The organism is Thalassotalea ganghwensis (assembly GCF_053485795.1).
The window spans coordinates 1-57671 of the sequence record NZ_JBQRUM010000012.1 but is presented as its reverse complement, the minus strand read 5'-3'; the positions used below and the strand labels follow the sequence as shown (position 1 = coordinate 57671).

Annotated in this window: 59 protein-coding genes and 1 rRNA gene (1 of these 60 running past the window's edge); 27 read left to right on the top strand and 33 right to left on the bottom strand. The window is 39.5% G+C overall.

Annotated features, from left to right (window positions below; all coding sequences use genetic code 11):
• The 22 genes from glmU to rpmH all read right to left on the bottom strand — a co-directional run.
• Positions 1-1358, bottom strand: partial view of a bifunctional UDP-N-acetylglucosamine diphosphorylase/glucosamine-1-phosphate N-acetyltransferase GlmU gene (gene glmU, locus ACSLUH_RS12995; RefSeq protein WP_448567654.1) — the 5' portion only. The gene continues 1 nt to the left of window position 1, outside the view; the window shows 1358 of its 1359 coding nt (coding positions 1-1358); the start codon lies at positions 1356-1358; only part of the stop codon is in view: it crosses the left edge, with 2 bases visible at positions 1-2.
• 110 nt (positions 1359-1468) lie between these two features.
• On the bottom strand, positions 1469-2206 hold the full coding sequence (locus ACSLUH_RS12990) for an oxygen-binding di-iron domain-containing protein (protein ID WP_448567652.1): 738 nt from the start codon (positions 2204-2206) through the stop codon (positions 1469-1471).
• Entirely contained in the window at positions 2203-2820 is a 618-nt protein-coding gene (locus ACSLUH_RS12985) for a hypothetical protein (protein WP_448567650.1), read from the bottom strand. Before ACSLUH_RS12985 ends, ACSLUH_RS12990 begins: the two co-directional genes overlap by 4 nt.
• A gap of 145 nt (positions 2821-2965) precedes the next feature.
• Positions 2966-3388 carry a F0F1 ATP synthase subunit epsilon gene (locus ACSLUH_RS12980; protein ID WP_448567648.1) on the bottom strand — a complete coding sequence of 141 codons (423 nt, stop codon included), beginning with the start codon at positions 3386-3388 and terminating at the stop codon, positions 2966-2968.
• 56 nt (positions 3389-3444) lie between these two features.
• Positions 3445-4830 (bottom strand): F0F1 ATP synthase subunit beta, encoded by a 1386-nt coding sequence (atpD, locus tag ACSLUH_RS12975; RefSeq protein WP_448567646.1) that lies wholly within the window; start codon positions 4828-4830, stop codon positions 3445-3447.
• 42 nt (positions 4831-4872) lie between these two features.
• On the bottom strand, positions 4873-5733 hold the full coding sequence (gene atpG / locus ACSLUH_RS12970) for a F0F1 ATP synthase subunit gamma (protein ID WP_448567644.1): 861 nt from the start codon (positions 5731-5733) through the stop codon (positions 4873-4875).
• A gap of 26 nt (positions 5734-5759) precedes the next feature.
• Positions 5760-7301, bottom strand: coding sequence for a F0F1 ATP synthase subunit alpha (atpA, locus tag ACSLUH_RS12965; RefSeq protein ID WP_448567642.1), 1542 nt, complete (start codon positions 7299-7301; stop codon positions 5760-5762).
• Positions 7302-7314: 13 nt separating this feature from the next.
• Positions 7315-7848 carry a F0F1 ATP synthase subunit delta gene (gene atpH, locus ACSLUH_RS12960; RefSeq protein ID WP_448567641.1) on the bottom strand — a complete coding sequence of 178 codons (534 nt, stop codon included), beginning with the start codon at positions 7846-7848 and terminating at the stop codon, positions 7315-7317.
• Between the two features lie 14 nt (positions 7849-7862).
• The gene (gene atpF, locus ACSLUH_RS12955; protein WP_448567639.1) at positions 7863-8333 is read right to left on the bottom strand and encodes a F0F1 ATP synthase subunit B; all 471 of its coding nucleotides are present in this window, start codon (positions 8331-8333) and stop codon (positions 7863-7865) included.
• A 49-nt stretch (positions 8334-8382) separates the two neighbouring features.
• On the bottom strand, positions 8383-8619 hold the full coding sequence (gene atpE, locus ACSLUH_RS12950) for a F0F1 ATP synthase subunit C (RefSeq protein ID WP_074496250.1): 237 nt from the start codon (positions 8617-8619) through the stop codon (positions 8383-8385).
• Positions 8620-8734: 115 nt separating this feature from the next.
• Complete coding sequence (atpB, locus tag ACSLUH_RS12945; protein ID WP_448567637.1) at positions 8735-9550, bottom strand: F0F1 ATP synthase subunit A; 816 nt, start codon at positions 9548-9550, stop codon at positions 8735-8737.
• A 30-nt stretch (positions 9551-9580) separates the two neighbouring features.
• Complete coding sequence (locus ACSLUH_RS12940; RefSeq protein WP_448567635.1) at positions 9581-9973, bottom strand: ATP synthase subunit I; 393 nt, start codon at positions 9971-9973, stop codon at positions 9581-9583.
• 176 nt (positions 9974-10149) lie between these two features.
• Positions 10150-11037: a ParB/RepB/Spo0J family partition protein gene (locus tag ACSLUH_RS12935; RefSeq protein ID WP_448567633.1), complete on the bottom strand. Its 888-nt coding sequence runs from the start codon at positions 11035-11037 to the stop codon at positions 10150-10152.
• A 21-nt stretch (positions 11038-11058) separates the two neighbouring features.
• Entirely contained in the window at positions 11059-11859 is an 801-nt protein-coding gene (locus ACSLUH_RS12930) for a ParA family protein (RefSeq protein ID WP_448567631.1), read from the bottom strand.
• 23 nt (positions 11860-11882) lie between these two features.
• Complete coding sequence (gene rsmG / locus ACSLUH_RS12925; protein ID WP_448567629.1) at positions 11883-12509, bottom strand: 16S rRNA (guanine(527)-N(7))-methyltransferase RsmG; 627 nt, start codon at positions 12507-12509, stop codon at positions 11883-11885.
• Between the two features lie 20 nt (positions 12510-12529).
• The gene (gene mnmG, locus ACSLUH_RS12920; protein WP_448567627.1) at positions 12530-14419 is read right to left on the bottom strand and encodes a tRNA uridine-5-carboxymethylaminomethyl(34) synthesis enzyme MnmG; all 1890 of its coding nucleotides are present in this window, start codon (positions 14417-14419) and stop codon (positions 12530-12532) included.
• A 410-nt stretch (positions 14420-14829) separates the two neighbouring features.
• Positions 14830-15273, bottom strand: coding sequence for a flavodoxin domain-containing protein (locus ACSLUH_RS12915; RefSeq protein ID WP_448567625.1), 444 nt, complete (start codon positions 15271-15273; stop codon positions 14830-14832).
• Positions 15274-15371: 98 nt separating this feature from the next.
• Positions 15372-16757 carry a tRNA uridine-5-carboxymethylaminomethyl(34) synthesis GTPase MnmE gene (gene mnmE / locus ACSLUH_RS12910; protein ID WP_448567623.1) on the bottom strand — a complete coding sequence of 462 codons (1386 nt, stop codon included), beginning with the start codon at positions 16755-16757 and terminating at the stop codon, positions 15372-15374.
• Between the two features lie 89 nt (positions 16758-16846).
• Complete coding sequence (yidC, locus tag ACSLUH_RS12905) at positions 16847-18523, bottom strand: membrane protein insertase YidC (RefSeq protein WP_448567621.1); 1677 nt, start codon at positions 18521-18523, stop codon at positions 16847-16849.
• A gap of 5 nt (positions 18524-18528) precedes the next feature.
• A complete protein-coding gene (gene yidD / locus ACSLUH_RS12900; protein WP_448567619.1) occupies positions 18529-18777 on the bottom strand; it encodes a membrane protein insertion efficiency factor YidD in 249 nt (82 codons plus the stop codon).
• On the bottom strand, positions 18744-19100 hold the full coding sequence (rnpA, locus tag ACSLUH_RS12895) for a ribonuclease P protein component (RefSeq protein ID WP_448567617.1): 357 nt from the start codon (positions 19098-19100) through the stop codon (positions 18744-18746). Before rnpA ends, yidD begins: the two co-directional genes overlap by 34 nt.
• A 36-nt stretch (positions 19101-19136) precedes the next feature.
• Positions 19137-19271, bottom strand: a complete 135-nt coding sequence (gene rpmH, locus ACSLUH_RS12890; protein ID WP_011045771.1) for a 50S ribosomal protein L34 — start codon at positions 19269-19271, stop codon at positions 19137-19139.
• Positions 19272-19713: 442 nt separating this feature from the next.
• Between rpmH and dnaA the strand changes: the two genes are divergently transcribed.
• The 6 genes from dnaA (at position 19714) to glyS (ending at position 28889) form a co-directional block, all read left to right on the top strand.
• Positions 19714-21069, top strand: coding sequence for a chromosomal replication initiator protein DnaA (gene dnaA, locus ACSLUH_RS12885; RefSeq protein ID WP_448567615.1), 1356 nt, complete (start codon positions 19714-19716; stop codon positions 21067-21069).
• A 31-nt stretch (positions 21070-21100) separates the two neighbouring features.
• Entirely contained in the window at positions 21101-22204 is a 1104-nt protein-coding gene (gene dnaN / locus ACSLUH_RS12880) for a DNA polymerase III subunit beta (protein ID WP_448567613.1), read from the top strand.
• A gap of 3 nt (positions 22205-22207) precedes the next feature.
• Positions 22208-23296: a DNA replication/repair protein RecF gene (gene recF, locus ACSLUH_RS12875; protein WP_448567611.1), complete on the top strand. Its 1089-nt coding sequence runs from the start codon at positions 22208-22210 to the stop codon at positions 23294-23296.
• Between the two features lie 10 nt (positions 23297-23306).
• Positions 23307-25748 (top strand): DNA topoisomerase (ATP-hydrolyzing) subunit B, encoded by a 2442-nt coding sequence (gene gyrB / locus ACSLUH_RS12870; RefSeq protein WP_448567609.1) that lies wholly within the window; start codon positions 23307-23309, stop codon positions 25746-25748.
• A 155-nt stretch (positions 25749-25903) separates the two neighbouring features.
• Positions 25904-26818, top strand: coding sequence for a glycine--tRNA ligase subunit alpha (gene glyQ / locus ACSLUH_RS12865; protein WP_448567607.1), 915 nt, complete (start codon positions 25904-25906; stop codon positions 26816-26818).
• A 1-nt stretch (position 26819) separates the two neighbouring features.
• A complete protein-coding gene (gene glyS, locus ACSLUH_RS12860) occupies positions 26820-28889 on the top strand; it encodes a glycine--tRNA ligase subunit beta (RefSeq protein WP_448567605.1) in 2070 nt (689 codons plus the stop codon).
• 59 nt (positions 28890-28948) lie between these two features.
• On the opposite strand, the gene tusA is transcribed toward glyS, so the two are convergent.
• Both tusA and ACSLUH_RS12850 read right to left on the bottom strand, forming a co-directional pair.
• Entirely contained in the window at positions 28949-29191 is a 243-nt protein-coding gene (gene tusA, locus ACSLUH_RS12855; RefSeq protein ID WP_448567603.1) for a sulfurtransferase TusA, read from the bottom strand.
• A gap of 82 nt (positions 29192-29273) precedes the next feature.
• The gene (locus tag ACSLUH_RS12850) at positions 29274-30125 is read right to left on the bottom strand and encodes an SPOR domain-containing protein (RefSeq protein ID WP_448567601.1); all 852 of its coding nucleotides are present in this window, start codon (positions 30123-30125) and stop codon (positions 29274-29276) included.
• 185 nt (positions 30126-30310) lie between these two features.
• Between ACSLUH_RS12850 and ACSLUH_RS12845 the strand changes: the two genes are divergently transcribed.
• The 6 genes from ACSLUH_RS12845 to ACSLUH_RS12820 all read left to right on the top strand — a co-directional run bounded on the left by ACSLUH_RS12845 (position 30311) and on the right by ACSLUH_RS12820 (position 37251).
• A complete protein-coding gene (locus ACSLUH_RS12845; protein ID WP_448567599.1) occupies positions 30311-32233 on the top strand; it encodes a transglycosylase SLT domain-containing protein in 1923 nt (640 codons plus the stop codon).
• 64 nt (positions 32234-32297) lie between these two features.
• Positions 32298-33620: a Xaa-Pro dipeptidase gene (pepQ, locus tag ACSLUH_RS12840; RefSeq protein WP_448567597.1), complete on the top strand. Its 1323-nt coding sequence runs from the start codon at positions 32298-32300 to the stop codon at positions 33618-33620.
• Positions 33621-33631: 11 nt separating this feature from the next.
• Complete coding sequence (locus tag ACSLUH_RS12835) at positions 33632-34243, top strand: YigZ family protein (RefSeq protein WP_448567595.1); 612 nt, start codon at positions 33632-33634, stop codon at positions 34241-34243.
• A gap of 80 nt (positions 34244-34323) precedes the next feature.
• Positions 34324-35715, top strand: a complete 1392-nt coding sequence (locus ACSLUH_RS12830; RefSeq protein WP_448567798.1) for a TrkH family potassium uptake protein — start codon at positions 34324-34326, stop codon at positions 35713-35715.
• A gap of 18 nt (positions 35716-35733) precedes the next feature.
• Positions 35734-36339, top strand: a complete 606-nt coding sequence (locus ACSLUH_RS12825) for a hypothetical protein (protein WP_448567593.1) — start codon at positions 35734-35736, stop codon at positions 36337-36339.
• 111 nt (positions 36340-36450) lie between these two features.
• Complete coding sequence (locus tag ACSLUH_RS12820) at positions 36451-37251, top strand: substrate-binding periplasmic protein (RefSeq protein WP_448567591.1); 801 nt, start codon at positions 36451-36453, stop codon at positions 37249-37251.
• Between the two features lie 32 nt (positions 37252-37283).
• Here the strand turns inward: ACSLUH_RS12820 and trkA are convergent, their stop codons facing one another.
• The 4 genes from trkA to def are packed head-to-tail and all read right to left on the bottom strand — an operon-like array spanning position 37284 to position 41466.
• A complete protein-coding gene (gene trkA, locus ACSLUH_RS12815) occupies positions 37284-38663 on the bottom strand; it encodes a Trk system potassium transporter TrkA (RefSeq protein ID WP_448567589.1) in 1380 nt (459 codons plus the stop codon).
• Between the two features lie 3 nt (positions 38664-38666).
• Positions 38667-39956 (bottom strand): 16S rRNA (cytosine(967)-C(5))-methyltransferase RsmB, encoded by a 1290-nt coding sequence (rsmB, locus tag ACSLUH_RS12810; protein WP_448567587.1) that lies wholly within the window; start codon positions 39954-39956, stop codon positions 38667-38669.
• The gene (gene fmt, locus ACSLUH_RS12805) at positions 39946-40926 is read right to left on the bottom strand and encodes a methionyl-tRNA formyltransferase (RefSeq protein ID WP_448567585.1); all 981 of its coding nucleotides are present in this window, start codon (positions 40924-40926) and stop codon (positions 39946-39948) included. The genes rsmB and fmt overlap by 11 nt, the downstream gene beginning before the upstream one ends.
• 33 nt (positions 40927-40959) lie before the next feature.
• Positions 40960-41466: a peptide deformylase gene (def, locus tag ACSLUH_RS12800; protein ID WP_448567583.1), complete on the bottom strand. Its 507-nt coding sequence runs from the start codon at positions 41464-41466 to the stop codon at positions 40960-40962.
• Positions 41467-41582: 116 nt separating this feature from the next.
• Between def and ACSLUH_RS12795 the strand changes: the two genes are divergently transcribed.
• The 5 genes from ACSLUH_RS12795 to ACSLUH_RS12775 all read left to right on the top strand — a co-directional run bounded on the left by ACSLUH_RS12795 (position 41583) and on the right by ACSLUH_RS12775 (position 45422).
• Positions 41583-42698 carry a LysM peptidoglycan-binding domain-containing protein gene (locus ACSLUH_RS12795; RefSeq protein WP_448567581.1) on the top strand — a complete coding sequence of 372 codons (1116 nt, stop codon included), beginning with the start codon at positions 41583-41585 and terminating at the stop codon, positions 42696-42698.
• 43 nt (positions 42699-42741) lie between these two features.
• Complete coding sequence (gene dprA, locus ACSLUH_RS12790) at positions 42742-43878, top strand: DNA-processing protein DprA (RefSeq protein WP_448567579.1); 1137 nt, start codon at positions 42742-42744, stop codon at positions 43876-43878.
• Positions 43879-43880: 2 nt separating this feature from the next.
• Positions 43881-44354 carry a DUF494 family protein gene (locus ACSLUH_RS12785; protein WP_448567577.1) on the top strand — a complete coding sequence of 158 codons (474 nt, stop codon included), beginning with the start codon at positions 43881-43883 and terminating at the stop codon, positions 44352-44354.
• A gap of 21 nt (positions 44355-44375) precedes the next feature.
• Positions 44376-44633, top strand: a complete 258-nt coding sequence (locus tag ACSLUH_RS12780) for a hypothetical protein (RefSeq protein ID WP_448567575.1) — start codon at positions 44376-44378, stop codon at positions 44631-44633.
• Positions 44634-44861: 228 nt separating this feature from the next.
• Entirely contained in the window at positions 44862-45422 is a 561-nt protein-coding gene (locus tag ACSLUH_RS12775) for a DUF7010 family protein (protein ID WP_448567573.1), read from the top strand.
• A gap of 19 nt (positions 45423-45441) precedes the next feature.
• Here the strand turns inward: ACSLUH_RS12775 and ACSLUH_RS12770 are convergent, their stop codons facing one another.
• Entirely contained in the window at positions 45442-46362 is a 921-nt protein-coding gene (locus ACSLUH_RS12770) for an RNA polymerase sigma factor (protein ID WP_448567571.1), read from the bottom strand.
• Between the two features lie 3 nt (positions 46363-46365).
• Entirely contained in the window at positions 46366-47169 is an 804-nt protein-coding gene (locus tag ACSLUH_RS12765) for an MBL fold metallo-hydrolase (protein ID WP_448567569.1), read from the bottom strand.
• A gap of 159 nt (positions 47170-47328) precedes the next feature.
• On the opposite strand from ACSLUH_RS12765, the gene ACSLUH_RS12760 reads away from it, so the two are divergent.
• Together ACSLUH_RS12760 and ACSLUH_RS12755 are read left to right on the top strand one after the other, a co-directional pair.
• Entirely contained in the window at positions 47329-47886 is a 558-nt protein-coding gene (locus ACSLUH_RS12760) for a DNA topoisomerase family protein (RefSeq protein ID WP_448567567.1), read from the top strand.
• Positions 47887-48089: 203 nt separating this feature from the next.
• Positions 48090-48677 (top strand): helix-turn-helix domain-containing protein, encoded by a 588-nt coding sequence (locus ACSLUH_RS12755; RefSeq protein WP_448567565.1) that lies wholly within the window; start codon positions 48090-48092, stop codon positions 48675-48677.
• Between the two features lie 133 nt (positions 48678-48810).
• On the opposite strand, the gene ACSLUH_RS12750 is transcribed toward ACSLUH_RS12755, so the two are convergent.
• Positions 48811-49968 (bottom strand): 5-(carboxyamino)imidazole ribonucleotide synthase, encoded by a 1158-nt coding sequence (locus ACSLUH_RS12750; RefSeq protein ID WP_448567563.1) that lies wholly within the window; start codon positions 49966-49968, stop codon positions 48811-48813.
• A gap of 13 nt (positions 49969-49981) precedes the next feature.
• On the bottom strand, positions 49982-50464 hold the full coding sequence (gene purE / locus ACSLUH_RS12745; RefSeq protein ID WP_448567561.1) for a 5-(carboxyamino)imidazole ribonucleotide mutase: 483 nt from the start codon (positions 50462-50464) through the stop codon (positions 49982-49984).
• A 253-nt stretch (positions 50465-50717) separates the two neighbouring features.
• Here purE and ACSLUH_RS12740 point away from each other — a divergent pair, with 253 nt between their 5' ends.
• The 7 genes from ACSLUH_RS12740 (at position 50718) to ACSLUH_RS12710 (ending at position 56304) form a co-directional block, all read left to right on the top strand.
• Positions 50718-52343 carry an acyl-CoA synthetase gene (locus tag ACSLUH_RS12740; protein WP_448567559.1) on the top strand — a complete coding sequence of 542 codons (1626 nt, stop codon included), beginning with the start codon at positions 50718-50720 and terminating at the stop codon, positions 52341-52343.
• Positions 52344-52453: 110 nt separating this feature from the next.
• Positions 52454-52999, top strand: coding sequence for an L-threonylcarbamoyladenylate synthase type 1 TsaC (gene tsaC / locus ACSLUH_RS12735; RefSeq protein WP_448567557.1), 546 nt, complete (start codon positions 52454-52456; stop codon positions 52997-52999).
• Complete coding sequence (hemF, locus tag ACSLUH_RS12730) at positions 52996-53901, top strand: oxygen-dependent coproporphyrinogen oxidase (RefSeq protein ID WP_448567555.1); 906 nt, start codon at positions 52996-52998, stop codon at positions 53899-53901. Before tsaC ends, hemF begins: the two co-directional genes overlap by 4 nt.
• Positions 53902-53909: 8 nt before the next feature.
• On the top strand, positions 53910-54281 hold the full coding sequence (locus ACSLUH_RS12725) for a diacylglycerol kinase (protein WP_448567553.1): 372 nt from the start codon (positions 53910-53912) through the stop codon (positions 54279-54281).
• Between the two features lie 164 nt (positions 54282-54445).
• Positions 54446-55123, top strand: coding sequence for an OmpW/AlkL family protein (locus tag ACSLUH_RS12720; protein ID WP_448567551.1), 678 nt, complete (start codon positions 54446-54448; stop codon positions 55121-55123).
• 147 nt (positions 55124-55270) lie between these two features.
• Positions 55271-56086: a shikimate dehydrogenase gene (gene aroE, locus ACSLUH_RS12715; protein WP_448567796.1), complete on the top strand. Its 816-nt coding sequence runs from the start codon at positions 55271-55273 to the stop codon at positions 56084-56086.
• The gene (locus ACSLUH_RS12710) at positions 56083-56304 is read left to right on the top strand and encodes a hypothetical protein (RefSeq protein ID WP_448567549.1); all 222 of its coding nucleotides are present in this window, start codon (positions 56083-56085) and stop codon (positions 56302-56304) included. The genes aroE and ACSLUH_RS12710 overlap by 4 nt, the downstream gene beginning before the upstream one ends.
• A 28-nt stretch (positions 56305-56332) precedes the next feature.
• Here the strand turns inward: ACSLUH_RS12710 and ACSLUH_RS12705 are convergent, their stop codons facing one another.
• The gene (locus ACSLUH_RS12705) at positions 56333-56875 is read right to left on the bottom strand and encodes a gamma carbonic anhydrase family protein (RefSeq protein WP_448567547.1); all 543 of its coding nucleotides are present in this window, start codon (positions 56873-56875) and stop codon (positions 56333-56335) included.
• Between the two features lie 687 nt (positions 56876-57562).
• Here ACSLUH_RS12705 and ACSLUH_RS12700 point away from each other — a divergent pair.
• A 16S ribosomal RNA gene (locus tag ACSLUH_RS12700) occupies positions 57563-57671 on the top strand; the annotation flags it as partial.

The window sequence follows — 57671 nt, the reverse complement described above, 5'->3', positions numbered from 1 at the left end:
TACTTTTTTGTTGGTCGTTGCCATCCGGTAATATTTTTTTGTTTGCCTCGCGCAATTGCAAGTTCGCCACTATCAACGTCTTTAGTTACAACAGAGCCAGCACCTATCGTTGCTACACTTCCAACAAATACTGGAGCAACAAGCGAACTGTTTGAACCGATAAAAGCATGATCATCAATAATGGTTTGAGACTTATTAACACCATCATAGTTACAAGTAATCGTTCCTGCACCTATATTGACGTACTTACCGATAGTTGCATCACCTAAATAGGTCAAATGACCCGATTTACTACCTTCACCTAGGACCGATTTTTTCATCTCGACAAAGTTACCGACATGAGAGTTTTTATTCATTATGCTATCTGGACGTAAACGCGCAAAAGGGCCAACCGAGCAATCATCCCCAATCACCGCCCCTTCAATAATAGTATTAGGTTTAATGACAACATTTTCACCGATAGAGCAATCTTTCAAAATACAATTTGCACCAACACTGACATTATTAGCAAGAACTACCTCACCTTCAAATATGCAATTAATATCGATTTTAACTTCCTGACCGATAACTATCTTACCGCGAATATCAATTCGGTGAGGATCACGTAAGCTAGCCCCCGCTATCATTAATTGCTCTGCTTCTCTTAATTGAAAAGCTCGTTCGAGTGCAGCTAATTGCATACGATTATTAGCTCCTTCAACTTCTATAGCTGAATCTGGATGAGCAGTCTCAATGGTTTTTCCCTCTTGATGACAAGCCGCAATAATATCCGTTAAATAATACTCTCCTTGGGCGTTATCATTAGAAAGGTTGCTCAACCAACGTTTTAAATCGCCACCATTGGCAAATAAAATGCCAGTATTAACCTCATTAATTTTATGTTGTTCTGCCGTAGCATCTTTATGCTCAACGATACCGACAACGTTGCCATTGTCTCTGACGATACGACCATATCCTGTTGGATCTTGAAGATTAACCGTAAGCAAAGACATTCCCATTTCTGGTTTAACCGCAATGAGTCGCTCTAGCGTAGACACTTGTGTTAACGGCACATCGCCATAAAGCACCAAAATATTTTCATCGTCTTTTATATAAGGGCTTGCCATATCAACTGCGTGGCCAGTGCCTAACTGCTCTTTTTGTTCAACAAAGGTCAGATCATCACCAGTCACCGAGGCTTTAAGCACTTCGCCACCAAAGCCATAGACAACGTAAATATTTTCAGCGTTAAGTAACCTTGCAGCATCTATCACATGACTAACCATTGGTTTGTCTGCTATAGGGTGAAGTACTTTAGGCAAAGAGGAGCGCATGCGAGTCCCTTTTCCCGCCGCTAAGATAACAACTGATAAACTCATAATATTTCCGTAACTGATAAACCTAGTTTATTGTAACTAGGTTTTAGCAACGATGGCTATGGTTAAGCAGTTAAAATTTCATAATTTTAATATGATAAAGATTCCTTTAGTTATTTGTCCAACAACTTACCAACTTCCAGAGCTTCAAACCAATCAAGAAAACGCTGTACATCGTCACCTTTGAATATTCTGCCATGCTGGGGGCACATCATATCTATATCTAGCTTTCTTACGCGATTTACCCAGTCATTTTTTGCTTTATTAGACGGCATCCAACGTTGATGAAATAACTTCATCTTTTCAATATGTGTAGTAAAGTTTTCTACAAACATAGGTGACTCTGCTGGTTCAAGTGCAGCGCCAATATCACCAGACATCAATATCTTAGCGTCCGGGTCGTAAACATTAAAATTACCAGATGAATGTAAATAGTGTGCGGGAATAAATTCAAGTTTCACATTGTCGATTACTAACGAACTGCCTTTATCAGGTATTGGATTATAATTGATATTATTCATGCCAAAATGGCGGATAAATCCTTCCCAAAGCCAAGGCGAATGAAGAGTGGCATTATTCAATGCTTGGTCCCATAACCCCAAAGAAGAGATAATATCTGGGTCTTGATGGGAGGCGAATAAATGCGTTATTTGCTCTACCGGAATTTGCTTTATTACCATAGCCAGCATGGCAGAAAATAATTCAATGCCACCTGGATCCATTAACAGAGAGTTATTTTTTGTAATAACGATATATTGATTAGTATCGATAATTTCATCAGGTTTTTCGTCGTCACGACCAAACACCAGCCATTGATGACTATTACTTTCAAAAAGTGGAAATACTTTCATGAGCGTTCCTGCTCCAACGAGCTTACAAGTTGTAAAGAAGAGCTAATATACTCTCTAATAATATCAGCTGACTGTTCAACGTTATCTGCAACATTTTTCAATTGCTCTTCAAAGGAAGGGCCTGCTTGAGAAGCTTCAACACGCGATAAAGTCGCTAGTATAATCGCTGTTCTAAGTTCATCTTTAAGTTGCTCAAGCTGATTAGTCAATGCGATAAGTTTTTTACGGTACTCGCTTCCTAAGCTGCTTTGCTCTTTGACGGTTCTGCGGTAACCGGATGATAAGGTATCGATATACGGGCTATCTTTTGCCTTTTGATAAACCTTTTCGAAGTAACCGATAGCGCTATCAGTGCGAAACTTATTGCTAGCTATTTTACTTAGCTCTGCTGCAATTTGATTTATTTGAAGTGAGGACGAGATGGTTATATTAGCTAATCGATCAATAAAGTCCGTTAACGGCCTAAAACCAGCGGCTTTCATGCCAGCACGTAACGCAACAGCTCTGGCATTACTGGCAGTTAAAGAAAGGTTTTTCGCGATATGGGTAGCTGCATTGAGCTTTGAGGCAACAACCGCCGCTGCAACAAAATAACTATAGTTCGTTTCCGTCATTTATCATTATTTTTCCATTAGTTATAAAAAAACTATAGTTAATATTTCTAAAAACGCACGACTATTGAATAAAATTTTAGCAAAAAAAAAACGACCATAATCGGTCGTTTTTATCACTAAAACTTAGTGTTCTTTTCAGTTAGGCTTAAATTTTCTTTTTAGCCGCTTGAATAACACGTAATTGCGCTACAGCACGAGCAAGTTCAGCAGCAGCTTCTGCGTAGTTCACGTCATCGCCGTGAGCATTCATATGCTCTTCAGCACGTTTCTTCGCTTCTTCAGCAGCTTGCTCATCCAAATCATCAACGCGTGTTGCAACATCTGCAAGCACGGTAACATGGTTCGGCTGAACTTCTAGCATACCGCCAGATAAATAGAGAACTTCTTCTTCTCCACCTTTCTTAACGATTCTTGCCATACCTGGTTTTAGTGAGGTCAGTAAAGGCGCGTGACCAGGCATAATACCTAATTCACCTTCACTACCTGTGATCTGTAATGATTCAATAGGGCCAGAAAACAAACTTTCTTCAGCACTAACAACATTCAGATTGACACTCGTATATGTCATGTTGACCTCCTAAACAGGCAATTAGCATCAATTAAGAAGCTAATTGCCAACCTACATTACATGTTTTTAGCTTTTTCAGTTGCTTCTTCGATAGAACCAACCATGTAGAAAGCTTGCTCTGGTAAATCGTCGTAATCACCGGCAAGAATGCCTTTAAAGCCAGCAATTGTGTCTTTAAGTGATACGTACTTACCAGGTGAACCTGTAAATACTTCTGCTACGAAGAACGGCTGAGATAAGAAACGCTGAATCTTACGAGCACGAGATACTGTTTGCTTGTCTTCTTCAGAAAGCTCATCCATACCTAAGATTGCGATAATATCTTTAAGTTCTTTATAACGTTGTAACGTTGATTGAACGCCACGAGCAACTTCATAATGCTCAGTACCAATGACTAATGGATCTAATTGACGTGATGTTGAGTCAAGTGGATCGATAGCAGGGTAGATACCTTGTGCTGCGATATCACGGCTAAGTACAACAGTTGCGTCTAAGTGAGCAAAGGTTGTTGCTGGGCTCGGGTCAGTCAAGTCATCTGCAGGTACGTATACCGCTTGGATTGAAGTGATTGAACCTTTCTTAGTTGAGGTAATACGCTCTTGTAATACACCCATCTCTTCTGCAAGAGTTGGCTGATAACCTACCGCAGAAGGCATACGACCTAATAGTGCTGATACCTCAGTACCCGCAAGTGTATAACGATAAATGTTATCAACGAAGAAAAGTACGTCACGACCTTCGTCACGGAACTTCTCAGCCATTGTCAAACCTGTCATCGCAACACGTAAACGGTTTCCTGGAGGCTCATTCATCTGACCGTAAACCAACGCCACTTTATCAAGTACGTTTGAATCGTTCATTTCATGATAGAAGTCGTTACCCTCACGAGTACGCTCACCAACACCAGCGAATACAGAGTAACCACTGTGCTCGATAGCGATGTTACGGATAAGCTCCATCATGTTTACGGTTTTACCAACACCAGCACCACCGAATAAACCAACTTTACCACCCTTAGCGAATGGACATACTAAGTCGATTACTTTGATACCAGTTTCTAACAACTCATTCGCAGCAGCTTGGTCAGCATATGCTGGCGCTTCACGATGAATTGACCATCTTTCTTCTTCGCCGATTGGGCCAGCTTCATCAATTGGCTCACCCAATACGTTCATAATACGACCCAAAGTAGCAGTACCTACTGGTACTTGGATGTTATTACCTGTGTTTTCTACGTTCAGACCACGACGCAAACCGTCAGATGAACCCATAGCGATTGAACGAACTACGCCACCGCCTAATTGCTGTTGTACTTCAAGTACTAAGCCTGAAAGGTCACCTTCAGTAACTTTTAATGCGTCATATACCTGAGGTACAGCATCTTGTGGAAACTCTACGTCCACAACTGCGCCAATGATTTGGACGACTTTACCTGTACTCATGTTTAATCCTCTATAATTGTGCTCTTTTACAAGAACATTTACCTATACCGCTGCAGCACCTGCACAAATTTCACTCAACTCTTGAGTAATACTTGCTTGACGCGCTTTGTTGTATACCAATTTCAATTCGCTGATTAAATCACCCGCGTTATCTGTTGCGGCTTTCATCGCAACCATACGAGCAGCTTGCTCACATGCGAGGTTTTCAACTACACCTTGATATACTTGAGACTCTGTGTAACGAACCAATAACTGATCAAGTAATACTTGCGCATCAGGCTCATATAAGTAGTCCCAACGATGTTTTATTGCGTCATCGTCTGACTTTGGTAAAGGTAAAAGTTGATCGATGGTCGGCTGTTGTGTCATCGTATTAACAAACTTGTTGAATACGATAAACAACCTATCTATGTCACCATTGTCATAGGCATTCAGCATCACCTTAACACTACCGATAAGGTCAGTAACTGAAGGGCTATCACCCAACCCAGAAATTTGTGATGTTACGTTGGCGCCCATGCTATTGAAAAAAGCTGTTGCTTTAGAGCCAACAACACCAAATTCAACTTCTGCACCTTGAGACTGCCATTTGGCAGCATCATTTAACACTTGCTTAAATAAGTTAATATTTAAGCCACCACATAATCCACGGTCGGTAGAGACAACGATATAGCCTACGCGCTTAACTTCACGCTCTTCCAAATAAGGATGGCGATATTCTAAGTTACCAAGCGCGATGTGACCGATCACATTTCGCATATTTTCAGCGTATGGACGAGAGGCAGCCATAGCATCCTGCGCTCTACGCATTTTGCTTGCTGCAACCATTTCCATCGCGCTGGTGATTTTCTGCGTATTTTGTACGCTTCCAATCTTCGATTTTATCTCTTTAGCGCCGGACATGACTCTACTCTCCGAAAGTTAACAAATTACCAAGTTTGCGTAGCTTTGAATGTTTCAATTGCTTTCGCTAAACCTGCTTCGATTTCACCGTTGTAATCGCCACTTTCGTTGATTGTAGCCATTAAATCAGCACACTCATTTTTCGCGTAAGTTAATAACGCCGCTTCAAAATCAACAATTTTGTTAATTTCTACGTCTGTTAAATAACCTTTTTCCGCTGCAAATAACGATACAGCAGTTTCAGCGATTGATAATGGGCTATATTGCTTTTGCTTCATTAATTCAGTAACACGTTGACCATGCTCTAATTGAGCACGAGTTGCGTCATCTAAGTCTGAAGCAAATTGAGCAAACGCTGCTAATTCAGCATATTGCGCTAAGGCTAAACGGATACCACCACCTAATTTCTTGATGATTTTCGTTTGCGCTGCACCACCAACACGAGATACCGAGATACCCGCATTTACCGCTGGGCGAATACCCGCGTTAAATAGGTTAGATTCTAAGAAGATCTGACCATCAGTAATCGAAATTACGTTAGTTGGTACGAAAGCAGAAACGTCACCCGCTTGTGTTTCAATGATAGGTAATGCAGTTAATGAACCTGTCTTACCTTTTACTTCACCGTTGGTAAAACGCTCAACGTAAGCTTCGTTTACACGAGCAGCACGTTCTAATAAGCGTGAGTGAAGATAGAATACGTCACCTGGGTATGCTTCACGTCCTGGTGGACGACGTAATAACAATGAAATTTGACGATAAGCAACAGCTTGCTTAGACAAATCATCGTATACGATTAACGCATCTTCACCGCGGTCACGGAAGTATTCACCCATGGTACAACCTGAGTATGGCGCTAAGTATTGTAACGCTGCAGCTTCTGAAGCAGATGCAACAACAACAATAGTATTTTCTAAAGCACCGTGCTCTTCTAAAGAGCGTACTACGTTTGCAACAGTTGATGCTTTTTGACCAACAGCAACGTAGATAGATTTGATACCTGTGTCTCTCTGGTTGATGATAGCATCTAATGCGATTGCCGATTTACCAACTTGACGGTCACCGATGATAAGCTCACGCTGACCACGACCAATTGGAATCATTGAATCGATTGATTTGATACCAGTTTGCACTGGCTCATCTACAGATTTACGATCGATAACACCAGGAGCAACCACTTCTACTGGAGAAAAGCCATCATTATCGATTGGACCTTTACCATCAATTGGTTCACCTAAGGTGTTAACTACACGACCTAATAGGCCACGACCTACTGGTACTTCTAAAATACGACCAGTACCTTTTACTTTTACGCCTTCAGCAAGGTCCGCATAAGGACCCATAACTACCGCACCGACCGAATCACGGTCAAGGTTTAACGCGATAGCGTAACGACTGCCAGGAAGTTCGATCATTTCGCCTTGCATTACATCAGCAAGACCATGGATACGAATAATACCGTCAGTTACAGAAACGATAGTACCTTCGTTACGAGCTTCACTAACTACGTCAAACTTCTCAATTCTATTCTTGATCAGTTCAGCGATTTCAGTGGAATTCAGTTGCATGCTCTGTTCCCCGTTAAGATTGCATTGTTGTTGCTAAACGATCCAGTTTACCTCGTACTGAACCGTCAATAACTAAGTCGCCCGCTTTAATTAATAAGCCTGACACGACGTTAGCGTCTACAACACAATTGAGCTTTACTTTTCTAGCCAAACGCTTTTCAAGCGCGGCGCTAATTACTTTTTGTTGCGCTGCTTTTAATTTAACAGCAGATGTAACATCCACAGATATCTCTTTCTCGTATTCAGCTTTTAATGCGCTAAATAGTTCTAAGACTTGTGGTAGCACCAACAAACGTTCATTTTCAGCCATTACTTTAACTAAGTTTTGGCCATTGCTGTCGAGTTGCTCGTCACAAACTTTTAAAAATATGTCTGTGGCCTGCTCAACTGACGCGCCACCAGATAGGTAGCTTGTCATTGTTTCGTTTTGAGCAACTTCTGCAGCAAACACTAACATATCAAGCCAGTTGTCTACGGCACCATTTTCAACAGCAAAGTCGAACGCTGCTTTAGCGTAGGGACGAGCGACGGTTGTCAATTCAGACATAGCTCTATTCCCTCTTAAAGTTCAGCTACAAGTTTATCTAAGATGTCGCTATGAGCAGCGGCATCAATTGAACGCTCGAGAATTTTCTCAGCACCAGCAACAGCAAGAACCGCAACTTGTTTGCGTAATTCTTCTTTTGCTTGGTTACGTTCAGTCTCAATTTCTGCATGACCTGAAGCTAAGATTTTTTCTTTCTCAGCTTGAGCTTTAACAGCAGCTTCTTCAATAATTTGTGCTTCACGCTTTTTAGCAGCTTCAACAATCTGTGCTGCTTGCGCTTTAGCTTCTTTTAATTGCGCCGTGGCTTTTTCTTGCGCTAAGGCAAGGTCTTTAGCTGCACGGTCAGAAGCGGCTAAGCCGTCTGCAATGGTTTTCTGACGAGTTTCAATCGCACCAATAATTGGTGGCCATACAAACTTCATACAGAAAATTACGAATACGACAAATGCGATCATTTCACTGATAAAAGTGACATTAACGTTCATTTGTGTACCTCCTATTAAATATGACGATTAAAAAAGACTGATTTATTAATTAGCCAATTTTAACGAATAGGATGTATAGACCCATTGCAACACCGATGATTGCGATCGCATCGATAAGACCAGCAACGATGAACATCTTAACTTGAAGTTGAGGTGCTAATTCTGGTTGACGAGCAGCAGATTCTAAGAACTTACCACCTAAAAGACCGAAACCGATCGCTGTACCTAATGCACCTAAGCCGATAAGTAACGCAGCTGCTACATATAGTAAACCTAAGTTTTCCATTTTTATCTCCGATTATTAAAGTAAAATTAAAAGTTAAAAGTTAAAATTTTGTTTGGGTTTCCTTACCCTTTGCCCTTCGGGCCGGTTTTCACCGTTCTAACCTAATCCCGAAAGGTTAGTGATCTTCGTGCGCTAAACTCAAATAAACAATAGTTAGCGTCATAAAAATAAATGCTTGCAATGGAATAACCAACAAGTGGAATGCTGCCCATAAGAAGTGAGGGCCGAATATTTGCCAAACACCCATGGTTGCAATCAAGATGAATATCAATTCACCAGCATATAAATTACCAAACAAACGCAATGCTAATGAAAGTGGACGAGCTAATAATGTAACCACTTCAAGCACAAAGTTGACCGGATAGAGTGTCCAATGACCAAAAGGCTGCACACTCAATTCTTTAATAAATCCACCAACACCTTTTACTTTGATTGAATAGTAAATAATCAACCAAAATACACCTAGCGCTAACGCTAGAGTCATATTGATATCGGTAGTTGGGACTGATTTGATATAGTGAATCCCGACAAGACTAGCAAGTGTTGGGATCAAATCAACGGGTACCCAATCCATTGCATTCATTAACAATACCCAGACAAATATGGTTAATGCTAATGGCGCAATAACAGGGTTATTACCATGAAATGAGCTTTTTACGCTGTCTTCAACAAATTCAACGATCATTTCGACCGCGCATTGAAGTTTACCTGGAACACCAGTTTCAGCTTTTTTCGCAACAGAACGGAAGATATATAAAAATACCATACCTAAGAAAAGCGACCAGCCTAATGTATCAATGTGTAATGTCCAAAAGCCTGCATCAGCACATGCTTTGTTAAAAGCAACGCCGCCGTCAGCCATACACATTTTAGCATTAGTTAAATGGTGGCCTATATATTCTTGGCTGGTTATTTCAGCACTTGAAGCCATAGTTTAGTCCTAATGATTAAAGTTTAAAGTCTAAATTTTTATAAAAATTGGTGTTAGTAATGGCATCGCCAAAACCAAACAAAATCCTGTTAAAAAAGCCGACGGCACCAGCACTAAAAATTTAAAAGCGAGTGCGAATAAGATAGCCGTTAATGCTAATTTTAATTTTGCGCCACTATAAAATGACTTAGCCACTAATTGGGCTTTACTTGCGCCTGCATATCTAAATGCCTTAAGTGCAAACACAACATTAGGGATTATCACTACAATGCCACCAACCAAAGTTGAATATGCATAGGATAATCCCCAAATAAAATATGTTGTTACCGTACAAGCTATTACGACGATGCACATAGCAAATAATTGTTTTATGGCAAATTGCCGACCATTTTTTGCTAAGGCATTATTTTGCCAAGTACTCACTTGACTCTCCAAACGAAAATCTTCGTAAAACTTATACACTTTTAAAGTCGTTTTAATAACTTTAAAAAGTCGACGCAAGTATACTTAATTACGGCGTGAATGCAACAAAAGAGGGCATTTGTTGCCCTCTTTATAAACGATTATTAGTGTTTTTTTTTATTACTGTGATTAAAGCACTAAAAAGAGCTGAATCTGGCTACTATTCCGTCAAGCTCATCAAGATTACTGTATGAAATAACCATTTTACCCTTACCTTTCTTACTATGGGTAATAGTAACTTGTGAGCCAAGTTTTTCAGATAAATTCTGCTCTAAAGATTTAGTGTCAGGATCTTTTTCTTTTTCAACTTTTGGTTTTTCTGGCTGTTGAAGCTTTTTAATCAAGGCTTCCGTTTCGCGAACCGTTAGTTCTTTTGCTGCAACTGTTCTTGCAGTCGCGGTTTGCAGATCATTTTCCAAAGCAAGCAAAGCGCGTGCATGGCCCATTTCAATATCGCCATGTTCTAATAACGTTTTAACTTCAGCATTAAGATTATTTAATCGCAATAAGTTACTAACAGCCGTTCGCGATTTGCCTACCGCATCAGCAACTTCCTGATGAGTTAATTCAAACTCTGTTAATAAGCGCTCAAGCGCGACCGCTTCTTCCATAGCGTTGAGGTCTTCACGTTGAATATTTTCAATCAACGCCATAGCAACAGCTGCCTCATCAGGCACATCTTTTATCAAACAAGGAACAAGATCGATTTCTGCCAATTGAGCTGCTCGCCAACGACGTTCACCGGCAATAATCTCATAGTTATCAGCATCGATAGGGCGAACAACGATAGGTTGAATGATGCCTTGCGACTTAATCGAAGAAGAAAGTTCTTCCAACGCATCTGGTGACATATCTTTACGCGGTTGATACTTACCAGGACGTAACTTTTCTATTGGTAATTTTTGTAATTCACTTTGATCAGCTTTAGACGTAATTTCTTGATCTTCAGATGCTTTATGCTTCGGAGCACTGGTAAGAAGGGCATCTAAGCCTCGACCAAGGCCTCTTCGTTTTGATGGACTCATAATATTCCTTGCTGATTGTTCTTATGACGCAGCGGTTTGCTTTTTCGCTTTTCGTTCTTGCTCTGCTTTTCTTAATATTTCACCGGCTAAGGCTAAATATGCTTTGGCACCTGTAGACGATTTATCATAATACATTACCGGCGCTCCAAAACTTGGGGCTTCAGCCAAACGAACATTTCTAGGGATAACCGTGCGATACACTTTATCGCCAAAATGGCGTTTTAATTGTTCAGAAACATCATTTGCTAATCGATTACGTGGATCATACATAGTTCGTAAAATCCCCTCAATATGTAAATCGCCGTTTACAACAGCGGTTAATTGAGAAATGGTATCCATTAATGCTGTCAATCCTTCTAACGCATAGTATTCACATTGCATTGGCACTAAAACAGAATCTGCGGCAGTCATCGCATTAACAGTGAGCATATTTAGCGAAGGAGGGCAGTCGATAATGATAAAGTCATAATAGTTAACCACAGGCGCTAATGATTTTTTTAAGCGCTGCTCTCTGGCATAGACTTCCATGAGCTTGATCTCTGCAGCAGTTACATCGGTATTGGCAGCTAGTAAATCGTAAAGTCCACTCGTTTCTTTACAAACGACCTGCTCAAAGGGCTTTTCATCGATAAGTAACTCATAGCAAGTTGCTGGTACTTCATATTTATCAATACCACTCGCCATGGTGGCATTACCTTGCGGATCAAGGTCTATTAATAAAATCTTCCGTTTAGTCGCGGCTAGCGATGCGGCTAAATTTACTGCGGTAGTCGTTTTTCCTACACCACCTTTTTGGTTGGCAACTGCGATTATTTTTCCCACAAGCACCTCAAACCTTATTATTATTAGAGCTTCTTAAGTTCAATTAAATGTCGTTCACCGACGAGTTCCGGTACGATGATAGAGTGACTTTGCACACAAAGAATATCTTCTGGCAAATTTGACAGTTCTTGTTCAGGAAACTGTCCTTTAAGCGCAAAAAAACGGCCTTTATCCACATCAACAAGGTGTTTACACCAGCCAACCATATCTTCCATTGAAGCAAACGCACGGCTTAACACACCGTCATAAAAATTCTCAGGGTGATGTTCTTCAACCCGACTTAATACTGGTGTTACATTAGCAAGTTTTAATTGAAAAACAACCTGTCGCAAAAATGTAATTCGCTTTCCTAAACTATCAAGTAAAGTAAATTCTTTTTCAGGATACATAATTGCTAAAGGAATACCTGGTAACCCTGGTCCAGTGCCAACATCGATAAGTCGTTGACCATGAATATGCGGGCCAACCATTAAACTATCCATAATATGCTTTATCAGCATATCACTGGGATTTCTTACCGAAGTTAAATTGTACGCTTTATTCCACTTTGCCAGCATTTCAACGTACTGAATCAACAATGACTTTTTTTGTTCATCTAGCTGCAATTGCGTTTGACGCAATAAGCCTTCTAGTTCTTGTTGTAATGACATTAACTTCTATCCAGTGAGCGTTATGCTGATTTACGTAATAGTCCATGTTTTTTCAAATACACCAGCAATAGCGATATTGCCGCCGGTGTAATACCAGATATTCTTGATGCTTTGCCGATAGTTTCTGGTTTCGCTTCTGTTAATTTTGCCACTACTTCATTTGATAAGCCAGAAATTTGACGATAATCAAATTCAATTGGGATTAAAGTATCTTCATGACGCTTTTTCTTTGCAATATCATCTAGTTGTCGTTCTATGTAACCCGCATACTTAATTTGTATTTCTACTTGTTCAGCAGCTTGACGATCAACTAATGGTTCACCTAAGCCCTCAATGGCCATCAGATCATCGTATCTAACTTCAGGACGACGAATAAGATCTTCCAATGAGTTTTCTCGGCTAATCGGGGTTTTAACTAATTGATTAATCTGTTCAACGGCACAGTGATCTTTTTGGATCCACGTTGATTTTAAACGTTGGCGTTCCAATTCGATTGATTCCATTTTTTGGTTGAAGCGAGTCCAACGGCTCTCATCAACCAAACCAAGTTTGTAACCAATTTCGGTTAGGCGAATATCAGCATTATCTTCTCTTAGCAATAAACGATATTCTGCTCGAGAGGTAAACATCCGGTAAGGTTCTTTTGTCCCTAACGTCGCTAAATCATCAATAAGAACGCCCATATATGCTTGATCGCGTCCTAGGATGAGTTCATCTTTACCTTGAACGCGAGCAGCGGCATTCGTTGCAGCAATTAAGCCTTGAGCACCAGCTTCTTCATAGCCGGTAGTACCGTTAATCTGCCCAGCAAAATATAGATTTTCAATGAATTTACTTTCTAACGTTTGTTTCAAATCTCGAGGATCGAAAAAGTCATACTCAATAGCATATCCAGGTCGCGTTATATGAGCATTCTCAAAGCCTTTAATCGAACGAACTAAATCCATTTGCACATCAAAAGGTAAACTGGTTGAAATACCATTTGGATAAATTTCGTGCGTTGTTAACCCCTCTGGCTCAACGAAAATTTGATGAGTTTCTTTATCAGCAAATCGCATTATTTTGTCTTCAATTGAAGGACAGTATCTAGGGCCAACGCCTTCAATAACACCGGTGTACATCGGTGAGCGATCTAAGCCATTACGAATAATGTCATGAGTTTTGCTATTGGTATGAGTGATGTAACATGAAATTTGTTTAGGATGATCTTCTCGCGATCCCATAAAAGAGAATACAGGACGAGGTTCATCACCCGGTTGTTCTTCCATTACCGAAAAATCTAAACTGCGTGCATCTAATCGTGGTGGGGTACCCGTTTTTAAACGGTCAATCCTAAATGGCATGTCTCGAAGCTTGTTTGCTAGATTAACACTCGCAGGATCACCAGCTCGACCACCTTGATAATTATTGAGGCCAATATGGATTTGTCCTGCAAGAAAAGTCCCAACGGTAAGTACAACAGTTTGACCTTTAAATTTCAATCCCATTTGGGTTGAGACACCAACGACACGATCGTTCTCAAGGATAAGATCATCACATGGTTGTTGGAAGATCGTTAAGTTAGGCTGATTTTCTAAAAAATTTCTTACAAATGAACGGTATAGCGCCCTATCTGCTTGTGCTCGAGTTGCTCTTACAGCAGGTCCCTTACTTGCATTTAAGGTACGAAATTGTATCGCGGAATGATCAATAGCGGTTGCCATTAATCCACCTAAGGCATCGATTTCTTTAACTAAATGTCCTTTTCCGATCCCACCAATAGCCGGGTTACAAGACATTTGGCCAAGAGTATCAATATTATGAGTAAGCAATAATGTTTTGCAGCCCATACGAGCAGAGGCCAACGCAGCTTCTGTCCCAGCATGACCACCACCAACAACGATTACATCATATGAGTCTTGATACCACATTTAATGAACAACCTTATACCGCAATAAATTATAAAAAGGGCACGTATTTTACCTGTTTTTAATCATTAGGGGAATGATCATTTTATAGAAAAGATCACGTTAGGATCTTTCTAATAATATATAAGATCTATTTAAAGATCTTATTATTACTTATTATTAGATCAGAGCGTTTCTGTTGATAAGTCTATTTTATACATTAATTTCATTTAGTTAAGTGATCCATTAACTTGTGATCAAACATTGATCATTTCACGTATAAGCTATGATCAAAAAGCCTGTTTATCCACAGAGCTAATTTGAATCATTATTATATACTGAATAACAACCGGTAATTAATAGGTTATTAGCGTAGTTATCCACATTACGTGGTATTTACCCCTTGATTAGTGGATAACTTATGTATAAACACTTTATAAATGATCTTTATTTTCTTCAATCCAGATCTGAGCAAGCTCTTCGGGATCACCTTCATCGAGCATATCGTAGGTTTTTAATGGGATTATTTCTTTGCAACCTTTTGATTTTAATAGGCTTGATAAGTTTTTGGCGGCTAAACAGAATGTATCATAGCTACTGTCACCAACACCAATAACAAAGAAGGGTATGCCATGTAGATCGTCTGATGAGTTTTCAATCGAATCTACGAAAGCTGCGATATTATCTGGATAATCTCCTGCACCATGTGTTGATGTACAGATTAGCCATATTTGGTTGTTTTTTGCTATTTCTTGATAATTTGGCTGTAAATGCAATTCAACATTATGCCCAAGTGATAATAGGGTTTCTTGACATGCTTCAGCAATATACTCGGTTCCTCCGAGCATACTGCCAACGATTATTTGAATATTTGCCATAGTTGTTCTCGCTTGGTTGAATTAGCGAGATTATGGCTTAATAAGGGCGGTACTTACAGTATATTGTTACTTCAATTGGTATTACATTGTCCCTTGCTTTATTTGCCAATACAGAACGAAGAGAAGATTTGTCCTAAAAGATCATCATTGGTAAATTCACCCGTGATCTTATTAAGTTCTTGTTGGCATAACCTAAGTTCTTCAGCCAAAATTTCACCGGCAACATAGGATTCGAGTTGTTCTAAACCGGTAACTAAATGGTAGTGAGCTTGTTCTAATGCTGCTAAATGACGCCTGCGAGCCATAAAGCCCCCTTCAAGGTTACCTTGATAACCCATGATGGCCTTTAAGTGCTCTTTAAGTGCAGTAACACCATCGCCGGTTTTGGCTGATAGGGTAATGATTGGGTGCTCAGCTTGATCGTTTAAGCCGGTTTTAGCACCAGAAATATCGGCTTTGTTTTGTACTATGGTAAGACCGATATTTTCAGGTAAACGATCAAAAAATTCTGGCCATAATGCCTTATGATTAAGATTTTGTTCGTTACTCGAGTCAACCATTAGTAAAATGCGGTCTGCTTGTTTAATCTCTTGCCAAGCTCGCTCTATACCTATTTGCTCCACTTTATCATCGCTGTGGCGTAATCCAGCTGTATCAACAATGTGAAGTGGCATACCATCGATATGTATTTGCTCTGTTAGTACATCACGAGTTGTACCTTCTATATCTGTAACGATGGCGCTTTCTTTGCCGCTTAATGCATTTAGTAAGCTTGATTTTCCTGCATTAGGTCGCCCAGCAATAACAACCCTCATACCTTCTCTAATAATGGCTCCTTGTTGTGCTTGTTGTTGGACATGCTCAACTTCGCGAATAATCGCTTTTAAATCTGATACGATTTTCTCATCAGCAAGAAAGTCTATTTCTTCTTCAGGAAAGTCAATAGCTGCCTCAACATACATTCGTAAATGTATGGTGTTCTCTACCATAGCGTTAACCAGTTTAGAGAAATCACCTTGTAGCGAATTCAAGGCGCATCGAGCAGCTTGTTCTGAACTTGAATTAATAAGATCAGCAATAGCCTCCGCTTGGGTAAGGTCTAACTTATCATTCAAAAATGCCTGTTCACTGAACTCTCCAGGGTTTGCCATCCTGACATCAGGTAACGATAATATCTCCTTCAATAACATATCGAGTATTACTGGACCGCCATGCCCTTGTAATTCAAGTACATCTTCTCCCGTGAATGAATTAGGACCCTTAAAGAATAAAGCAATACCTTGATCTAATGCGTGGCCTTTTAAACTGTTGAAGGTTAAGTACTCTGCTTTTCGAACTTCTGGTTGTCTATTTAAAATAGCTAATGCAACTTTCTTAGCTGCTGGACCTGATACTCGAATTATTCCTACACCACCTCTTCCAGGAGCTGTGGCTTGTGCGGCTATCGTTTCTTTACCAGCGAGTGTTGAAGTAGATTGACTCATGATTTGCCTAATTAAATCGTCGTTATTTCAAGATTATAAATGTTTTTTACTTTAGGATAAAAAAAAGCGACATAAGTCGCTTTTCTTCGTTATTTACTGGCCTTGGCCTTTGCCATGCCAGAAAAGATCATCTTCATCTGAACAATAGAAATTATATTACTGACTAACCAGTACAAAACTAAACCTGATGGGAACCAGAAGAAGAAAATGGTAAACATCACTGGCATGTATTGCATAATTTTTTGTTGCATTGGATCTTGAATGGTCATCGGTTGCATTTTTTGCATAACAAACATGCTGATACCCATTAAGATTGGCAGTATGTAATAAGGATCCTTCGACGATAGATCTTGCAGCCATAAACCAAATGTCGCGTGACGCAATTCGACACTTTCTAAGAAAACCCAATACAGTGCTAAGAAGATAGGCATTTGTATTATCAATGGTAAACAACCACCTGCAGGGTTGACCTTTTCTTTTCGATAAAGCTCCATCATCGCTTGAGACATTTTTTGTCTATCGTCTCCGAAGCGCTCTTTTAGTTGTGTCATCTTAGGCTGAAGATCTCGCATTCTCGCCATTGAAGTATATTGAGCTTTCGTTAATGGATACATTGCACCTTTAACGATTAGGGTGATAATAATTATCGCTAAGCCCCAGTTACCAACGCCACCTAGGTTGATATCCATTCCCAATAGCGATGCTTGACCACTTTGAATGAACAGGAGCAACCAATGCAATGGTTGGCTGATCATAAATAAGAAGCCAAAATCTACGGTTAGATCCAAACCATCTGCTATTTCAGCTAATTTATCTTGATCTTTAGGACCAACATAGAAAATGGTTGATGCAGTTTTTTGCTCATTAGGGTCAATAATTAACGCTGGCGCTTTAAAGCCGATAACCGCTTCGTTGTTTCGAGAATAACTGGTATATAGCTGGTTAACTTGCTCTGCGTTAGGAATCCATGAAGAGACAAAGTAGTGCTGAAGCATAGCAACCCATCCACCTTGGGTTGAAACATTTAAGTTTGCATCTTTAATATCTTCAAAGTCATACTTTTCGTAGCGTTCTTCGGATGTTGAATATGCTGCACCACGATAGGTCGGGATCAACGCGCTCGAACTGTCTACCGTCGCTGATTGTTTTAATTGTGCATAAAGCTCAACACTTGCGGCTGTCGAAGAGTTATTATCAATTATGTAATCTAAATTAACTTTGTAACTTCCTGGGTAAAACGTAAAACGTTTAGTAACGCTCAAACCGTTTTCAGCGCTATAAGTTAAATCTACAATTAAGTTGTTATTATCCGTTAAGCTGTATGTTGTTTGTTCGGTGCGATAGATAGGTCGGCCTTTTACTACTCTATCAATACCTTGAGCACCGGTTAAGCCACTTTGAGCAACATAATTAAAGTTACCAGATTGCATTATTTTAAAAGGTACACCGCTGCCTTGCTCTGTCTCATATTGCAATAGGGTTGCTTCTACAATATCACCACCTTGGGTGTTAATTTTTAAATCCAATACATCTGTTTTAACAGAGATTAGTTTTTGTGTTGAAGCGACTTTATTAACTTTTGGTGAGGCCGTACTGCTAGATGCAGGAACATAGTCATCATTGGTATTGTTGCTTACTTCGTTTGTTTCAGCACTAACCATAGCTTCAGGCGTTGGTGCAGGTGCATTATCTAATGTCCATTGCTGGTATAACAGAAACGTTACAACCATTAATGCAATGAAAAGAAAACTACGTTGAGATTCCATAAAGTTTACTTCTCTTTTTTTATTGGTGGTACGGGATCATCTCCACCCGCATTAAGTGGATGGCATTTTAATATACGTTTGCTTGCTAACCAACTACCTTTTAGTACGCCAAACCGATTAATTGCTTCAATAGCATAAGTTGAGCATGTTGGTGTGAACCGACAATTGTTGCCAAGGAGCGGGCTAATATAGCGTTGATAGCATTTAATTACGGCTATGACTAACGATTGTATCGTTGAATTATTTTTCGCCATAATTTTTCTATTTGGTGTCGAATTTGTTCATTATCAAGTTGATCGATACCTGATTTTACTAAAACAACGATATCTATATTCGGCAGTTTATGTTGATTAAGACGAAAACTTTCGCGAGTGATGCGTTTTATTCTGTTTCGCTGTACGGCAAGTTTGACGCGTTTTTTGGCGATGGTGAGTCCTAACCGACTGTTTTCTGCTGGAACTTTAGTCGTTAGTAAAGTGAAGTGTTGAGAACTAAAACGAACGGGATCAGAAAAAACCCCTTTAAAATGAACGGGAGTCAACAAGCGTGACTCCCGTTTAAATTTTTGAGTAACCATATTGGCTACCTATTCTTACGTTATTAAGGTAAGAAATTATGCACTAAGTCTAGCGCGACCTTTTGCACGACGACGTGCAATTACAGCACGGCCATTTTTTGTAGCCATACGAGCACGGAAGCCATGGTTGCGCTTACGTTTTAATACACTAGGTTGAAATGTTCTTTTCATTACGCTAATCCGTCGGTTGTTGTTGCCCTGGCAAAACAGCCGTTTTGAGCACACTGGGTCTAAAAAAGAGCGCGAATTTTAAATTCAATTTACTTTGATGTCAATATAAGTTCTAGTTTATTTTCCGTGGATCGTCACAGGATCCTTTTGTGATCGATTAAATATCCACAGTTTTTTAACAATAGTAGGTGATGGATAATAAAACAAGCTAATAATTTGCATTGTTTTTAGTTAATTTTCATACTGTCAAATTATGATTTAGATTTATTTTGACCAACAAAAATAACGCTTAGAACAAATTATTTAGAAAAAAGGTGCGCTATTTTTAATGTCAATATTGATGTTGTGGATAAGTAAGTAGATAATAGAGCGATTGATAATAACAATAGATCAACAGCAGCTTTCTTTTTTGTATCTTTTTGCTGTTTTTAGGAGCATTTGCTTGGATCATTCGCTGTGGCAACGATGCCTGTCAGTTTTACAAGAAGAGTTACCCGCGCAACAGTTTAGTATGTGGATTCGTCCACTACAGTGTGTTGTATCCGATAATATTATGACGCTTTACGCGCCGAACCGTTTCGTTTTGGATTGGGTACGAGATAAGTATGTAAACCGCATTAATGAATTAGTATCAATGGATGACAGTGGTGATCCACCGTTATTGAGGTTCGATGTGGGTAGCTTACCTAACGCTAAGGTGAGTAATGTAAAAAACACTGTTCCTGTGCGAGCCACTAAAGAAAGTAGCAATCACGAACCTGAAACTAATTTACCTAAAACGACTAATGTTCGCGTTAAGTACACTTTCGATAACTTTGTCGAAGGTAAATCAAATCAACTTGCTAGAGCTGCCGCTTCTCAAGTAGCTGATAACCCTGGGAATGCCTACAATCCATTGTTTATTTATGGTGGAACTGGGCTCGGTAAAACTCACTTACTTCATGCGGTAGGTAACGGTATTTTGTTAAACAAGCCAAATGCAAAGATTGCTTATATGCATTCAGAGCGATTTGTTCAAGATATGGTTAAGGCACTACAAAATAACGCGATTGAAAAATTTAAGCAGTACTATCGTTCTGTTGATGCTCTGTTGATAGATGATATCCAATTTTTTGCGAATAAAGAGCGAACACAAGAAGAATTTTTTCATACATTTAATGCGTTGCTAGAAGGTAATCAACAAATTATCTTAACGAGTGACCGTTATCCTAAAGAAATTGATGGTGTTGAAGATAGGTTAAAATCTCGCTTCGGTTGGGGATTAACCATTGCCATTGAACCTCCAGAGTTAGAAACTCGTGTAGCGATATTGAAGCGTAAAGCCCAAGAAAGTCATATTAATCTTGCTGATGAAGTCGCGTTTTTTATAGCAAAACGATTGCGTTCGAACGTAAGGGAGTTAGAAGGGGCATTAAATCGCGTGATTGCTAATGCAAATTTTACTGGTCGCCCCATCACAATTGACTTCGTAAAAGAGGCATTAAGGGATTTGTTGGCTCTACAGGATAAATTAGTGACTATCGATAATATTCAACGTACAGTAGCTGAATATTATAAGATTAAAGTTGCTGATCTACTTTCTAAGCGACGCAACAGATCTGTTGCTCGACCAAGGCAAATAGCTATGGCATTATCTAAGGAACTAACCAATCATAGTTTACCTGAAATTGGTGATGCTTTTGGTGGTAGAGATCATACTACTGTGTTACATGCTTGTAGAAAGGTTAAAGATTTAAGAGAAGAATCGTTAGACATAAAAGAAGATTATTCGAACTTAACAAGGACGCTTTCGTCTTAGTTTTTATGGCACTAATAAAATAGGGTTAACAATGAAGTTTTCAATTAATAGAGAATTATTACTAAAGCCATTATTACTTGTTTCAGGGGCAGTAGAAAGAAAAAGCACCTTACCAATATTGGGTAATGTATTATTCGATGTAAGTGAGCAGTCACTTACTATGACAGCTACAGATCTTGAATTAGAAATGGTGTCATATGCTGGCATTGAAAACTTAGCGGAAAGCGGAAAAATAACAGTTCCTGCCCGTAAATTGTTAGATATTTGTAAAGGCTTACCAGAGGGTGCCCTTATCACCGTTGAAACTGATGGTGACGCAATAAAGATCACCTCAAACCGCAGTAAGTATTCTTTATCAACACTCCCAGCGCATGACTTTCCTAATATCGAAGAGTGGAAAGGTGATGTTGAGTTTAAGTTAAGAAAAATCGATTTGTTAAGGTTAATTGAAAGTACCCATTTTTCGATGGCGAACCAAGATGTACGTTATTATTTAAATGGTATGTCGATTGAAACTGAAGGAAAAGAAATTCGTTCTGTTGCTACTGATGGTCATCGGTTAGCTATTTGTAAAATTTCTAATGAACAACTCAACTTACCCAATAGACAAGTTATTGTTCCCCGAAAAGCTATTTTAGAGATTATTCGTTTGTTAGATCCAGTAGAAGAAGAAGTTCAGGTGTTTCTTGGTTCTAACCACATTCGCATAATCGATAAAGAATTTTCTTTTACCAGTAAATTGGTAGATGGTCGTTTTCCTGATTATCGTCGAGTTCTACCTAGAAATGGAGATAAGGTACTGCTAACAAACAAAGACGATTTAAGACAGTTGCTTTCGCGTGCGTCTATTTTGTCTAACGAAAAGTTTAAAGGTGTAAGACTTAACTTTAACCAAAGCGACCTAAAAATTACCGCCAATAATCCCGAACAAGAGCAAGCAGAAGAAATTTTGGAAATCGACTTCCCTTATGAAGAAGTAGAAATCGGTTTTAACGTTAATTACGTTCTTGATGTGTTGAACGCTATAAAAGATTCTAACGTTAAGTTTACCTTGTCTGACGCGAATAGCTCCGTCGTTATTGAAGGTGAAGAATCTAACGAAGCGCTTTATGTTGTTATGCCGATGCGTTTGTAATGGATGAGTATCAGTAAACTTACGTTCAATAACTTTAGAAATCTAGAAAACACAACGTTAACACTGCACTCTGATATTAATTTTTTTGTTGGAGATAATGGTAGTGGAAAAAGTAGTTTTTTAGAAACGCTTTTTTATTTGGGGCACGGCAAATCATATAGAACTGGTAGATACGAAGTTCTAATTAAGCATGAAGAAAAACAGTTTATTGTTAGTGCGCTTAATGATGATGGTAAGCGGTTTGGCGTCGGTCGTTACCTAGATAGTAATGATGTTGATATCAGGATTAATGGAGTTAAGTTTAACAAACTTTCTGATTTGGTTAAAAATATAGCCGTTCAAATTATTACACCAGAAAGTTTTGGTTTGTTTGCCGGTGGACCAAAAGAGAGAAGAAAGTTTGTAGATTTAGGAATGTTTCACGTGAAACATCAATTTCAAGAACAATGGAAAAATTTTGCTAAAGTATTAAAGCAAAGAAATGCATGTTTAAGGCAAAGTTACTCTAATGACCAGCTAAAATTTTGGAATGACAAGTTCTGTGAAGCCAGCAAACAGATTGCATCGTTAAGAAACGAATACTTAACTGAGCTAAAAGAAGAGTTGATTAATTGGCTTCAATTACTGATTCCTAATTTGGAACCAGAAATTAGCATCGTTTATTTGCAAGGATGGAACAGTAAAAAAGAGTTGGCAGAGATAATAGAATCGAATTTGATACGAGAAAGGGAACGGGGATTTTCTTTATACGGAGCACATCGTTTTGACGTTAGGTTCCATTATAAAGGGAAAGCGATAGAAAGTTTCTTTTCAAGAGGTCAACAAAAGCTGTTTTTACTCGCATTAACTTTTGCGCAAAGCAAGTTAATAGAAAAAGTTAAGCGAGTAAAGCCAGTTTTGCTCATAGATGATATTGGAGCAGAACTTGATGATAGATCAAGAACTGCATTCTATAACGCTATTAGTACGTTAGATTGTCAGTTGTTTATTACTGCAATTGATGAGCAGGCTTTAAAACCAATTATTCCTAACGATAATAATTATTATATGTTTCACGTGAAACATGGAAAAATTTCAGAAATAAGTAAGTAGGCTAAACGCTATGACAACAGAAAATGAATACGGCTCGTCAAGTATTAAAGTACTAAAAGGTCTTGATGCAGTAAGAAAAAGACCAGGCATGTATATCGGAGATACGGACGATGGTACCGGTTTACATCATATGGTTTTTGAGGTTTTAGATAACTCTATAGATGAGGCTTTAGCTGGTCATTGTAATGATATCGTTGTGAAAATTCACTTAGATGGTTCTGTATCTGTCAGAGATGATGGTCGAGGTATTCCTACAGAACTTCACCCAGAAGAAGGTGTATCGGCAGCGGAAGTCATCATGACCGTACTTCATGCTGGTGGTAAGTTTGGTGGTGAAGACTCAGGTTACAAAGTGTCTGGTGGTTTACATGGTGTTGGTATTTCTGTTGTAAATGCCTTGAGTAGTAAACTTAAACTCAATATTCGTCGCGATGGTAAGCTTCATGAACAGTTTTACCATATAGGTGTACCTGAAGAACCACTAAAGGTGGTAGGAGAAAGTGACAAAACAGGTACTGAAGTTCGTTTTTGGCCAAGTGAAGAAATCTTTTCTGATGTAACATTTCATTATGATTTGTTAGTTAAACGTATTCGTGAACTTTCATTCTTAAACTCTGGTGTATCAATCAAACTTATTGATGAACGAGAAGAAGGCAAAGAAGACCACTTTCATTTTGAAGGGGGCATTCAAGCCTTTGTTGAATACCTTAACACTAACAAAACGCCAGTAAATGAAGAGATATTTTACTTTGACTTAGTCAGAGATGATGGCATTGTTGTTGAAGTAGCAATGCAATGGAATGATGGTTTCCAAGAAAACATTCATTGTTTTACCAATAACATCCCGCAAAGAGATGGTGGTACTCACCTTAGTGGTTTTAGAACGGCGTTAACTCGTACGTTAAATAGCTACATGGTGAAGGAAGGGTTAAATAAATCTAAGAAAGGTGGTGCAGAAACTAGTGCTTCTGGTGACGATGCGCGAGAAGGTCTAACTGCAGTTATTTCGGTAAAAGTTCCAGATCCAAAATTTTCTTCACAAACAAAAGACAAGTTGGTTTCATCTGAGGTTAAAACAGCTGTTGAACAAGCGATGGGCGAAAAGCTAGGTGACTATCTATTAGAAAATCCTGGAACCGCTAAAACAATTATTATGAAAATAATTGATGCTGCTCGCGCACGAGAAGCTGCTCGAAAAGCTCGTGAAATGACGCGCAGAAAAGGTGCGTTAGATATTGCGGGATTGCCAGGCAAGTTAGCTGATTGCCAAGAAAAAGATCCGGCTTTATCTGAACTATACATTGTGGAGGGTGACTCTGCGGGTGGTTCGGCTAAGCAAGGACGTAATAGAAAGAACCAAGCAATTTTGCCTTTAAAAGGTAAAATACTAAACGTTGAAAAAGCACGTTTTGATAAAATGATATCATCTGCAGAAGTTGGTACCTTAATAACCGCATTAGGTTGCGGTATTGGTCGTGATGAATATGATCCAGACAAGCTTAGATATCACAGTATCATTATTATGACCGATGCTGATGTCGATGGTTCGCATATTCGTACGTTACTACTAACGTTCTTCTACCGTCAAATGCCAGAAATTATGGAAAGAGGCTATGTCTATATTGCACAACCTCCTTTGTATAAAGTGAAGAAAGGTAAGCAAGAACGTTATATTAAAGACGATGAAGCGTTAACGGAATACTTAACCACTTTAGCATTGGAAGGGGCTTCAATTCATGTAAATGAAGATGCGCCAGCTATTTCTGATATTGCACTGGAAAAACTTGTAAAGCAGTATCGTGATACTATGAACACGATTAAGAGACTTTCACGTCAAATACCAGCTGATATCGTTGAAAAAATGGTTTACGGTAAGGTGGTAGAGCCTCAAGATTTTTCAGACCAAACCAAAGTTACTGAGTGGTTAGATGACATATTGGAAACTTTACACAACCAAGATGGCAATGGTTCTATATACTCTGCAGAAGTTAAACATGATAATGAACGTAATGTTTACTACGCATCATTTAACGAACGTAAACACGGCATCGATAAAGTTTACACTTGTGGTTATGAGTTTATTAACTCAAAAGAATTCGCGGCAATCATTTCACTAAACAAAGCGATAAACGGTTTAATGGAAGAAGGCGCTTATGTTCAGCGTGGTGAGAAAACTAAACAAGTAAGTACTTTTGAAGAAGCCTTAACTTGGTTAATGGCGGAATCAAAACGTGGCCAATATATACAGCGTTATAAAGGTCTAGGGGAAATGAATCCAGACCAACTTTGGGAAACGACAATGGATCCGGAAACACGCCGTATGCTGCAAGTGACAATTGAAGACGCTATCGCAGCAGACCAACTGTTTAATACCCTGATGGGTGACCATGTAGAACCTAGGCGTCAATTTATTGAAAACAATGCATTAAAAGTTGAAAACTTAGATGTATAATTCACGTTAAAAGCTATGCCCGGGCATCATAAGCCCGGGTTTTTTAATTGTGATAAAAATTGAGTAAATACTCAATAATTAGCTGTAAACACTATGATTGCATTGAAGCAATCGCTATACTTAATTAATTTTTTAAAAAGATTGTACGGAATATCATGAGTACGTTTAATATCAATACGTTCCAGGGGTTAATTTTGCAGTTGCAAGATTACTGGTCACGCCAAGGTTGTGTCATTATTCAACCGTTAGATTTAGAAGTTGGCGCGGGTACTTTCCACCCCATGACATTTTTACGCTCTATTGGACCTGAACCGATGAGCAGTGCCTATGTGCAGCCTTGTCGCAGACCAACCGATGGCCGCTATGGCGAAAACCCAAACCGTTTGCAACATTACTATCAGTTCCAAGTAATGTTAAAGCCATCACCTAAAAACATCCAAGAGTTATATCTAAACTCACTTAAAGAGCTTGGTATTGATCCGTTAGTGCACGATATTCGCTTTGTAGAAGATAACTGGGAATCGCCGACTTTAGGAGCTTGGGGGTTAGGCTGGGAAGTGTGGCTAAACGGTATGGAAATTACACAGTTTACCTACTTCCAACAAGTTGGCGGTTTAGAATGCGCTCCTGTTACGGGTGAAATTACCTATGGTTTAGAACGATTGGCGATGTATATTCAAAATGTCGACAGCATCTACGACCTTGTCTGGACCGATGGTCCTATGGGTAAAGTGCTGTATGGAGATGTGTTTCATCAAAATGAAGTTGAACAATCAACGTACAATTTTGAACATGCTGATGTTGATGCTTTATTTGCATATTTCGACCAATGTGAAAAAGAAAGTGAAAAATTAATTGAGGCGGGATTAGCGTTACCTGCATACGAGCAGGTAATGAAAGCATCTCATGCATTTAATTTACTAGATGCTCGACATGCTATATCAGTAACAGAACGTCAACGCTACATCCTTAGAGTTCGTACGTTGTCTAAAGCCTGTGCACAAGCTTATTATCAAAAACGCGAAGAATTAGGGTTCCCCCTATGCAAGCAAGAGTCAGTTGGGGAATAAAATGATCCAAGATACTTTATTAATAGAGCTAGGTACTGAAGAATTACCGCCTAAATCACTAAAAAATCTAGCAACGACATTCTATCAACAGATTAAAATGCAGTTAGACGACGCAGGGTTAAGTTATCAAGACATGACCTGGTTTGCGACGCCAAGACGCCTTGCCGTTAAAGTCATTGATATAATCGAAAAGCAAGAAGATAAAACCATAGAGAAACGTGGACCAGCCATCAATGTTGCCTTTGATGAACAAGGTACGCCAAGTAAAGCTGCTTTAGGGTGGGCTACATCAAATGGTATTACAATTGAACAAGCAGAGAGATTAGTTACCGATAAGGGAGAATGGTTGTTGCATAAGGCATTACAGCCAGGTAAAACCGTATCTGAATTGCTCCCTGAAATTGTTAATCAAGCTATTGCAAAACTACCGATTCCTAAGCCAATGCGTTGGGGAAGTGGTCGCACCCAGTTCATAAGACCTGTGCATACGTTAACAATGATGTATGGTGACAATATCATTACAGGTGAAACCTTGGGCGTGAGTTCCAATAACCTTGTTCAAGGTCATCGTTTTCATCATCATGGTCTTATAGCGCTAAATCATGCCAATGATTATGAAGAAAAGCTGTTAGAAGCCTATGTTGATGTTAATTATCAATCTAGACAAGACAAAATTATTGAAGCGGTGAACAAAGCTGCTGACGAACTCAATGGTGTTGCACTGATCGACCAAGAGCTTCTTGAAGAGGTTACCTCGTTAGTTGAATGGCCGGTTGTTTTAGTGGGTAGCTTTGATGAAGCATTTTTACAAGTTCCCGCAGAACCACTTATTTACTCAATGAAGGACCATCAAAAGTATTTTCCTGTCCAAGATAAGCAAGGCAACTTACTAAACAAATTTATTTTTGTGACTAATATCGAAAGTAAAGATCCGACTAAAGTGATTTTAGGTAACGAAAAAGTTATTCGTCCTAGATTAGCTGATGCTGAGTTTTTCTTTAAAACGGATAAGAAGCAGACACTAGAATCTCGCTTAGCAAGTTTAGCGTCGGTTTTATTTCAAAAGCAATTAGGCACGTTAAAAGATAAATCAGAGCGAATTGCGATGATCAGTGAGTTTGTCGCTGGCCAACAAAATGAAGATAAGTATCAAGCTTACCGAGCCGGTTTGTTAAGTAAAACTGATTTAATGTCTGAGATGGTATTAGAGTTCCCACAGGTACAGGGTACGATGGGTAAGTATTATGCACTTAATGATCAAGAAGACACTGAGGTTGCACAAGCTTTAGAAGATCAATATCGTCCAAGATATGCTGGTGATGCTTTACCTGAAGCTAATATTGGTTGCGCTGTCGCGATTGCTGATAAAGTCGATACTTTAGTTGGTATATTTGGTATTAATCAACCACCAAAAGGTGATAAAGACCCGTTTGCCTTGCGACGAGCAGCTATCGGTCTTTTGCGTATTATTATTGAAAAGCAATTAGACCTAGATTTAGAGGTGCTAATCGATAAAAGCATTGAATGTTATGGTAACAAATTAAGTAACCCAGATACCAAAGTTCAAGTGCTAGATTTTATTTTTGCTCGCTATAAAGCTCACTATCAAGAGCAGGGCATTGCCATTGATGTTATTCAAGCCGTATTAGAAAATGCGCCTTCACAGCCTCTAGATTTTGAAAAACGAATTAAAGCAGTAAATCATTTTAAATCGTTAACTGAATCTGAAACCCTTGCTGCAGCGAATAAGCGGGTAGGTAATATTCTAGCGAAATTTGAAGGCCAATTGTTTAGTGGTTTTGACCTTGCTATTGCTAATGAAGCACCGGAGTTAGCGTTGGCTGAGACTTTTTCTCAACTTAAAGGTGAATTAGCACCGTTAATGGCAGAAAAAGATTATCAATCCGCATTAACCTTGCTATCACAGTTGAAACAACCAATTGACACTTTCTTTGATAATGTCATGGTTATGGCAGACGATGAACAGATTAAAATTAATCGCCTAACTTTATTGAATGATATTAGAAATAGCTTTTTAGCAATTGCCGATATTTCGGTTTTGCAAAAATAAGTTCATAACTGAACTTGGAAAGTTAAAACGTAAAAAAGAGAAGCAATTGCTTCTCTTTTTTATAACCCTTTGATAATAAGATAGCGAAATGGCCGGTTATTTGTATCACTACAAATAAGTTGGTGTTCCATAAACTCGCAAAAACTTGGTATGTCACGCGTTGTCGCGGGGTCATCTGCTAACACCAGTAGTGAATCTCCATCGTTAAGTTCGCGAATCTTCTTTCTGATCATCATAACTGGCTCTGGGCATCTTAACGATATCGTATCCAAAATATGATCTGCGCTGTCGAAATCTACCATTTCTATAAGACGTAACTATTGATAAAAAGGCTATTTTAGCGATAAGCGACTAGGTAAACAATCCCGTACTAAAATGAGGTGATTAATAGCGCTTTAAAAGATGGTCGATAGCGATACTTTTAAGATTTTTACTTGCTGTATTAGCGTCGTCTTTTGAATTAAACGGCATACTAACGACACGAAAGAGTTTATCTGTAAATTCAATAGATATGTTTAAATCCAAATTCAGCTTTGAAACTTTTGATAAAAATGATTCTGCATTGGCTCGTTGAGTAAAAGCTCCAAATTGAATACGCCAACGTTGTTGCTCGTTTGAAGGCGATACTTCCATGTTAGGTTGTCGAGAAATGGTACTAATATCTTCGCTTTTCTTAAGTGATGGGGTTAGTATCTTTTCTGGTTTACTGGTAACTACTGTGGCAGGTGAATGGCTGGAAAACTGATAACTAACGCCGACAAAAATAGCATGGTGGTTTGCTAACTGCTGTCCTTGAAAAAAAGAGTGATGACCTACTTTTAATTTCCAATTAGGTGCTAGCTGCATGTCCGCTCCTATTTTAATATAGGGCGAAATTTTATTTTGTTCTACCAAAGCAGGATTACTAGCATCAAAAGTGTAACTGAAACCGCCAGAAACACTTAAGGTAATGTCGTTGTGGTATGGTTTAAATAAGGTGCCACCTAAGTTTAAAAGTTTAACATCGCCTGTTTGAACTAGGGAGTTATCATATTTTTTTAATTGTCCAGTAGAGACCAGTTGACCTTCGAAAGCTAAGTTATCTTCGAATTGCCATTGATAACCAATACCTACACCGAAATGTGAATCTTGCTGACTATTTTTAATTACACTAACATCGACTGAATGTCGGTTTATATTGGCGTTGGCAATAACGCTTATAATTAAACTTAAACACACTAGACAATATTTAAACATTGATTGGCTTTTCAATAAATGATGGCACGATAGTAGCGTTATTTTGAGTAAATATAAATAGATAGCGCTGAGTCACCGTTTAACCATTGCATTAGTAAATATGGTTTAGTAAAAATTACCGCTAAACTCCTTGCTTTGAACTATTAGCCCTAATAACCTTAGAGGAGCAGCAAAAAAAAGGTGGTATGATGAATCTTAGATTAACTGTATTGTTAATGTTATCTTTGGCTTGGTATTCTTTTTCAGCCCTAGCAAATACAGAGACTTCAATATTAAGAGAAAAATTTAAGCAGGCAGATAAACTCGTTTGGCGTTCAACATCTGAAGAGTATCAACGTCTGTATAATGAGTTGCATTTCTACCCGCTGCAACCCTATTTAGATCTCAAGCGCTTAATGTATCGAATCAAATTAAGTGATCACAATGAAATAGCAAAATTTTTAACGACTTACGAAAACACGCCTTTAGATTGGCCATTAAGAAAAAAATGGCTGGAATATTTGGCGAAACGCAATAATAAAAGTTTATTTGTCACCTTTTATCGACCAACATCCGACGCTGAACTAACCTGTTTGAACTATCGGTATCAATTAGAGTTGGGGGCAAATGAGGCTGATATTTTACCGAGCGTAACACCACTTTGGGTGGTTGGGAGATCACAACCTAAAGCGTGTGATCCACTATTTACGCAATGGCAAAAAGCAGGCTACAGAACCAATGAGGTAGTTTGGCAACGATTAAGTAAGGCGGCTGATGGTGGCAGTCATACCTTGATCCCATATCTAACAAGTTTACTTCCAAATGAGCAACGTTACTTAGGTGAACTTTGGCATAAAGTTCGGCGAGATCCTTCGTATGTAACCAAGCTATCGAGATTCCCGAACAAATCGCTAAAAGAAGCACAAATATACCTTTATGGGATTAAGCGATTTATTTGGCGAGACCAAAATAGGGCATTGGCATCTTTTGAAAAAGCTCAGCAGGCGTTTGGTTTTAGCGAAGAACAAGTGCAGAGTGTAGCCCCCAAGTTTGCCTTAGCATTAGCAAGTAAAAAGCATGACAAAGCCTCTATATGGCTAAAGAAAGTTGATGATAGCCATTTAAATGAACAACTTATTCAATGGCGAATAGCCGATGTTTTGCGATTGCAAGATTGGCCGACGATTAAAGCTGAATTGCTGTCACTGCCAAAGTCAGAGCATGATTCATTACAATGGCGTTATTGGTATGCAAGAAGCTTATTGGAAACGGGTGAAGTTGAACAGGGTGAACAAATACTGACTGAATTGGCGCAAAGTAGACATTACTATGGCTTTTTGGCTGCAAGTGTTATCAATCAACCATTTAGTTTACAAAATCGACCAATATCTGTTGCTGAATCAGAAAAACGAGCCTTATTTAAGCATTTGGCGGGCAAAAGGGCTTTTGAGTTATTTCACCTTGAGCGTTATTACCATGCGCGACTTGAATGGAACTATTGGATGACACAGCTAAACGAGCGTGAGCGCTTAGTTGCTGCAAAGCTAGCTAATGAGGCTGGGTGGTACGATAGGGCGATATTTGGATTGTCTCAGGTGGGCTATCTTGATGATGTCGATCTTAGATTTCCTCTGGCATTTAATGATGAAATTGTCTTGAATTCGAGCAAACATGCGATAAGTCCAGCATGGGCCTTTGCAATTGCTCGTCGAGAAAGCTCTTTTATGAGTGACGCTCACTCTTCGGCTGGTGCAAAGGGGTTAATGCAAGTCATGCCAGCTACCGCAAAGCAATTAACACGTCGAAAAAGAATTTCTAGTAACTACCTCCTTGATAGTGATAACAATATTAATCTAGGAACTAAATATTTAAAAAAATTACTCGATCGCCATCAAGGAAATCCGGTATTAGCCACTGCTGCCTATAATGCAGGCCCATACAGAGTTAAGCGATGGTTAGACAGCGCTGAAAGTGTCCCCGCCGATATATGGATTGAAACAATACCATTTAAAGAAACGCGTGATTACGTTAAAAGCGTTATGGCTTATCAGCAAATATATCAATATAAGGTCGGACAAACTGTTCAGATTTTTGACCAGTTAAGCAAAATGAATATATCTCAGTTGTAGTGGGATTACTGAAGTCAACTAGTCGCTATGATAGTATGTGACAAATTTATACAAGGGAGAAATAATGAGCACATTAGCGTCCTTATATCCGGCTCATATTGAAGAGCTGACTAAACGAGCAAGTAATGCATTGGCTCGAGAGAATCTTGATGCCATCGTTATCCATTCTGGCCAAGAAAAGCGTATTTTTTTAGATGACAACAGTTACCCGTTTAAAGTAAACCCTCATTTTAAACATTGGTTACCATTGGTTGATGTGCCTAATAGTTGGTTAATTATTAAAGCCAATGAAAAACCGACCTTAATTTATTACCAACCAGTTGATTTTTGGCATAAAGTTGTCGAGCTAAAAGAAGACTACTGGAATGAGTTTTTCGATATTAAGTTGTTACGTAAAGCCACTGATGTGGAAAAATTACTTCCTTATGATAAAAAAGGTTTCGCATACATTGGTGAGCATTTAGAAGTCGCCAAAGCTCTGGGTTTTGAAACCTTAAACCCAGAGCCACTGCTTAACTTTTTACATTATCACCGAGCTTATAAAACAACTTATGAGCAGGAGTGCATGCGTCAGTCAAATGCCATTGCGGTTAACGGGCATCGAGCCGCCAAGCAAGCATTTTTTGACGGTGGTAGTGAATACGAAATATTGCAAAGCTATTTGAAAGCGACTCAACATATGGAAAATGAGACGCCGTATGGCAATATTATTACCTTGAATGAGAACGCTTCAATACTGCATTACTTCACTTTAGAGAGAACACCACCGAAACAGCATCGCTCATTTTTAATTGATGCAGGGGCAAACTTTCATGGTTATGCTGCTGATATTTCGCGTGCTTATGCTTTTGAACAGAATCATTTTGCTGAGCTTATCGCGAAAATGGATGCCTTAATGTTAGATGTTGCAGAGCAATTAAAACCAGGCAGAAGTTATGTAGATGTTCATGTCTATGCCTTTGAACGTATTGCAACCTTGCTCAACGAGGTCAATTTGATCAATGTTTCTGCCGAGGATGCTATAGAGGCCGGGATTGTCGGTAAATTCTTCCCGCACGGAATTGGTCATCATTTGGGATTGCAGGTGCACGATGTTGGCGGCTTTATGGCAGATGAACGCGGTACTCATATTAAGCCACCTGAGCCTCACGTGTTTTTACGCGCTTCGAGAATGGTTGAAGCAAATCAAGTCTTTACCATAGAGCCAGGATTATATTTTATTGATTCGTTGCTCAATGAAATTAAACAATCAGCACATGCTGAAATGGTCAATTGGCAGGTTGTAGATAGTTATCGTCCATTTGGTGGCATTCGAATTGAAGACAACATCATTGTTCATCAATCTCATAATGAAAATATGACACGAGATCTTGGTTTAACCAGCTAATAGAGGATTTTGTGTCTGGTTCATATTTAGTGGCTGCGACTGAGGTTGTTGAAGAAATAATCGTCAATCGTAGCCGATTCATTTGTTACTTGGCTCCTTGTCAATCGAAAGGGCAGGCCAAAGATTTTGTTAAATCGATTCAAGAGCAGCATCCTAACGCCAACCATCATTGCTATGCGTTTGTTTGTGGAGCCCCCGACGACTCTCAACGCTATGGATTTTCTGATGATGGCGAGCCCTCTGGCACCGCTGGAAAACCAATGCTGATCGCTTTGCAAGGGAGTGAAATCGGTGAAGTTTGTGCTGTAGTTGTAAGATATTTTGGTGGAGTAAAGCTAGGCACCGGCGGTTTACAACGTGCTTATGGCGGTAGTGTCCGTCAAGCTTTAGCGTTGCTCACCACTAAAACGAAAATTCCTATGGTACATCGTACTTTAGCGTGTCAATATACGCATATTAATGATGTCCATCATATTCTAGCGAAAGTTGGTGCTAAAATAGTGTCAGAGGAATTTTTGTCTGACATTAGGTTAAAAGTAGCGCTGCCAGAGCAAGTAGTTGCAGAAGTTGCGAGTCAACTGCAAACAATGTCAGCTGGGCAAATAATATTACAAAAAGAATAAATGTAAGAAGAATTCGTTAAGTGCAAATAAAAAATATCGTTCGAATATTGGGGCTTTTGGTCACCTTGCTTAGTGTGACCATGTTACCGCCTGCATTGATATCATTGTTATATCGTGATGGTGGTGGCGTTTCTTTTTTGCTGTCATTTATTTTTTGTTTAATTGCTGGCTTACTCTTTTGGTACCCAAACCGTAATGAGCGCGGTGACTTAAAAGCACGCGAAGGGTTCTTAATCGTTGTTTTATTCTGGACGGTATTGGCGAGCTTTTCAGCGATCCCACTCTTGTTGTTGGAAACACCTAACTTATCGGTCGCTGATGCGTTCTTTGAGTCTTTTTCTGGGTTAACTACAACCGGTGCGACAATATTAACGCAAATAGATGGCTTACCCCATGCAGTGCTCTGGTATCGTCAACAACTGCAATGGTTGGGCGGTATGGGGATTATCGTATTAGCTGTTGCTGTTTTACCAATGCTAGGTATTGGTGGTATGCAGCTCTATCGAGCAGAAACCCCTGGCCCGGTTAAAGACTCAAAAATGACCCCTCGAATTGCCGATACTGCCAAACACCTTTGGTATATTTACTTAACACTCACTGTCGCTTGTACGCTAAGTTATTGGGCTGCTGGCATGACCTTGTTTGATGCTATTTGTCATGCGTTTTCTACGATAGCAATTGGTGGGTTTTCTACTCATGATGCTAGCATGGGCTATTTTAATAGTCCGCTAATTAATGCGATTTGTGTCTTTTTCTTGTTAATTGCCGGGGTGAATTTTGCGCTTCATTTTGCCGTCGTGCATAGTCGATCACTTAGAAGTTATTTTTACGATCCTGAATTTAAGGTATTTATCGCAATTCAATTGGTGCTGACGTTGATTTGTTTTGCGGTCTTGATGAGCTATGGCGTTTATCAATCAGGTTTTGATGCCTTTGATCAAGCCCTATTCCAGGCCGTTTCTATCAGTACAACTGCAGGTTTTACCACGACTTCGTTTGCAGAATGGCCAACCTTACTTCCTATCTTACTTATCTTTTCTAGTTTTATTGGTGGCTGTGCCGGCAGTACTGGCGGCGGAATGAAAGTAGTGCGTGTATTGTTGTTGTACTTGCAAGGTATTAGAGAGCTTAATAAACTTGTTCATCCTAAAGCGTTATTTTCAATAAAGCTTGGTAATAAAGCGCTACCTAACCGTGTTGTTGAGGCTATCTGGGGTTTTTTCTCCGCTTATGCTGCCGTTTTTGTTATCTGTATGCTTTTACTGCTAATGGTAGGCGTTGACGATATTACCGCCTTTACCGCAGTTGCCGCATGTTTAAATAACCTAGGCCCCGGCTTAGGTGAAGTCGCTGCAAACTTTGCTGCACTTGGCGATTTTAGTAAGTGGGTACTTATTATCGCCATGTTGTTTGGCCGACTTGAGATCTTTACCTTATTAGTGTTGTTTACCCCTGCGTTCTGGCGCTCATAATGATAAAAGGCATTTTTTATGCGAGATAAACATAAGCAAATGTTAGTAAAAATATCAGCGGAAGCATTATCTATTGTGGTCGCAGTATTATTTGCGCTGTGGGCTAATGATTGGTGGGCACAGAGGGAGCGCACACAGCAAGTTGAAGTGTTATTTAGCGCTGTTTTGACAGAACTTGAAGAAAATAAGCTCAGTCTAGAAAATTCATACCAACATCATACCAAACAGCTAGATATTATTAAGCAAAGCACAAAGTCTCAAGAAAAGCTGACGGAGCAAAATTATAAAGATATTTATCAACAACTGTTTAAGCATGGAGTATTTAGACCAGCCCAGTTATATTTTACCTATTGGGAAATTATGCGTGACAAAGGCTTATTAGCCGAGTTAAGCAACCAACAACTTAGCAAGGTTAAGCCAGCATATTATGCTATGCGACTTTATCAAAATACTTGGCAAACTATTAGTAATAATATGTTGAATGTTGCTTTGCTTGATTCTGAGCAGAAAAAAATTGTGATGATTAGTAATTCTTTAAGGGAACTTTGGTGGCGTGAAAATTTTGCTATTCAAAGTATTAACACAACACTAGAAAACTTATCAGATATAAAAAAAACCAATTAAAGTGTCATCGTTAAACAATACTCTTCTTCCTGTGGCCTTTATTTTTAGCAGATATAATATGCTTTCAATGAAATAAACTATGCTTATAGTATTGGTCAGTGTGGTTTTCCGATGAATCCTATTTTTCACATTTTCGGTGTTTTATTGTTGGTGCTAAGTAATATGACTTTGGCTCAGCCATTGTATTGTGTAAAGCCGCTAACCTTATCCTCGACTGAAAATTGGTATCCATATATCTACATTGATGACAATAAGGTGAGTGTAGGCGCGGATCTCGCGTTATTAAAAAAAACGTTAAATGATATTGGCTGTGAATTAGAGGTTATTCACTTTCCTGAAAGACGCTCATTACTAGAGATAAACAAAGGGAACTTTGATATTGGTCTAGGTGCGAGCATGAACAGTGAGCGCTTAAAAAAATATTGGTATAGCGACAGCTACCGCTATGAAGTTAATCGATTTGTTTATCGAACTGATGACCAAAAAATATCCAAGGCCGATTCTTTGAGTGATTTGATCGCATTAAATAAAGTTATCGCTATAAATTTGGCAGGCTGGTACGGCGAAGAACTCGAAAAAGCAAAAGCTGAACATAATAACTTTATTTACAGTGATACCGTTAGTAAGCGATTAAAAATGTTAGGTTTTTCTCGTGTCGATGTGGTTGTTGATGACGATGTTGTACTGTGTAGTGAGTTGACTCGGAGTGCTTATAACTTCTTTAAAATACATCCGATGATCCTTTACCAAACACCGGTGTATTTTATTTTTAATAAGCAAACGATAAGCGCCGAATTTGTTGACCATTTTAACCAAGCATTACAATTAAATAAGGCGTCTTCAGCGCTCATTACTTACTATCACCACCACATACCTAGTGAATGCTTGCAATATTTGCATTTTGAAAAATAAACATCGCCAGCAAATAAGTTAGTCGAGTTCTGTTAGTAAAATTTTAATGGGTCGACGTAAAAGAGTTTTTCAACATTAGAAATATATTTTTTATTGACCAAAAACAAAATGACATGATCTTCTGCCTTTATCACGGTATCAGAATGTGCAATGAGTACTTCATTGTCTCGCACTATAGCGCCAATGGTGGTGCCAGGAGGCAACTTTATTGAGCCGATTTCACGACCGATCACTTTAGAAGAATTTTCATTACCTTTAGCGATAATCTCAATGGCTTCCGCTGCGCCGCCTCGTAAACTATATACATTGTCAATACTGCCTCGGCGGACGTGGGTTAATAATGCTGATATGGTCGCGTGTTGTGGAGATACAGCGATATCGATATTACTACCATGAACTAAGTCAATGTAAGCGCTGCGTTGAATAAGCACCATTGCTTTGCGCGCACCGAGACGTTTGGCTAACAAAGAAGACATAATATTGGCTTCATCATCATTAGTGACAGCGATAAAAACATCAAACTGATCGATATTTTCTTCAACCAATAATTCTTGATCGGATGAATCCCCAACAAATACTAAAGTATCACTTAATTCAGAAGCGAGATAAGCCGCTCTTTTAGGTGAATGCTCAATAAGTTTAACTTGATGGTCTTTCTCTAGCATTTTTGCAAGACCCGCGCCAATATTACCGCCACCAGCGATCATGATTTTTTTATAGGCCGGCTCAAGTTTTTGTAACTCGTTCATGACTGCTCGAATATGTATGGTTGCAGCAATAAAAAACACTTCATCATCCGCTTCAATAACCGTAGTTCCGAGTGGGCGAATTGGTCGGCCATTTCGGTAAATAGCAGCGACTCGGGTATCAATATTAGGAATATGTTCACGCAATGTTGATAATGCATGGCCGACTAACAAGCCCCCATAATAGGCTTTTACTGCGACAAGACTCACTTTCCCTTGTGCAAACTCAAGTACTTGTAGTGCACCTGGGTAGTCGATCAAACGAGCAATATCCCGGGTCACTAACTGTTCCGGCGCGATAACGTGATCGACCGGAATATTTTCAGGTTGGAAGAGCTGATCTTGATATTTTAAAATTTTAGCAGAGCGGATTCGTGCAATTTTCGTGGCGGTACGAAAAAGTGAATAACAAATTTGGCAGGCGATCATATTCGTAGCGTCGTCACTGGTTACCGCAATAACTAGTTCCGCATCTTCGGCACCGGCTTTCTTTAATACGTCAGGGTGTGCACCTTGTCCAGTCACGACCTGTAAGTCCATTTTATCTTGCAACTCTCGTAGTGTCTCGCTGTTGGTGTCTATTAAGGTGATCTCATTACGTTCACCAACCAAATTTTCAGCCAGTGTTCCACCAACTTGTCCTGCACCGATTATGACTATTTTCATCGCTTACTTATTCTTTTTAATTAATGCGTAATAAAAACCATCCATTGCGTTTTCGCCGGTTTTAATTTGCCAGTCTTTTGTCACACTTTGCTCAATGTTGAGTAAAGTCGCGTTACTTGTTTTGGACAAAAAGGCGTTAATTTGCCCAGAATTTTCTTCAGGTAAAATACTACAAGTAGCATAAAGTAAAACACCATCAGGTTTTAGTAATGACCAACAATTATCCAGTATTTGCGCTTGTAGCTTGGTAAGTGTGTCAATATCCTTGGCTTTACGCAACCATTTGATATCCGGATGTCTTCTAATAACCCCAGTACCTGAACAGGGGGCATCAAGTAAAATACGGTCAAATGGTTTACCATCCCACCAATCTTGTTTCGCTGCATCAGCGGCCAAAACTTCCGCTTGCAACGAAAGACGAGACAAATTTTCACAGACGCGAGTTAGCCGTTGCTCTTCAATATCAATGGCGATTAACTGCGATAGATGAGGTTGACGTTCGAGTATGTGGCAGGTTTTACCACCGGGCGCAGCGCAGCAATCAAGAATGCGTTCTGCTGGTTGACTACCGAGTATCACCGCGGCTTGCTGCGCAGCGCCATCTTGAACTGATACGTGACCTTGCTCAAACCCCGGTAGTTGATAGACATCGACCGCTTTGCTTAGCAAAATAGCACCTGAAAATTCATCGATTTTGCTAACCTCGATACCTTGTGCTGAGAGCTTATCGAGATATTCGTCGATACCCTGTTTGAGGGTATTGACCCTTATCCACATCGGTGGGCGTTGCTGGTTCGCTGCTATAATTGATTGCCAATCGTTGGGGTAGCCTTCTTGAAGCTTTTTAATAAACCAACCTGGATGATTGTATTTTATTGCGTCAGGCAATTTTTCCGTGTTATTGATGGCATCTTGCTGGCGTTGATAATTTCTTAAAACAGCATTCACTAAGCCTTTTAAATAATGGTATTTCAATGCCTGACAGGCATTGACGGTTTCTGCGACACAGGCATGATCTGGAATACGTAAATATTTTAACTGATAAAGACCAACTAATAACAAAAAATGAACAACTCGTTGCTTACCTACTAAAGGTTTGTCCATTAACTCTCTGACATGATGTTCAAGCTCAGGTAAGACTCTAAGAACGCCATAGCAGCATTCCTGTAAAAGGCCTTTGTCAGATGGTGAGACTTTTTCAAGTTGCTTTGGCAATTCATCGCCCAAGCTCCGTCCTTTGTCTATTACTGCCAATAGACACTTTGCGGCACTTGCTCTTAGGTTAGCTGACATTGGCTAAACCGTTTATTGATTGACCGACGGTGAACCACTGGCCTCGGCTATTGAGAATGTCGCTAACGGGTAACGCTTTTTTCCCCGGAAGTTGCATGACTTCAATGGTTAAAACGCCGTCAGCTGTAGCCACTTGAATACCATTTTTACTGGATGCGACAATAGTACCGGGCGTTGAGTTAGATTGCTGATCGCTGACACTCGCTTGCCAAATACGAATGCGTTGCTCTGTTTGATTTTCATCATGGTAGGTAATTTGGGCAACAGGCCAGGGAATATAAGCGCGAATTTTTCGCTGCAGGGTCAATGCTGAAAGTTGCCAATCAAGCTCGGCTTCCGCTTTATCCAGTTTCTTGGCATAGCTTGCTTGTTCATTATTTTGTGGAACTCTCGGATAATGGCCAGTTGCCATTAACGTTAAGGCATCAAGTAATGCGCTAGGACCAAGTTGGGCTAACTTTTCATATATCGAGGCGCTGGTATCTTGATCGGTGATATCACACAACGCTGTTGAGATCATATCGCCAGTGTCTAAGCCTTTATCCATTTGCATAATAGTGACACCAGTTTGCGCATCACCCGCTTCGACAGCACGTTGTATCGGGGCAGCACCACGCCATTTTGGCAATATTGAACCATGGACATTAATACACCCTAATCGGGGAGCGTTAAGAATGACTTCTGGTAATAATAGGCCATAGGCAACCACCACCATGACATCTGCTTGGTAGCTGGCTAGTTTTTCTTGTTCACTTTCTTCTTTAAAATTAACCGGCTGTTCGACAATAAGGTTGTTCGCCAATGCAAGCTCTTTGGTAGCACACGCGGTGAGCTTTTTGCCGCGACCTGCTGGTTTATCAGGCGGGCAGTATACGGCGAGAACATTATGCTCAGAGTTAATTAATGCTTGTAGGTGCTGAGCAGCAAAATCTGGTGTACCAGCAAATAATATATTGAGAGGTTTTGTCATAGTGTTAACTAATTTCTTATTTGTTGGTTAGTTTTATTTTGCAAGCCGAGCTTCTTTTTCAAGTTTTGTTTGTATGCGTTTTCGTTTTAAGGGTGACAAATAGTCAACAAACAAAATACCTTTCAAGTGATCAAGTTCATGTTGAATACATATACTGAGTAACTCGTCAGCATCTAATTCAAAGGGTTCTCCATTGATGTCTAATGCTTTAACGGTAACTTGGGTGTTTCGGTCAACCTTGGCGTAACAGCCAGGTACAGATAAACATCCTTCTTCGTTGATCATTGTTTCGCTATTGCGCTTAATGATCTCTGGGTTGATTAAGACGTAAGATTGCTCTTTATTCTCAGAGACATCAATGACAACGATTTGCTTATGTATGTCTACTTGAGTAGCTGCTAAGCCAACGCCATTTTCAGCATACATAGTGTCAAACATGTCACTAACAATATCTTTAATTTTTTGATCGACTACTTCAACAGGAGCAGCTTTTGTTCTTAAACGTTGGTCAGGAAATCGTAATACAGGTAATATAGCCATAATTCTTTAAAAGAGTTCGCGAATTTTCTCATAGAGTGTTATGTTTCAATTTTAGCCATTAAATTAAATTAATAATAGTGGTTTAGGATAAATGCTAAAAGAATAGGCAGGTAAGCATGGTAAAAAAAATAGTTTTAACGATAATTTGCTGTCTTTTGCCCAACATGGTCTTGGCGGATGAAGTCTTACTAAGTAAAGACGCGCCAAGTAAATATGTGGTGAAAAAAGGTGATACTTTGTGGGACATATCAGGTGTATTCCTAGAACAGCCTTGGTTATGGCCTAAACTATGGCGTCTCAATCCTGATATTGAAAATCCACACCTCATTTATCCTGGTGATGAATTAACTTTGGTTTACGATGAAAACGGTGAACCAATGTTAGTTAAAAGTGAAGCTGCACCGACAGAACCAGCGGGTAAAAAAGCAATGAAATGGTCGCCATCGGTGAGGACGACGTTAAAAGACGTTAACCCTGTTACGACGATACCATTAAATGTTATTGCGCCATTTGTTAAGTACAACACGATTTTATCGCCGGAAGATATAAATAATGCGCCATATGTTTTAGGCAGCGATGAAGGCTATAAATCGAGCATCGACGGGTTTAAAACTTATATTAATGGCGATTTAGATGTTGGTAAATCTTATGCGATTTATAATAAAGGCAGAGCAATAAAAGATCCGCTAACCAATGAAGTTGTCGCTTTTCACGCTACTTTAGTGGGGACTGGTAAAGTGCTTAGACCTGGTAATGCAGCTAATAAAGAACCAGCAACCTTATTAGTACAGGGGTCAGTGCGTGAAATCCGTGCTAAGGATATCGTTAAGCCAGTGAATGAAGGGCAGTTATTGCCTGCTTTATTTACGATGCAAAACCCATCAGAAGGGGTAGAAGGCAGTATTATTGAAACTTCTTCAGGTCTACGAGAGTTTGGTAAGTTAGAAGTTGTTTATTTAAATCGTGGTGCAAGTCACTCTCTTAAGCAAGGTGACGTCTTGACGGTAAAACGTTTGAGTCCTGGTGTTGTTGAAACTGAGAATGGGCCTGAGTATGTTGAAGATGTTTCGCGTTGGATGAAGTTAACCACATCACAAAACTCTGATTACAACATGCCAACAGAATCGATAGGACAAATGCTGGTATTTAAAGTGTTTGATCAGGTAAGTATGGCATTAATACTAAATTCGGAAAAACCACTTAAATTGATGGATTCTTTTTCAGGCCAGTAACAGAGAATCAAGCAGTATCTCAAAAGTCTTAAGGACAAGACCTATGAGTATCGACAACATTAGCCGCCAGCAATATGATAAGCTCAGTTGCTGGCTTGCGCTAAGTTTAATCCCTAAACTTTCCATAAAACGCAAACTTGCGCTTTTTCACTCATTCGGTATTGAAGCCCTTTATTACTCCACCCCTAGTCTGCAAAGCCTAGGCTTAACAGTCTCTCAGTACCAACATCTAAAACAGCCCCAATGGAATAAAATAGAAAGTATCATTCGTTCGATGGAGCAGGCAAACGCGAGTATTGTTACGTTTGACGATGCCAGTTACCCAAGGCAGTTAAAGCAGATTTACGATCCCCCTTTAGTACTATTTGTTAAAGGAGATATAAAAAACTTATCACGAACACAGATAGCTATTGTCGGCAGTCGAAATGCGACCATTCAAGGGAAGGAGGTCGCTAAAAAATTTGCTTGTGAGCTAAGCCAGCAAGAGATAGTGATAACCAGTGGCCTAGCCAGTGGAATTGATAGCGCCGCTCATCAAGGAGCCGTTGATGTCAACAGTGCTACCATAGCCGTCGTGGCGACGGGTATAGATATTGTCTATCCAGCGCGGCATCGAGCACTTCAAACACGGATTTTAGAGGCCGGAGGGACTATTGTCAGTGAGTTCTTCCCCGGTAGTGCGCCCCGTAAAAGCCACTTTCCTCGGAGAAATCGTTTGATTAGTGGTTTAAGTCTCGGAGTTGTTGTGGTTGAAGCTGCGTTAAAAAGTGGCTCTTTGATCACCGCCAGAACAGCATTAGAACAAAATCGAGAGGTATTTGCAGTACCTGGAAGTATCTACAATGAAAATGTTCGAGGTTGTCATTGGCTAATAAAGCAGGGCGCTAAATTAATTGAAAATATTGCCGATATAAAAGAAGAAATAAAATTTAAACAAGAAAATAGTCTAAACTATTGTAGTAGCAAGGATAAAAATTTAACGTCAAAAAAAAGTTGTGATCAGGACTTGTTTAACGATCCATTGTTAGCTAGTGTGGGAGATGAAATCACACCCGTAGATCTGGTGGTTTCTCGGAGTAAACTACCCATAGATGTAGTGCTAACCCGATTAACAATGCTTGAGCTTAGAGGTCTGGTATCTGCGGTGCCAGGTGGCTACCTTAAATTATATAGGGGCTAGTTATGTTTGATATCTTGATGTACCTTTTTGAGAATTATATTCATAGTGAAGCTGAAGTAATGGTCGACCATGATATTCTCACCGATGAATTAACCCGCGCCGGATTTCACCAAGACGAAATCTATAAAGCATTAACCTGGCTAGAAAAGTTAGCAGCCCTGCAAGACACTGATACTTACCCATATTTAACGCGTGTGGGACGTCAATCGTTTCGTATTTATACACCTGAAGAAAAGCAACTATTGGATGTTGAATGCCAGGGCTTTTTGTTGTTCTTAGAACAGGTAAATGTATTAGACTTTACCACCAGAGAAATGGTTATCGACCGCGTAATGGAACTTGATACCAAGTTCTTTACTATCGATGATCTTAAATGGGTGGTCTTGATGGTATTGTTTAATGTTCCAGGCAAAGAATCTGCGTATTCTCAAATGGAAGATTTAATTTTTGATGAGCAAGAAGGGCCAGCTCATTAAGTTGGTAAAGATGGTAAATAAGTGAAGCTTTCAGATTTGGCCTTTGCTAGTACATTTTTGGCGAACTTTTTGCTAATTGGTTGCTCTAGTGGAGTTGTTAAACACCATTTGGAGCCGCCTTTACCGTGTAATGGCCAATTGGAAGTTGAACATTCAGTGACCATTTACAGTAATGACAGTGAGTCAAAAGCTCCTGAGCCTAAAATCAAGGAAATTTGTCAGCCCAGTGTTTATCCAGCTGAAACTGACTTTGAAAAAGGAAACCGCCGTACTCATTAATCTCGCTCTAAGTCAGCGATAAATTTTTTCCCTGCCCCAAACCACCCATACTGTTGATATTCAATAATCGCTTAAAATAAATCGTATTTATATTTTTTTTATCTTGAAAAGGCAGATCGGCAAAAAGAGATTGTCTAGCAATGTTTCTCAAGCTATTATCGCTCGATTAAATAAATATTAACCAATATTTAACTTTTAGCTTTAGCGTTGTGAATTTAAGTGGTAAAAATGATGCTGTTTGATCAGGCTCAACAGGATATGAGTCAAGCTTATGCCGATGGCGGCACAGGTATATTAACTTCTGGAATTGTCTGGGCAATAGCTGCGGGGGTATCTTTTTATTATTCACCCATGGCTGGCATGGCTTCGTTGTTTTTTGGTGGAATGTTGATTTTTCCTTTAGCGGTATTATTGGCAAAAGGGATGGGCTGCAAGGGTTCACATCAAAAGCATAACCCTTTAGGTAAACTTGCCATTGAAACGACTGTATTGTTATTTGTCGGTCTTTTTACCGCATTTTGCGTTGCCCAAATTCATCTTAATTGGTTTTTTCCTATTATCTTAATGGTCATCGGTGCACGTTATTTGCTATTTCAAACGATTTATGGAGTCAAAACATACTGGCTATTGGGCGGTTTACTCATCGCCACTGGAGCTGCTAGCCTAATGTTTGTCGATCATTTTTCTGCAAGCGCTTTTATTGGTGCCATAATCGAACTCATTTTTGCTGTTGTGATGATTACCTCGTTTAACCGCAAAGCAAAACACTCTCTTGTTGGCACCCAATGACAAGCTGATATGGAATTCGTTATGGTTTATCCTCGCATTCAAATGAAATTTTTCGCCAATCTGCAGATTCCATAACATATCGAGCATATCTAAAGTCTTGAATACGTTTTAAAGCATCTGCTTGATGTTCAACCAAAATAATATATTGAGGTTGTGTTTTACTTATTTTCATTTCAAATATAAGTACTGCTGGACGATTATTAACAATGCCTGGTTCAGCATGCCAATCATTCAGCGCTTTATAATTATTCAAGTAAAATTGAATGTCATCTCTCCCTTGCATTTGCGCTTTAGCAACCATATCAAGTTTTACTTCATCTATAACCAGTTCTAACAAAGCATCAAAGCTGCGTTCGTTAAAGAGTTGACAATATACTTTCAACCTTTTTAGCGCTTCTTTTGAAACGGATAGATCATGAGTAAAAGGCGGTGTTTGACTGAGCTTGAAACGTGCTCTACTCAATGCAGACTTTACTGAAGCTTCACTGGTATGCAAAATTTCTGCACTTTGGCTGGCGCTGTAGCCAAATCCTTGTACCAATACTAAAACACTGCGTTGCAATGGAGGGAGCGACATCAGTTGTTCGAGCTGTTCAACGGCAAAGTTAGTGTATGTACGTTTACTTTCAATGGTTTCCTCGACAGTTTCCTCAACAAGGTAGCCCTCAGGTCGAGATTTGGTTGCTCGATAGCGATCGACAAATAAGTGATAGGCAATACTAAAAAGCCAAGCTTGAGTGCACTTTATTGTTTCTGTTGGTTGTTTTCTCTCAATAACTTTGACTAAGACTGATTGCAGAAGATCTTCACCTTCAAAGACTGAGCCAGTTAACTGGGTGCAATATCGATGGAGTGCGGGTCTTAAATCTAATAAATCTTGTTGCCATTTTACTAACGTAGTTACAGGTTTTTTGTTTGCTTGTGGGTTGTTATTATCCATTCATTACTCCACTGTCACTTGCGATGTTTTGTGCCACATTTTTTGATCAGACAATGTCGCAAAATGCGCTATTGCCGATTGATATTTTGCCTTGGCTTGATCAATCACCGGCTCTCCATGCGCGGGTAATACGTGTTGAAAGTCTAAATCTAATATTGACCGCAGCTCTTGACCACTTGGTTTAGTCATATACCACCAGCCAACACCTATATTGTATGGTTTAGCAAGTTTAAATAGTCTCATAAATAGTTTTGTTTGAATATTGGTATATTGATTGGGCTTAGGGGTATTGTGGAGAACATCGCCTGCAATCAAGATCCCACGGTTTTGTGGAAGTACTAGGCAAGCTTCTTTCAATAGTGGTGAGTGCATCACCCAAATCTTTGCTTTGCTAATTGGTAGCTTGCTGTTTTCATTAAACCAAACATCGGGTTGTAGGTAGCTGTCTTGTTTGGACACGTCTACGGTTAAACCTTGAGTATAATGACTACCTTCTAAAGCGTATAGGGTTGCGCCATAACGATCACGATAAAACTTATCGTCAGCACCATGCATTGAAGCGAGTCGAATGACCGACTTAACTTGACCTAACTTTTCCAGCGCCTCCAATCCTGATTCACTGAGTTTCATACTGTTGATTAATATTAAGCTGCCATCATTTTCCCTGACAACGGTCATTGATCGTGTTATCCGTGGCTTGGTAAGTATAGGCATTTCCCAGCCGCCTTGAACAAACCAAATATTGGGAAATATTTCTTTCAATTCACCATGTGGAAAAGTAGGGCTATAGTGCGTAATTTTTTTCATCGTCAATCCTATTTTTTTAAATGCTTTATTAATAAGACGGATGCCAAGTAAAAAAAGAATCGCTGCTGAAAAAATTTTAAACAGTAAAGCGGGTTTTATTTATCATTCAATCGTCAGGTTGTGGCATAATAGGCTACCTTTGGTCTATTAATATTGGCTATGTCAGACTCAGAAGACAAACTTTTTTCGCAACATGAACATGCGCTAGAAAAAGCCTATGAAGTATGCCCTGAATGTGGCAGTGAGCTAATAATAAAGCATGGCAAGTCAGGTGCTTTCTTGGGTTGTGCTTCGTATCCAAATTGCCAATATACTCGACCCATTGTTGAGCATGAACGTGTAGAAGATAAAATACTTCCGGGTACACAATGCCCTAAATGTGGACACGAATTAGCAGTTAAGCAGGGTCGATATGGGATGTTCATTGGATGCTCAAACTTTCCAGACTGTCATCACATTGAAGAAACACATCATCATGAAGATGCAGGTGTTGCATGTCCCAAATGTAAAAAGGGTGAACTGTTTGAGCGCACGAATCGTTTTGGGAAAACCTTTTACTCGTGCAATCAATATCCCAAGTGCAAATTTGTCGTCAATAATCCGCCTGTAGCCGGAAGCTGCCAGAAATGTCACTTTCCTCTGTTAGTAAAAAGACAAATGGCTGCAGGCGAAAAGCTGCAATGTGCAAACAAAAAGTGCAATCATTTTCAGGCATAATGCTTTTTGGCAGGATAGGGCGTCTAACTTTGTTTCTGCTGCAGTGATTTTGGTCGCTTATCGTTTTCGGTGATTTTGTTGGGTAGGCAACGGAATATTTAAAGGGGGTGGCATAGCGTTGTCGTTCGCTTGTCATATCGTTGTCGTAGTAAAAAAAGGGATTTCTCTATATCGTGATACAGCACTTTTAGAGGAATTACATAATGGAAATGCAAGTAAATATTGAACTAATTAAACGGGAAAGAGCGAAAAGAGCTTGGAGCAAAACTCAACTTGCGGACGTTTCGGGGTTGAGCTTAAGAACAATTCAGCGTATTGAAAAAACAGGGTCGGCTTCTTTGGAGTCTGTTATGTCTATAGCGTCGGTTTTAGAACTAGATGTCAGCGATTTACAAAAAAAACAGCATTTCACGTTAAAAAGTCTCAACACTAAATTGAGTGTAATGTTGAGTGTGATTTCAATGGTGCTTACTAGTTTTTTTGTGATGACAGCAACAGCTCAACCTGTGATGTTTGATTTAACGCTGAAGTCTCATGGAAAGATTCTTGCGGAGTTTCAAATCCTCAATAAGGAAAATGCTGAAAGCGAAATGCTAATGTCTAACAACCTGAAGATTTTATTAACTTCATCAATTGAAGATCAGGATAACGTGAGAATCAGCACAAAGATTTTTGACATATCTTCTGGGCGAGAAGTATTGATTGCGTCACCAATAATGATGACAAAACATCAAGAAAAAGCGGAGATTCACGTTGGTGATTTTGAGTTATCGCTTACGCCGCATTTGTAAGTGTAATTGCATCAACGAATGACGTCATTACATAAGAGGCCTTATTAAAAAGCTCTCCGTAAATTCTGAACAGTGAGAGCCAATTCATGCATAAAAAAAAGCGAGCTACCACTCGCTTTTTTCTTTGACCGTTTTAGTTTACTTTGGCTAAATACGCTTGCGCGAATGTTTTTAAATCTGGAAACGAATCTTCGTTAAGTAGCCCGCTCAGCTCAACTAAACGCGAGGCGAGTTCTTTTTCATTGCTACCACAAACATTGATGTGACCCATTTTACGGCCAGCACGTTTTTCTTTGTCGTACCAATGCATACTAACACTTGGAATTCGGTAAATTTCTTCAGAAATATTATCTTCACCAATAATATTAACCATAGCTGTAGGTCGTACTAAGTGAGTGCTACCTAATGGTAAGCCAGAAATAGCTCGAACATGATTTTCAAACTGACAGGTGTCTGCACCTTGTTGCGTCCAATGACCCGAGTTATGAACCCGTGGGGCAATTTCATTAACCAATAGGGTTTCTCCTATTTGGAAAAATTCGATCGCTAATACGCCAACGTAATCGAGTTTACTAGCAAGTTTGGTAAAAATTTCTAACGCTTGTTCTTGCAGCGCTTGCTGAACAGGAGCCGCGACAGAAACGCTTAGGATGCCATTAGTGTGGTGATTCTCAGTGAGCGGATAGACCGCTATTTCACCATGGGTATTGCGAGCTCCAACAATAGATACTTCACGATCAAAAGCCACCATTTGCTCGGCAACGATTCCTTGAGGAACTGATGAGGTTGCATTCTCGATAAATGCTGACATCTCTTGCCAGATCTGGTCGGCATCTGCACGATTTTTTAAGCGCCATTGGCCTTTACCATCGTACCCTTCTAAAGCACTTTTAAAAATTATAGGTAACGTTAGTGTGGTTAATGCACGCTCAAAATCTGCTTTGTTTGCGATCACGACATGTTTGGCATTGGCCACATTACAAGCATCAAGTAATGCTTTCTCTAAACGCCGATCTCCTCCAATTTTTATTGATTCTGCGCTTGGGAACAATTTTCCAGAGGCTTGGCATTGTTGTAATACATCATGAGCTACATGTTCAAACTCTGCAGTGATCACATCACACTGCGTAATACCTTGGCTAAGATCTCCATAGACATGCTCAGGATCAGTTGGATGAACAACTTGATTGGTTCGAACATCAAAAGCCTTAATATCCATGCCCAATGGTGTGCCAGCTAGATCCATCATTCGAGCAAGTTGCCCGGCACCCAATACCAATACCTTTTTCATCTATTTAGCTCGCTTATTCTGCTGGATCCGGGTTGTTGAGAATGTTATCTGTTTGTTCTTTCCTAAACTTTTCAATATTCGCCATTATTTCATCGTCATGGGTAGCGAGTATTTGTGCTGCAAGTAGACCAGCATTGGCAGCGCCAGCAGTTCCTATTGCTAATGTTCCTACAGCTATACCTTTTGGCATTTGAACAATAGATAACAAGGAGTCTTGTCCACTTAACGCTTTGGACTGCACCGGAACACCAAGTACTGGCAATGGTGTAAATGCCGCGGTCATGCCTGGTAAGTGAGCAGCGCCACCAGCTCCAGCAATAATCACCTTAAGTCCTCGTTCTTTAGCAGACTCGGCATACTCTGCTAATAAGTGAGGTGTTCTATGAGCAGAAACGACTTTTGTTTCATATGGAACATTTAATAAATCTAACATATCTGTAGCATGTTTCATTGTTGGCCAATCAGATTTTGACCCCATGATAATACCGACTTTCATGATTGCTTACCTTGTGATTTGCGAGCTAGTTTTTGTAATGACTGTGTCATCACATGGAAAATAAGGCGCGCATTATACCTTTGTTTGCTGAAATACGGAAATAGTCAAAGAATAATTGTTGGTATTTTAATCAAAAACAAGAGCAAGTTATTAGACCAAAGGCTAATTTTTATACGGGATAAAAAGCGTAAACTGGTTGAAAAAGGCATTTCAGTGGTTGAGTGGACCGCGGTGTACCTAAAAGGGGATGATAATGACGAATATTTACCAGCAAGGGCTTGATAAAGTGGCAGCAAACCATATGCCGCTCTCACCGATTAACTTCTTAAATCGCACCGCTGATGTGTACCCAAATAAAGTAGCGATTATTTATGGTGACCAGCGTTTTACGTATCAACAATACCGTGAAAACGTAAGACGGTTGGCGAGCGCGTTAATTAAGCGAGGCGTTAAACCTGGAAATACGGTGAGTGTCATGGCGGCTAATATACCTGCATTTTTAGACGCACATTATGGTGTGCCACTGACCGGCGCAGTATTAAATGCGATTAATATTCGATTAGATGCTGAGCAGATTGCGTTTATTCTTGACCATGGCGAATGTGATGTACTTCTTGTTGATAGCGCTTTTAGCGCTATTATCAAGCAGGCGCTTAGTTTATGCTCGCGTTCGCCATTAGTGATCGATATTGTTGATGAGCGTTGCCAAGGTGAATTGGTCGGGCAATTGACTTACCAAGCACTGTTAGCAGAGGGGGAGCCTGAGTTTCATGGCAATCTAATTTGTGATGAATGGCAAGCGTTGGCGCTTAATTATACTTCAGGAACAACCGGTAATCCTAAGGGGGTGGTCTATTCTCATCGGGGAGCCTACTTAAACGCCATTGGCAATAATATGATTTGGCCTCTCGACAAGAACACTCACTATTTATGGACATTACCGATGTTTCATTGTAACGGCTGGTGTTTCCCATGGACAGTAGTGGCTGTTGGTGGGACACAAGTTTGTCTACGAAAAGTTGATGCCAATGACATTCTTGATGCCTTTATTGAACATAATATTACGCATTTTTGTGGTGCTCCTATTGTGTTAAATATGATTTTAAATGCTGATACCCATCGTTTGGAGCAACTTCGCCAACCGATAAAAGCGATGACCGCAGGCGCGCCACCACCAGCTACTGTGATTAAAGGCATGGAGAATATGGGAATAGAGATAACCCAAGGTTATGGTTTGACAGAAGTTTATGGTCCTTGTGTTGTAAGTGAATGGCAAGAACAATGGGACAGGCATGATGAAGATGCTAAAGCGGCTTTAAAAGCGAGACAAGGGGTGCGTTACCCAACTCAAGAAGAAGTTGATGTTCTTGATCCGAACACCATGTTGCCCGTTGCTAATGATGGAGAATCTATTGGCGAAATAATGTTTCGAGGCAACACGACCATGAAAGGTTACCTTAAAAATGCTACCGCAACAGAACAGGCATTTAAACATGGTTGGTTTCATTCAGGGGATTTGGCGGTTAAGCATCCTGATGGCTACATTGAAATTCGTGATCGCTCAAAAGATATTATTATTTCTGGTGGTGAAAACATATCTTCCGTAGAAGTCGAAAGCACACTATACAAGCATCCAGCGGTTATGGAGGCAGCTGTTGTCGCTAGGCCGGATGAAAAGTGGGGCGAAACTCCCTGTGCTTTTGTCACCTTAAAGGTAAATCAGCACGCGTCTGAACAAGAGTTAATCAACTTCTGTCGAGATAACATGGCAACCTTTAAAGCACCTAAGCATATTATTTTTAGTGATTTACCTAAAACATCTACAGGCAAAATTCAAAAGTTTATTCTGAGAGAAAAAGTCAAAACAATGAGCGTTTAATATCTATTTGAGTTGCAAATAACCGTGTTGCTATAGCAATCTATCCATGCATATAGTGCAAAAAAAAAGTATACTTGCCAGCAAAACTTTTGCTGGCAACCAACTTGTAAATGTCAAACGCTAAAACAATTTACCAACAAGGCGGTGTTATTGCTTATCCAACAGAAGCTGTATTTGGTTTAGGTTGTGATCCAGATAACATTGACGCCATAAAGAAAATTTTGGCAATAAAAAATAGGCCGAAAGAAAAAGGACTTATTTTACTAGCAAGTCATTATCATCAGTTGAGCCGATATATTGATGATAGTGATATCGCTCCTGATTTAAAAACGGTTATTTTATCTCGTTGGCCTAATGGTACGACACAGCTACTTAAAAAATCGGCTAACTTATCAGAATACGTTTGTGGTCAATTTGATACGATAGCGGTAAGAATTACCGACCATCCAGATGTTGTCGCATTGTGCGAGGCTGTTGGAAAACCCATCGTTTCAACCAGTGCTAATCTATCAGGTCAAGAGCCGGCGAAGACATGGCAAGAAGTAGAAGCTACCTTAGGTAACCAAGTCGATTTTATTATCAAATCTAATACGTTAGGTTTTACTAAGCCATCTACCATTATTAATGCATATACAGGAGAGACCATCCGCCAATGAGTACGGTAAATATTGAGCAAGTAATTACATACCTTAAAGCGTTACAAGATCAAATCTGTCAGGCGCTTGAACAGGCTGATGGTAAAGCAACGTTTGTTGAAGATAATTGGACGCGCACGGAAGGCGGTGGCGGTCGAACTCGTGTATTAACCAATGGGGCTGTAATTGAACAAGGGGGGGTTAATTTTTCTCTTGTGTCAGGGGAGCAATTACCCCCTTCGGCTACTGCTCATCGTCCTGAGTTAGCTGGTCGTCGTTGGCAAGCCTGTGGAGTTTCGTTGGTTATTCATCCAAAAAACCCATTTATTCCAACCTCTCATGCTAATGTTCGGTTTTTTATTGCAGAAAAAGAAGGCGAAGAACCTGTTTGGTGGTTTGGTGGTGGTTTCGACCTAACACCTTTTTACCCATTTGATGAAGACGTTATTCATTGGCATCAAACAGCCAAAAACCTATCTGAACCTTTCGGTGAAAATGTTTATCAAGATTATAAAAAGTGGTGCGATGAATATTTTTACTTAAAGCATCGCAATGAGACTCGAGGCGTAGGTGGATTGTTTTTTGATGATTTGAACGCTTGGGGATTTGATAAATGTTTTGACTATATTCAAGCCGTTGGTCAAGGTTACATTGACGCTTATGTGCCAATAATGAATAAACGTAAAGATACCCCTTATCAAGATTCACATCGTCAATTTCAATTATATAGACGAGGACGTTATGTTGAGTTTAATCTAGTCTTTGACCGCGGTACTTTATTTGGTTTGCAATCTGGAGGTCGCACTGAATCAATTCTAATGTCGATGCCACCTTTAGCGCGTTGGCAATATAATTACCAGCCAGAGCCAGAAAGTGAAGAAGCGAGACTAGCTGATTACTTGGTAGCACAAGACTGGGTGTAAGGTGACAGATGAATAAGAATAAATATGGGCATATTGCCCGTTTTGGCCCTGCTACTAAACATAGCTTACTAGGATTTAAAGCGGCTTATCAACATGAGATAGCCTTTCGCCAATACACTTGGTTAACGATTGTTTTTTTACCATTGTCATTTTGGCTTGCTAATGATTTAGCCGAGTTTGCCGTGTTAATTTCTGGGCCATTTGTCATGTTGATTGCTGAGTTATTAAATACGGCCATCGAAGCCGTTGTTGATAGAGTCGGTAGTGAGCACCATGAATTAAGCGGGCGCGCAAAGGATTTGGGCTCGGCCGCTGTGTTCACGGCAATCGTATACTTTGTTATTGTCTGGTTATATAAGATTTATACCGTGCTTGTTTAGTTCATCACATTTCAAATAGCTTGTTCTAGATCAACATTTCTACACGAAAGTGCTTTCTATTCCTGTTATTGGCCTAATTTGTTGAGGTAGGTCAATAAAACTTTTAAATGTCGTGTCTACAATGGCGCCAATTTAAAGTTTCGAACGATTTAAGGGAAACGAACATGAAAAAAGCACTTTTAGCTCTCGCATTAATCTCTTCATTACCAGTTGCAGCAATTGCTGCAGATTATCAGGCTGGCGATATGTTGGTCCGTGGTGGTTACACAACAGTTAACCCAGACAGCGGTAAATCATCAATTTTGTTGGGTGGTGCGGATTCTACGATGACATTAACTGTGGATGACAATGCCCAGTTAGGTCTTAATTTCGTCTACTTTTATGATAAAAACTGGGCGTTTGAAGTTTTAGCTGCAACACCGTTTAAACACGACGTAACGATTCAAGATAAAGGTGCAGTGTTGGGTGTTGATGGTGCCAAACTTGCTGAAGTTACCCACTTACCACCAACGGTGAGTGCACTTTATTACTTTGACACAGGCACAAATATTAAACCTTACTTGGGTGCTGGTTTAAACTATACCATTTTCTTTGACGAAGAGTTTGAAGCTGCTCCTCAAAGTCTAGGACTTAGCAACTTAGAGTTAGATGGTTCTTTTGGTTTATCATTCCAAGTAGGCGCTGACTTTCATTTAAATGATCAGTGGCACATTAATGCATCTGCTCGTTATATCGATATTGCTACCGAAGCGACTTTTGACGTTGGCGGTCAAAGCATTGGTAAAGCTGACGTAGATGTAGATCCAATGGTCTACTCAATTATGATTGGCTACAAATTCTAGTTTTAAATAAGTCCTACATCTTACCTAAAGCCACATCTATGGATGTGGCTTTCTTATATCATTTCGTTTTTTTATCAAATAAACCATGATTGGCAAAAAGTTGTTAAACAGTTAGTCTAACAACAAATTAGTCAGTTAATTATGTTTATGGAACAATATCGAGTTTATGGTAACCCCATAAAACAATCTAAATCTCCCTTTATCCATCGTCTATTCGCACAACAAACGAAACAAGCAATTGAATATCAAAAAGAGTTGGTTGCATTCAATGCATTTGAATCGACAGTCCGTTCTTTTATTGAGCAGGGTGGTAAGGGGGCGAATGTGACTGTGCCTTTCAAAGAGCAAGCATTTGACATTTGTGATCAATTGACCGACAGGGCAAAACTTTCAGAAGCGGTAAACACGCTTTCATTCTCTGACGGAAAAATATTTGGTGATAATACCGACGGAATCGGACTAGTGAATGATCTTTATCGTTGTGGTGTCAAAGTCAGCGGAAAAAATATTTTACTCCTTGGCGCTGGTGGAGCAGCAAAAGGTGTTATACCGTCTCTATTAGCAGAACAACCTGCTCAATTAGTTATCGCGAATCGTACTCAAGAAAAAGCCTTAGCAATTGCCCATAAGTATAATATTGAAACAGTTAAAGCGATGACGTTCGAAGAGCTTGTCAATTATCAAGCCGATATTATTATCAATGCAACGTCATCAGGATTGTCAGGTCACCCGTTGTCTATTCCACCAACCATCTTTACTAAAACATGTGTATGTTATGACATGGTCTATGGAAAAGATTTACCAATATTCTTACAGCAAGCTCAAACACATGGAGTCGATAAGCTTATTGATGGGTTGGGTATGTTAGTATTTCAAGCAGCCGCCGCATTTGAACAATGGCGCGGTGTTAGGCCCGACCCTGACGCAGTAATGACTATGTTGAGGCAGGAACTACATCAATGAATCAATCACTGATCATCAATGACGACGTTCATTATGATAATAGCTTTCAAGCTTGGTGTTTTACCGCATTGTTAAATGGCCAGTTATTGACGGTAGTATTGTCTGATCAAATCAATCCAAATCTAAATGTCGATCAATCGTTAAAATTTGATTGGGAAGGTCGTTTAGAAGATTGGATAGAAGATAATGACATAGAGCAGTCCACTATATATTTATAGTGACTGCAAACTTGTCATTTTTATAACATTACGCTTGTTCGGCAAGGTACTGATTTTTCAACTCGACATAATTGAGTGCTGACTGCTTTAAAAAAGCAAGCTCATTGTCTTTAAGGGGGCGGGCTTGTTTAACAGGGTTTCCTACATATAGATAACCACTTTCTAATATTTTATTTGGAGGAACTAGTGAGCCGGCACCAATAAAGACATCATCTTCTACGACCGCTCCATCCATAATGATCGCACCCATGCCAACTAAAATTCTATTTTTTAGCGTGCATCCGTGAAGCATACATTTGTGACCCACAGTAACGTCATCACCAATAATCAACGGAAACCCTTCAGGGTTGTGTTCGCCTTTACGAGTAACATGAAGCACCGTTCCATCTTGAATATTAGTGCGTTCTCCGATTGTCATTCGATTAACATCACCACGAGCAGCAACCAGTGGCCAGATGCTGACATCATCTGCAATGGTAATGTCCCCACCGATAACAGCAGATGTATCAATATAGACTCTGCCGCCAATTGAGGGGGTAATACCATTAAAGCTTCGTATATGATTAGCCATAAATTTATCCTTTTTCTAACATTGAGATTAATATTAGCAAAAAAAGACACTTTTAATATCTTAAGTTAAATAAAACACCTATTTTCATTACAAAAAGGTAAAGTGAAAGTGCAAGTATTTGTAATCTGGAAAATAATAGATTGTCGGCTTGATTCGTGCGGCTTTGAGTATATAAACAGCATATTGTACGGTATTTGCACGAATAATCACTTTTTTCAAATTATTTTAAAATAACGGTTGACGGGGGAGTAAAAATCCCTAAAATGCGCATCCACTTCTCAGGGAGACCTAGGAAGGGAGTTTTACTAAGTTATGTGGATTGAAATACTCGATAAACATAACGACAGAGCTTGAAAAACTTTTTAAAACTTTTTTCAAAAATCTGTTGACATTAAAACTCAGGTGCGTAGAATGCGCATCCGCTCTCAACGGTAGAGCACACGCCTAACACGAATGCGATGTTGGGTGAGATTCGCAAGAATCATTTCTTTAACAAGTAGTTATCATGCAATTTGTGTGGGCACTCACATTGATGTTGGTTTTACCAGCTACTTAGGTAGCAAAAACTAAACTTAATGATGATGACACACAAGACAAAATTTACTTTTTAAGTAAAGCAAGTTTTATATGTACAGATTCATTGAGCCGAGAGTTTCTTTTTAAAAAGAGATTTCTCACAAACGATTTTAATTGAAGAGTTTGATCATGGCTCAGATTGAACGCTGGCGGCAGGCTTAACACATGCAAGTCGAGCGGAAACGAGAATAGCTTGCTATTCGGCGTCGAGCGGCGGACG

What these genes read in the sequence shown, in the direction of transcription:
- ACSLUH_RS12990 (WP_448567652.1), bottom strand. Translation starts at nt 2,206, where the DNA reads ATGAAAGTATTTCCACTTTTTGAAAGTAATAGTCATCAATGGCTGGTG.
- ACSLUH_RS12985 (WP_448567650.1), bottom strand. Translation starts at nt 2,820, where the DNA reads ATGACGGAAACGAACTATAGTTATTTTGTTGCAGCGGCGGTTGTTGCC.
- ACSLUH_RS12980 (WP_448567648.1), bottom strand. Translation starts at nt 3,388, where the DNA reads ATGACATATACGAGTGTCAATCTGAATGTTGTTAGTGCTGAAGAAAGT.
- atpD (WP_448567646.1), bottom strand. Translation starts at nt 4,830, where the DNA reads ATGAGTACAGGTAAAGTCGTCCAAATCATTGGCGCAGTTGTGGACGTA.
- atpG (WP_448567644.1), bottom strand. Translation starts at nt 5,733, where the DNA reads ATGTCCGGCGCTAAAGAGATAAAATCGAAGATTGGAAGCGTACAAAAT.
- atpA (WP_448567642.1), bottom strand. Translation starts at nt 7,301, where the DNA reads ATGCAACTGAATTCCACTGAAATCGCTGAACTGATCAAGAATAGAATT.
- atpH (WP_448567641.1), bottom strand. Translation starts at nt 7,848, where the DNA reads ATGTCTGAATTGACAACCGTCGCTCGTCCCTACGCTAAAGCAGCGTTC.
- atpF (WP_448567639.1), bottom strand. Translation starts at nt 8,333, where the DNA reads ATGAACGTTAATGTCACTTTTATCAGTGAAATGATCGCATTTGTCGTA.
- atpE (WP_074496250.1), bottom strand. Translation starts at nt 8,619, where the DNA reads ATGGAAAACTTAGGTTTACTATATGTAGCAGCTGCGTTACTTATCGGC.
- atpB (WP_448567637.1), bottom strand. Translation starts at nt 9,550, where the DNA reads ATGGCTTCAAGTGCTGAAATAACCAGCCAAGAATATATAGGCCACCAT.
- ACSLUH_RS12935 (WP_448567633.1), bottom strand. Translation starts at nt 11,037, where the DNA reads ATGAGTCCATCAAAACGAAGAGGCCTTGGTCGAGGCTTAGATGCCCTT.
- rsmG (WP_448567629.1), bottom strand. Translation starts at nt 12,509, where the DNA reads ATGTCATTACAACAAGAACTAGAAGGCTTATTGCGTCAAACGCAATTG.
- mnmG (WP_448567627.1), bottom strand. Translation starts at nt 14,419, where the DNA reads ATGTGGTATCAAGACTCATATGATGTAATCGTTGTTGGTGGTGGTCAT.
- ACSLUH_RS12915 (WP_448567625.1), bottom strand. Translation starts at nt 15,273, where the DNA reads ATGGCAAATATTCAAATAATCGTTGGCAGTATGCTCGGAGGAACCGAG.
- mnmE (WP_448567623.1), bottom strand. Translation starts at nt 16,757, where the DNA reads ATGAGTCAATCTACTTCAACACTCGCTGGTAAAGAAACGATAGCCGCA.
- yidC (WP_448567621.1), bottom strand. Translation starts at nt 18,523, where the DNA reads ATGGAATCTCAACGTAGTTTTCTTTTCATTGCATTAATGGTTGTAACG.
- yidD (WP_448567619.1), bottom strand. Translation starts at nt 18,777, where the DNA reads ATGGCGAAAAATAATTCAACGATACAATCGTTAGTCATAGCCGTAATT.
- rnpA (WP_448567617.1), bottom strand. Translation starts at nt 19,100, where the DNA reads ATGGTTACTCAAAAATTTAAACGGGAGTCACGCTTGTTGACTCCCGTT.
- rpmH (WP_011045771.1), bottom strand. Translation starts at nt 19,271, where the DNA reads ATGAAAAGAACATTTCAACCTAGTGTATTAAAACGTAAGCGCAACCAT.
- dnaN (WP_448567613.1), top strand. Translation starts at nt 21,101, where the DNA reads ATGAAGTTTTCAATTAATAGAGAATTATTACTAAAGCCATTATTACTT.
- recF (WP_448567611.1), top strand. Translation starts at nt 22,208, where the DNA reads ATGAGTATCAGTAAACTTACGTTCAATAACTTTAGAAATCTAGAAAAC.
- gyrB (WP_448567609.1), top strand. Translation starts at nt 23,307, where the DNA reads ATGACAACAGAAAATGAATACGGCTCGTCAAGTATTAAAGTACTAAAA.
- glyQ (WP_448567607.1), top strand. Translation starts at nt 25,904, where the DNA reads ATGAGTACGTTTAATATCAATACGTTCCAGGGGTTAATTTTGCAGTTG.
- glyS (WP_448567605.1), top strand. Translation starts at nt 26,820, where the DNA reads ATGATCCAAGATACTTTATTAATAGAGCTAGGTACTGAAGAATTACCG.
- tusA (WP_448567603.1), bottom strand. Translation starts at nt 29,191, where the DNA reads ATGGTAGATTTCGACAGCGCAGATCATATTTTGGATACGATATCGTTA.
- ACSLUH_RS12850 (WP_448567601.1), bottom strand. Translation starts at nt 30,125, where the DNA reads ATGTTTAAATATTGTCTAGTGTGTTTAAGTTTAATTATAAGCGTTATT.
- ACSLUH_RS12845 (WP_448567599.1), top strand. Translation starts at nt 30,311, where the DNA reads ATGATGAATCTTAGATTAACTGTATTGTTAATGTTATCTTTGGCTTGG.
- pepQ (WP_448567597.1), top strand. Translation starts at nt 32,298, where the DNA reads ATGAGCACATTAGCGTCCTTATATCCGGCTCATATTGAAGAGCTGACT.
- ACSLUH_RS12830 (WP_448567798.1), top strand. Translation starts at nt 34,324, where the DNA reads ATGTTACCGCCTGCATTGATATCATTGTTATATCGTGATGGTGGTGGC.
- ACSLUH_RS12825 (WP_448567593.1), top strand. Translation starts at nt 35,734, where the DNA reads ATGCGAGATAAACATAAGCAAATGTTAGTAAAAATATCAGCGGAAGCA.
- ACSLUH_RS12820 (WP_448567591.1), top strand. Translation starts at nt 36,451, where the DNA reads ATGAATCCTATTTTTCACATTTTCGGTGTTTTATTGTTGGTGCTAAGT.
- trkA (WP_448567589.1), bottom strand. Translation starts at nt 38,663, where the DNA reads ATGAAAATAGTCATAATCGGTGCAGGACAAGTTGGTGGAACACTGGCT.
- rsmB (WP_448567587.1), bottom strand. Translation starts at nt 39,956, where the DNA reads ATGTCAGCTAACCTAAGAGCAAGTGCCGCAAAGTGTCTATTGGCAGTA.
- fmt (WP_448567585.1), bottom strand. Translation starts at nt 40,926, where the DNA reads ATGACAAAACCTCTCAATATATTATTTGCTGGTACACCAGATTTTGCT.
- def (WP_448567583.1), bottom strand. Translation starts at nt 41,466, where the DNA reads ATGGCTATATTACCTGTATTACGATTTCCTGACCAACGTTTAAGAACA.
- ACSLUH_RS12795 (WP_448567581.1), top strand. Translation starts at nt 41,583, where the DNA reads ATGGTAAAAAAAATAGTTTTAACGATAATTTGCTGTCTTTTGCCCAAC.
- dprA (WP_448567579.1), top strand. Translation starts at nt 42,742, where the DNA reads ATGAGTATCGACAACATTAGCCGCCAGCAATATGATAAGCTCAGTTGC.
- ACSLUH_RS12785 (WP_448567577.1), top strand. Translation starts at nt 43,881, where the DNA reads ATGTTTGATATCTTGATGTACCTTTTTGAGAATTATATTCATAGTGAA.
- ACSLUH_RS12775 (WP_448567573.1), top strand. Translation starts at nt 44,862, where the DNA reads ATGATGCTGTTTGATCAGGCTCAACAGGATATGAGTCAAGCTTATGCC.
- ACSLUH_RS12770 (WP_448567571.1), bottom strand. Translation starts at nt 46,362, where the DNA reads ATGGATAATAACAACCCACAAGCAAACAAAAAACCTGTAACTACGTTA.
- ACSLUH_RS12765 (WP_448567569.1), bottom strand. Translation starts at nt 47,169, where the DNA reads ATGAAAAAAATTACGCACTATAGCCCTACTTTTCCACATGGTGAATTG.
- ACSLUH_RS12760 (WP_448567567.1), top strand. Translation starts at nt 47,329, where the DNA reads ATGTCAGACTCAGAAGACAAACTTTTTTCGCAACATGAACATGCGCTA.
- ACSLUH_RS12755 (WP_448567565.1), top strand. Translation starts at nt 48,090, where the DNA reads ATGGAAATGCAAGTAAATATTGAACTAATTAAACGGGAAAGAGCGAAA.
- ACSLUH_RS12750 (WP_448567563.1), bottom strand. Translation starts at nt 49,968, where the DNA reads ATGAAAAAGGTATTGGTATTGGGTGCCGGGCAACTTGCTCGAATGATG.
- purE (WP_448567561.1), bottom strand. Translation starts at nt 50,464, where the DNA reads ATGAAAGTCGGTATTATCATGGGGTCAAAATCTGATTGGCCAACAATG.
- ACSLUH_RS12740 (WP_448567559.1), top strand. Translation starts at nt 50,718, where the DNA reads ATGACGAATATTTACCAGCAAGGGCTTGATAAAGTGGCAGCAAACCAT.
- tsaC (WP_448567557.1), top strand. Translation starts at nt 52,454, where the DNA reads ATGTCAAACGCTAAAACAATTTACCAACAAGGCGGTGTTATTGCTTAT.
- hemF (WP_448567555.1), top strand. Translation starts at nt 52,996, where the DNA reads ATGAGTACGGTAAATATTGAGCAAGTAATTACATACCTTAAAGCGTTA.
- ACSLUH_RS12725 (WP_448567553.1), top strand. Translation starts at nt 53,910, where the DNA reads ATGAATAAGAATAAATATGGGCATATTGCCCGTTTTGGCCCTGCTACT.
- ACSLUH_RS12720 (WP_448567551.1), top strand. Translation starts at nt 54,446, where the DNA reads ATGAAAAAAGCACTTTTAGCTCTCGCATTAATCTCTTCATTACCAGTT.
- aroE (WP_448567796.1), top strand. Translation starts at nt 55,271, where the DNA reads ATGGAACAATATCGAGTTTATGGTAACCCCATAAAACAATCTAAATCT.
- ACSLUH_RS12710 (WP_448567549.1), top strand. Translation starts at nt 56,083, where the DNA reads ATGAATCAATCACTGATCATCAATGACGACGTTCATTATGATAATAGC.
- ACSLUH_RS12705 (WP_448567547.1), bottom strand. Translation starts at nt 56,875, where the DNA reads ATGGCTAATCATATACGAAGCTTTAATGGTATTACCCCCTCAATTGGC.